Below are 57671 nucleotides of genomic sequence, written 5' to 3'. Positions count from 1 at the left end.
CGCGCTCGAACATCCTGATCCATCACCCGGATCCGATCCTGTCTGCCGGACTCGTGGCGGCACTGCGGCAGCACGGCATGTTCGAGGTCTTTGTGCATGGCGTCGACCACCTGGGGCCCGATGGGCCCCGCATCGATGCGGTGGTGGCCGACTATGACGGCGCGCTGCGGCTGGTGGACCCGGCCACTCGGCGCGTGGGCGGCATCTGGGGCGAGTCGCGGGTGCTGGCGCTGACGGCGAACGAGCGCGAGAACGACATCCGCCGCGCCATCGAGGCGGGCGTGCACGGCTACTTGCTCGTCGGCGGCGCGCTCGGCGAACTGATCGACGCGGTAACCGCGGTGGCCCAGGGCGTTCGCTACCTGAGTGCGGCCGTCGCCCAGCGCATGGCGGACAGCCTGACGCGGGCCGCACTGACGGCGCGCGAAGTCGAGGTGCTCAAGCTGGTCGCATCGGGGCAGCCCAACAAACACATCGCACGCGCACTCAACATCGAGCTTGCCACGGTCAAGTCGCACATGAGCGCCATCATGAGCAAGCTGGGCGCCAGCACCCGCACCCACGCGGCGCGCATCGGTGCCTCACGCGGGCTGGTGGCCGAGGACGCATTTCTCGCGCGACGCGGCGATGCGGTGGTGCCGGTGCTCGAAGGCTGAGTAACGCCCCGGTCGCGCGAGCTCTCCGACTTCGGTTGTAGATGCCGGCCCGACATCGGTGGGTACCTCGAAATCATCGCCACACCTAACCTGAAGGTGGATCCGAAAGCCTCGGTCCGAGTCTATTCCTTCCCACATTTCAGGAGTCACCATGATCACGCTAGTCAACAAGAAGGTGCTGTACACCGCGCGCGTCCACACCGCCGGCAACCGCGATGGCGGTTTTTCTCGCAGTGATGACGACCGCCTTCGCATCACGCACACCGTGCCCGGCAAGAGCGGCAACGGCACCAACCCGGAACAGCTGCTGGCCGCCGGCTGGTCCGCCTGCTTCCAGGGCGCCATGGCGCTGGCCGGCGCGCAGCTGAAGGTGGCGCTGCCGCCGCAGACGGCGGTCGATGCCGAGATCGACCTGGTGCTGGGCGACGACGGCTACAGCCTTCAGGCCCGCCTGAACGTGAAGCTGCCCGGCCTGGCCCGCGATGTCGCCCAGGGCCTGATCGATGCCGCGCAGAGGACCTGCCCGTACTCGAAGGCGCTGCGCGGCAACGTGGACGTGAAGTACACGCTGGCCTGATGCGGCCCAGGCGCGCGTCCTGGGGTGCCCCTCTTGCATCCGGGACACTCGCCTGGCCACGTCGCATTCAACAGCGCAATGGAGATGATTCCAATGAACACGCAACAAAGCGCCCCGGCGATCAACGCCCCTCGCCGCGGCTTTCTGGGCAGCGCCGTCCTTGCGGCGGCGGCAGCCAGCTGGGGGCTCGGCAAGCCCGCGTTCGCGCAGGCGGGCAAGGCGTCCTCTGCCAGCACGGCCGGCGCGAAGCCGGACACGCACACGTCATTTGCATCACTGAAGCAGATAGATGCAGGCGCACTCAATGTCGGCTATGCAGAGGTCGGCCCGGCCACCGGGCCTGCGGTCCTGCTGCTGCACGGCTGGCCCTATGACATTCACGCCTTCGTCGACGTGGCCCCGATCCTCGCGGCCCAGGGCTTGCGAGTCATCGTGCCTTACCTGCGCGGCTACGGCTCGACGCGCTTCCTTTCCAATGACACGCCGCGCAACGGCCAGCAATCGGTGCTGGCGAGCGATGCGATCGCGTTGATGGATGCCCTGCACATCGACTCGGCCATCGTCGGTGCCTTCGACTGGGGCGCACGGTCCGCCAACATCATGGCCGCGCTGTGGCCGGGGCGCACCAAGGGGCTGGTATCGGTCAGCGGCTACCTCATCGGCAACCGCGACGCGGGCCGCAAACCGCTGCCGCCGGAGGCGGAACTTCAGTGGTGGTACCAGTTCTACTTCACCACGGAGCGCGGCCGCGACGGCTACGAGAAGTACCGACGCGAGTTCAACCGCCTGATCTGGAAGCTTGCTTCGCCCAAGTGGCAGTTCGACGATGCCACCTTCGAGCGCAGTGCGGCATCCTTCGACAACCCGGACCATGTGGCCATCGCCATCCACAACTACCGGTGGCGCCTGGGCCTGGCAGAGGGCGAGCCCCAGTACGACGCGCTCGAGGCCAGGCTGGCGAAGGCGCCGGACATCCGGGTGCCCACCATCACGATGGAAGGCGACGCCAATGGCGCTCCCCATCCGGAGCCGGGCGCCTATGCGAAGAAGTTCTCGGGCCCGTATGAGCACCGGCTGATCACGGGCGGCATTGGCCACAACCTTCCCCAGGAAGCGCCCGCGGTGTTTGCCCAGGCCATCCTGGACGTCGGCCAACTCTGAGTCACCACTCATCACCCCAACACCGCATCAAGATCATCGGACGCCGTCCAATCGGCATGCATCGAGAACCAGGAGAAAGACCATGAAAGCCGTCATCAGTGCCTATGCACGTTCCCCATTCCACTTTGCCCGCAAGGGACGCCTGGCCGAGGTGCGGCCCGACACGCTGGCGGCCAATGTCGTCCAGGGCCTGCTCAAGCGCACCGATCTCGACCCCGCGCTGATCGAGGACGTGATCATGGGCTGCGCCTACCCTGAAGCCGCGCAGGGCAACAACATCGCGCGCATCGTCGGCTTGCTGGCGGGCCTGCCACACGCGGTGGGCGGCATGACGGTGAACCGCTTTTGCGGCTCCTCGATGCAGGCGGTGCACATCGCCGCGGCGCAGATCGAGGCGGGCATGGGCGACGCATTCCTGTGCGTCGGCGTGGAGTCGATGAGCATGGTGCCGCAGGGCGGCTTCAACTTTTCGCCCAATCCGGAGCTCAAGGAGAACACGGACGCCTACGTCTCCATGGGCCAGACCGCGGAGAACGTGGCGCAACGCTGGAACGTGAGCCGGCTAGATCAGGAACTGCTGGCCTTGCAGTCGCACCAGAAAGCTGCCGCGGCCCGCGAGCAGGGGCGCTTGGCCGCCGAGATCGTGCCGATTGCATTGCCCGGCGGCGAGTTGGTCGACGTGGACGGCTGCATCCGGCCCGCCACATCACTGGAGGCGCTGGCCGCGCTGAAGCCAGCGTACCGGCCCGATGGCGTGGTGACAGCTGGCACCTCGTCGCCGCTGACGGATGGTGCTGCCGCAGTGCTCGTCACCAGTGATGAATTTGCTGCGCGCTACGGCCTGCAGCCCTTGGCACGCGTGCGCAGTTTCGCGACCGTGGGCGTGGACCCGGCCATCATGGGCATCGGCCCGATTCCGGCTACCCGCAAGGCGCTCCAGCGCGCCGGCCTGACGGTCGACGACCTGGACGTGGTCGAGATCAACGAAGCTTTTTCATCGCAGGCGCTGGCCTGCATCCGCGACCTGGGAGTGGACATGGCCACAGTGAACCTGGACGGCGGCGGGCTGGCCATCGGCCATCCGCTGGGCGCCACCGGCGCGCGCATCACCGGGAAGGCAGCGGCGCTGCTGGTGAGAGAGAACGGGCGCTACGCGCTGTCCACGCAATGCATTGGCGGAGGGCAGGGCATTGCCACCGTCCTGGAGCGCGTCTAGCGACTCGCCCCCGCCCAGTAGTCCTCGATGCGCTGAACCAGGCTGTCCGGGAGCGGCACGTAGTTCAGTGCGCGCGCGTCGGACTTGCCTTGCTCCAGTGACCATTTGAAGAAGCGCAGCGCCTCGGCGGTCTGCGCCGGGTTGCGGGGGGTTCGCGGCACCAGCGCGAAGGTGGTGGCAGTGATCGGCCAGGACGCCTCGCCGGGCGCGCCCGTCAGCACCTGGTAGAAGTCCGGGCTCGCCCACTCCGCACTGGCCGACGCGGCCTCGAAGCTCTCGGGTGTGGGGCCAACGAAAGCGCCGCTCTTGTTGCGCAGCAGCGGGTAGGTCATCTGGTGGTCCAGCGCATAGGCGAGCTCGACGTACCCAATGGACCCCGTTACGTAGTTGACGTAGCGGGCCATGCCGTCGTTGCCGCTGCCGCCGCTGCCCACCGGCCAGTTGACCATCGTTCCTTCGCCCACCTTCGTCTTCCACTCCTCGCTCACCTTGGAGAGGTAGTTCGCGAAATTGAAGGTGGTGCCAGACGCTTCCACCCGATGCATCGCCGTGATGTGGAGATTGGGCAGGGTGAGGTCGGGGTTGAGCGCGGCGATGGCCGCGTCGTTCCAGTTCGTGATCTTGCCAAGGTAGATGTCGGCGAGCAGCTCACCGGTGAACTTCAACTGGCCCGGTGCGATGCCGGCGAGGTTGACCACCGGCACCACGCCGCCGACCACCAGCGGGAACTGCATCAGGTCGGCCGTCTTCAGCTCTTCAGGGGGCAGGGGCTTGTCCGATGCGCCAAGGGCCACCTGGCCGGCCTTGACCTGCCGTATGCCGTTGCCCGAGCCGATGGCCTGGTAATTGACCTTGACGCTGGTCGAACCGTGGTAGCCGCCGGCCCATCGCAGCATGACCGGATAGACGAAGGTCGAACCCGAGCCGGAAATGTCCGTGGCGGATGCCCCTTGTGCAAGTAGCATCGCAGCGGCCATTCCCAACACGATACGCAGGCATCGGAGGCTGTTGTGTATTGCCATGATCGTGGACCCTCACAAGCGGGGGCAGTATGACGCGGCGGTTTCGGGCTTGCCAACAGGCCGAATGGCCGACCTGTCCGGGAGCACGTGGTCGATGGCATTGGGCTTGCCAGTGCGGCCGGCTACGCGGGGCTGCAGCTGGCCTTGTCCGGCGTCTACGTGCTGGTGTGCGCCGACCGTTCAGTTCCCCCCGGGTGGACCTCGAGCGGCTGGTGGTGGTGGACACGCCGCTGTCCAGCATCCTCCTGGGCCGTGCCGCTGCCACCGTCGCCGAGATCTGCTTCTCGTTGCAACTGGGCCCAGGCGGTCGAACCCTCGCTCTGGGCGGCCGGCCAGGCGGGCGCCACCATACCTTCGGAGACTTGGAGGCTGCCCTATGACCGCTCACCGTCAAGGCCGGACTGCACAGCGACACCCGTTGTCCCAGCGATGTCGTTGACCGCGCTGTCAAGTCCCGCTTTCTCCGCCGGCTGCGGAAGGGGCGTATCGAAGGGTGCGTAGAGTTCCGCGACCCAGTCGATGAAGACGCGCAAGCGGGCATTCAAATGTCGATGCGAGGGATAGACCACGTAGAACGGAACTGTCTCCGTGGACCAGTCCGTCAGCACCGGCTGCAGAGCCCCGGATTTCAGGTGACGCTGCGCAATCATTGTCGTTGTCCGGATGATGCCCAAGCCCCGAGCGCCGGCCTCCAGCGTCGCCATCATGTCGTTCGTCGCGAACGAGTGTGCGCACTGCACTTCCAGGCGCTCCCCGCCCTTTGACATGACGAGCGGGTAAATGCGGCCGGTGCCGTGAAAGAAATAGCTCACGACCCGGTGAGCCCCTCCTTCGAGCTCCCTTGGGTGTGTTGGGACACCGCATCGCTCGAGGTACTCAGGAGATGCGCAGACGATCCAACGAAACCGCGCCAGTCGCCTGGCCACGAGCGACTCGTCGCGCAAGACGCCCGCCCGCAGGACGCAGTCGATGTTTTCGCCGATCAGGTCGACCGGACGGTCGCTCACCCCGAGCTTGATGTCAATGCCCGGATAGCGCGCGAAGAAGTCCGCCAATGCGGGAACCAGGATCGTCTGGGCCACGGCGGATCCAACATCGACACGAAGCGGGCCGCTGAGCATGGCGCGCTTGTCGGCCAGCCCGGCTTCGAGGTCGTCGACCTCGATGAGGATGCGGGTCGCGCGCTCGAAGTACGCCGCACCGTCCGGCGTCAAGGTGACTCGACGTGTCGTCCGGTTGAGCAAAACCACATTCACCTCGCTCTCCAGCCACTGGACCAAACGGCTCACCGTTGGCTTCGGCCAGCCCAGCGCGTCCGCGGCCTTGGTGAAACTGCCGCACTCGACGACCCTGACGAACGCTCTCATTGCGCTGAGCTTGTCCATCGCCTTCCACCTCACTTGTCAGCTGGATGCGCGGTCCATTGTCTCGCTGCGCGAGACAGCCGTTGCAGGATGGCGTCTTTTTCTTCAGCCGCCAAGACGCCATTCTGACCCCGCATCAACACACAAGGGGTCACCATGAACCAGGTCGTCAGTCCAACCAATGCCGTCTCGGCGCCCAACCAGTTCGTCGAGATCGGTGGTCGCAAGCTGGCTTTTCGCACCATCGGCTCGGGCCAGCCGATCGTGCTGTGCCAGCGCTTCCGCGGCAACATGGACTCGTGGGATCCAGCTTTCCTCGATGGATTGGCCTCGCATGGGTTCCAGGTCATCGTCTTCGACTACAGCGGCATCGGTCTGTCTACCGGCGAGCGGACCTACAGTCCGCCTTCGCTGGCCAAGGATGCGATCGAGTTGATCGGCGCCTTGGGTCTGCAGAAAGTCGTGATCGGCGGCTGGTCCGTCGGTGGCATCGCGGCGCAGATCGTCTTCGCGATGGCCGGCCCCAAGGTCAGCCATGTGGTGCTCCTGGCCACGACCCCGCCCGGTGACCTGGCCAAGCTCGGCGAGCAGCTGTTTTTCGACCTGGCCGGCAAGCCGAAGAACGACCTGATCGACAACACGGCCCTCTTCTTCGAGCCCGCTTCGGCGATCAGCCGCGAGGCGGCGGAGCGCGCGACCGCCCGTCTCGGGCGACGCCAACACGATCTCAGCGTCGAGGTTCCAGCAGAGTGGGCCATCAACGCGATCGCCTCGGGCCCGCGGAGCCCGGTGTTTCCCGCCCCCGCGGTGCTGGATGCCATGAAGAAGACGACGACACCGATCCTGCACATCGGCGGCGACCACGACATCGTCTTCCCCGTCGAGAACTGGTATGCGCTGAATCGCCAGCTACCGACCCTGCAACTGCTCACCTTCCCGGCTGCCGGGCACGGCCCGCAGATGCAGTACGTCCGGGAGTCGGTGGACTACATCGCAAGTTTCATCAAGGCGAGCCAAGCGCAGCCCGCGAGCCAGCCATGACCACAGACACCGTCCCAACGGGGGATGAAGTGTCATTCGCTGACATCTACATCGAACTCACAACCTCTCGCTCCATACCGACCATGAAAGACCTCGACCCCGTCAGGCGCGCCTGCGCGTTCACTAAGTCCTTTGCCGCCGCCGAAGTCACGCGCCGCATCCTGCTCGTCATCGGGGCGGGCGCTGCGGCCACGGCGGCAATGCCTTTTGCGGCTTCCGCTGCCTCCCCCGTGCCGAACGGCGCGGTAACTCCCCAAGGAAACTCTCCCATGAACTACGTCACCACCAAGGACGGTGTCCAAATCTTCTACAAGGACTGGGGCCCCGCCAATGCGACGCCCATCGTCTTTTCCCACGGATGGCCACTGAGCTCCGACGACTGGGACGCGCAGATGATGTTCTTCCTGGCCCAGGGCTTCCGCGTCGTCGCACACGACCGCCGCGGCATTGGTCGTTCGTCGCAAGGGTGGGACGGCCATGACATGAACCACTACGCCGACGACCTCGCCACTGTCGTGAACCATCTCGACCTCAAGGGCGCGGTCCACGTGGGCCACTCCACCGGCGGGGGCGAGGTCGTGCACTACCTGGCCCGCCACGGAGAGAAGCGCGCCTCGAAGGCTTGCCTCATCGCGGCCGTTCCGCCGCTCATGGTAAGGACCACCTCCAATCCCGGCGGCTTGCCAAGGGACGTGTTCGACGGCCTGCAGCAGCAGACCGCCGCCAACCGCGCGCAGTTCTTCCGCGACCTCCCTGCAGGTCCGTTCTACGGCTTCAACCGACCCGGTGTCAAGCCGCAGGAAGGCATCATCCAGAATTGGTGGCGCCAGGGCATGATGGGCAGCGCGAAGGCGCAATACGACGGCATCGTTGCGTTCTCGCAGACCGACTTTACCGACGATCTGAAGAAGATCAGCCTGCCGGTGCTGGTGATGCACGGCGACGACGACCAGATCGTGCCGTACGCAGACTCGGGCCCGCTGACGGCCAAGCTGCTCAGGAACGGCATGCTCAAGGCCTACAAGGGCTTCCCGCACGGCATGCCCACCACGCAGGCGAGCATCATCAACGCCGATCTGCTTGCGTTCATCAACGGCTGACCACGCATCGAGGAAAGCCTGCCATGAGCGCCATCAATCGTCTCTTCGTCCTCGATCTAGCCGAGGGCCGTGTGTTTTCCATCCTCCCCGACGGTTCCGACAAGAAGATCATCGTCACAGGATGCCGGGCGCCGGACGGTGTCGCCGTCGATGCCGAAGCCGGTCACCTCTACTGGACGAACATGGGTTCGCTTGGCCACGACGATGGCTCGATCGAGCGCGTGGACCTCGATGGCGGGAACCGCACGACCATCGTTTCGGAAGGCGTCACTCATACGCCAAAACAACTGCAGCTGGACGGGCACAACCGCAAGCTCTATTGGTGCGACCGCGAGGGCATGCGCGTGATGCGTTGCAACCTTAACGGCTCGGGCGTCGAGACCCTGGTGCAAAGCGGATCCAGGGATGCCGATCGTGGCGACCAGACGAAGTGGTGCGTCGGAATCGTCGTCGACCTCGAGCGCGGCCAGATCTACTGGACGCAGAAGGGCCAGGACAACGGTGGACAGGGTCGCATCTTCCGTGCCGGCATCGACATTCCGCCCGGCGAGAGCGCCGACGCGCGCAGCGACGTCGAGCTGGTGTACGCCGGCCTGCCGGAGCCGATCGACCTGGAGATCGATCACGCGAAACGGATCCTGTACTGGACCGACCGCGGGGATCCGCCGAAGGGCAATACCGTTAACCGCGCTCCACTCGACGAAGGGTTGCATGGTCGCCCCGCGCCGGAGATTGTCTTTACCCATCTCATGGAAGGCATCGGCATCACGCTGGACGGCGCGGGCGACCGCATGTTCATCACCGACCTCACCGGCACGATCTACACGGCCCGCCTCGACGGGTCCGAGCCCGCCGCCGTGCTCTTCGTGCAGGGCAACCTCGCCGGCATCAACTACGTCAATCTCTCCTGAAGAATGTCTGAGATGAACTACGACAAACCCATCCGCCGCGTCGCCATCGTCGGCACGGGCGTCATCGGCGCCAGTTGGGCCGCGCAATACCTGGCCTGCGGCCTCGACGTCATTGCCACGGATCCGGCACCTGATGCCGAGGCAGGGCTGCGCAAGTACATCGACGACGCGTGGGACGCCCTGACCACCCTGGGCCTGGCGCCGGGCGCTTCGCGCGAGCGCCTCACCGTCACCACCGACATGGCGCAGGCAGTGTCGCAGGCCGATCTCGTGCAGGAGAACGGCCCCGAGCGTCCCGAGTTCAAGAAGAGGCTCTTCGCTGACATCGACGCAGCCACGCCCGTCGATTCGATCATTGCCTCCAGCTCGTCGGGCATCACGCCGAGCGTCATGCAGTCGGAATGCAAGCACCCCGAACGCATCTTGGTGGGGCACCCGTTCAATCCCCCGCACCTGATTCCACTCGTCGAGGTGGTGGGCGGCGCGAAGACCTCTCCCGAGGCGCTGGGGCGGGCCATGAAGTTCTATGCGGACATCGGCAAGAAGCCCATCCTTCTGCACAAGGAAATGCCGGGCCACGTCGCCAACCGGCTGCAGATCGCGCTCTTCCGCGAGGTCCTGTACCTCATCGAGCAGGGCGTTCTGAGCGTCGGCGATGCGGACGCCGCGGTGAGCTGGGGACCGGGTCTGCGCTGGGCGCTGATGGGGCCTGGCCTGCAGTACCACGTGAGCGGCGGTGCCGGTGGCATCCACCACTTCCTGCAAGGCGTGTTCGAAGGCCTGCTGCCGGTGCTCAAGACGCTGGGCGATCCAGTGATCACGCTGGAGCTCAAGACCAGGCTCGCCGAAGGTGTTCTGCAGGAAGCCGGCGCGCGCTCGATCGAGCAGCTCACGAGCTGGGAGAACGAGCAGCTCGTCGCCCTGCTCAAGCTGCGGGCTGACCCGAATGACGTGCGATTGCAGGATGCCGAGTCACTCACCCATCAACGAAATGGACATGCAAATGAATGACTACACCAAACCTGAGACGCGCCCGGCTTCCGATCCGCTGACCGAGACGATTCAGCGCAACATCGCGAATCCGGAGCGCAGCTCGGATTTCGACTTCACCTCCGGCGTCGAAGAGGTGCTCGGCGAGGTCGGCATGTCGACTACGGACAGCGGCGGCAGCCTTACCTTTTACGGGCAGGATCCCATCGCGCCCAGCGTCCTGCGATTCGGCAGCATGGCCGCCATCGGGCTGGCCGCCAAGTCCGTGGCGGCCGCCTCGGTGTGGAAGCAGCGTTCCGGCCAGGGGCAGGACATCCACGTGGACACGCGCAAGGCCTTGCAGCGCTTTGCGGGATTCTTCGATCGGAAATGGGAGCTGCTGGACGGACGCGCCCCGAATGCGCTGGACACAACGAACCCCTTCCATCACCTGCCGATGTTCCACGAAACGCGCGACGGCCGGCACGTCGTCGCGCTGAACATCTACCCGAAGCTGGCCAAGCGCGCGCTCGCGTTCCTGAACTGCGACAGCAGCGTGAAGTCCCTTCAGCAAGCGATCCGCCAGTGGGATGCCGATGACCTCGAGAAGGCGGGCAACGAGGCCGGCCTGATTTTCGCCAAGGTGCGCACCTTCGAGGAATTCAGCCAGGAACCCCAGTACAGCGACGCGCTTTCCCGGATGCCCCTGATCAGCGTGGAGAAGATCGGAGACAGCGATCCTGTGCCCTTTAAGGAAGGGGCGAAGACCCCCCTGGATGGCATCCGTGCGTTCGGCATGGGCCACGTCATCGCTGGCGCTGGCATCGGCCGCGACCTGGCGCAGTACGGCGCCGACGTCCTGAACATTTGGCGCCCCGGCGACTCAGAGATCGAAGTCTTCGAGTGGGATGTGCAGGTCGGCATGCGTCAGACAACTCTTGGCGATTCGGACGAGGACCGCGCGACGTTCGAGCGACTGTTGCAGGACGCCGACGTCTTCTTCGCCAACAAGCGCCCTGGCTTCCTAGAAAGCCATGGCCTAGGCGCCGAACAACTGTGCGCGAGGAAGCCGGGCCTCATCCATGCCCACATCGCCCTCCACGGCGACAGCGGTCCCTGGAAATACCGCGCCGGGTTCGACGAGGTGGGCGCCGCCGTCTCGGGCGTGTTTTGCATCGAAGGCTCGCCTGAGCACCCCCGCTCGCCGGTCGTCTTCCCCATTTGCGACAACGTGGTGGGCTGGCTGGGTACCGTCGGCGTCCTCGCGGCGCTGCGCCGTCGCGCCGTGGAGGGGGGCAGCTACAAGGTCACCGTGTCTCTGACCCGCACCGTGCTGTGGCTGATGTCGCTGGGTATCTTCGACAAGGACTATGCGAACGAGACGGCCGGTTCCTCCGATCAGCACGAGCTCGTCGCCCCCGATCTGTTTACCGCAAAGACCCCGCTGGGCATGTATCAGGGCATGACCGACCAGGCCGTCATGTCCCGCACGCCGCCGTCGTTCAGGACGGTGCTCATGCCGCGCGGCTCGGGCGAGGCCGCATGGCTGCCGGATTGAATGAGTCGTCCATCGAGGCGCTGGGCCCCAACGCCGCTGTGGCGACGGTGCTCGACTCCTTCAATGCACTGCGTCGCGGAGGGAAGGCGATCAACATCGGCGGCGTCGCCGATCCCATACCGCTGGAACCATTTCCCCTCATGTGCCTGCAGAAGTCCTACATCGGCTCCTTGTGGTTCACGGCCGCGGAAGGCGAGGACATGGCGGCGACGGCCCACGCGGGCACGCTGAACCTCGGGGTCTTCGAGCACGAGCGCTTTCCGCTTGAGCGTGTTAACGAAGCGCTGGATGCGATCGACCAGCGCAGCGGTGGATTCACCAACGTGGTGATCATGCATTGAGCGGCACAAAGGAGCACACCATGCACATCCGACGCATCGTCACCGGCCACGACCGGAAAGGAAACGCCGTCTTCGTATCGGATGCGGCTGCGCCGTGTACCTCAGAGTTCGAGCACGTTCCCGGCTTCGTCACTTCGTTGTTGTGGGAGACGCCTCCTAACGCGACAGTGCCCGCGGGGGAAGGGGACCCGGCAGTCTCAGCCAAGTCATGGACGCCACCGCCAGGTGGCACGAACCTGATGTTCATCACGTTTCCTCCCGACGCTGTGATGATGACTCCCGACTTCGATCCAGCTGCCGCCGGCGGTGAGTACATGCGAGTGCTGCACGGCTTGGCTGAGAAGTTCGAGATGGATCACCCCGGCATGCATACCTCCGACTCCGTTGACTACGGCGTGTTGATCGACGGCGAGCTACATCTCGAACTCGACAATGGCGTTACGAAAAAGCTTGCGCCGTGCGATGTGGTGGTCCAGAACGGCACACGCCACGCTTGGCGCAACAAAAGCGACAAGCCAGCGACCATGCTGTTCGTCCTTGTCGGGGCAAAGCGCTCCTGAGCTCGACATCTCCGACCGCTTTCGATCGCGCAGCGGCCGCTCGTCGGTCGAGGATGGATGGTGGTCAGCGCACCGACCGGCCATAGATAGTAGAACTATCGAAGACTGCAGTGCAGCGAATGCCGACCTCGAGGCTAGGACTGGTTGATGGCGCAGACCTGTCGTTCCCGCTTGGCTCGGGGATTTCTGCAACTGGCCCAGACTTCCACTTCGGCGGCCAGGAGAGCTGTCGTTGCCACAGCGCGTGACGAGGCCGGTGCCGGCGACCTGGCCGCGGGGTCGCTCGCTGGCTCGCGGCCCAGGTGGCGCCGCGCCAAAGGGAGGTCGGTCCGAGCGGAACTTCGAAATCGCCACCATTTGGCCCGCTTATGGCCCCTAACCGAGGTCGCGAGGCTGCGAGGCTGGAGCGGGCGGAAAGGCTCTTCCAGACTGCGAGCAGTCCGTCGGGCACTGCGACTTGGACTTCACCTCCCGGCTCAGAAGCCGACCTTGGAACGCCTGCTTCGAGCGCCTGCTCTGAGCTCCAGTCACTCGGGGCGTCGCTTGCGGCGACGACTAATGCACCCTCGGCCACGGCAAGGACGACTAGACGAACGCCACACGCCCGCAAAAGGCGATTGTCCAGGTCATTCGTGCGCGGTCCCCGGTTCTTTTTTGAGTTCGTACACGTGGACTGCTTAGCTCGGCAGAGGCACCATGTCACATGGCTAGGAGGTTCGCGAGAGACGCAACTCTTTGAACTCATCGCCCAAGAATCTGAACTTGTGGCGAAAAAGCCCAGCAAGCTTTGTGTCTGCCGTAGCAAAGAAGATTTGTCTCGATCCACCGATGGCAAGGTGGCGAAGATGATCGAGGAACGACAGCATATTGATGTCGTCGATGTGTGCGACGGGATCGTCGAACAGCAGCACTGGAGGGCCGGAGCGGAGCCGTCCGTTCATCGCCAAGAAAAGCGAGAGGGCGAACGCAGCGCGCTGACCTGTGCTCATGTGCTCGAGCTGCACCTCAGCGCCAGTGCTCCTGCGAATGATGACGAGCTTCCCTTGGATGACCTGAATCTCAAACTCGTTGGGCATGTGGATGCTGGCAAACGTGCGAGCAATCTCTGCTGCGTTCTCGGTCAAGATCTGGCTCTCCAGCTCGCCCCCAGAACTTTGTTTGGCCAGCGCTTCCAGAACCCGCTCTGCATCACTTGCCCAGGTGATCTTCTTTCCGCTGCTTTCAATCTTTCTGACGAATCCTTCCACGTTCTTGGTTTCGTCGCTAAGCGCCTTGTCGTTGGTACTTTCCTGCGCCACGGCCGTGGCGACTTGCGCGAGCACTCGCTGAATAGCGGTGAGACCCAGCTCAATTTCTTCCGCGGTCGCCTCAGTGCCGATTGTCAGGATGGACGCGAGAGTTTGGCGCGCTCCCAGGGAAGCCTCCGCATCTGAGATCAGCTCTTTGACCGATCTTGCGAGGTGGTCTGTGTCGCCGAGGGCCTCGATGGACAGGCGTTCGGCCATAGCATCGCATTGCTGCCGCACGACGTCCGACTCATGAAGCGCGGCTTCTTCAGCGCTTTGAAGTGCTTCCAGCGTCTGTTTGTAGTTCGATTGGGTTCGCTGCAACTCCTCAAGCGAGGGGAGTTCGGACATGCCCACAGCCAGCAACTTGCTGGTAAGGTCTTTGGAGGACAGCCCATCGGCTTGCAGTTGCTGAGCCCGCGCCCGGATCGTTTCCAGTTCCTGCCGATCACGATCGAATGCGGCTCGTTCTTGGGCGATCTGTTCAAGCGCCTCGGCGACCGTGAGGGTCAGTGCACTATTTCCAGCAAACGTACGCAAGGGATGTAGCAGGGCTAACATGGAGCGGGCGCCCGCCATTGCTTCGCTGGCCGACGAGATGTCTGACTGCAGCAGGCTTGCTTGCTCGGACGTACCGACCTCGACATTGGCCATCATCCGCGCAAGTAGCTGACCTTCTTCAAACTCTGTTCGGCATAGAGGGCAATGGTCGGGATTGGCCGACCGCTGCAGTATGTCTTGGGCGGTTCCCAACAGGCGCTGCCTCAGAACAGTCAGCGTACTCTGTGTCTTTTCCAGAGCCTGCAGTGAAGCTTGCGCTGCATCGAGCCGACGTTGATGCTCCCCGATCTTGGTGTCGACTGAGTCAATGGCATCGGCAAGAGGCGTTTCCAGAAGTTGGCGGATGGAGCTCGTGTCGCCGAGGCTGGCGACCGGGCTCAGCCTCGTAGTCTGTATGCGCACACGATCCCGACACTCCGATGCCTGTTTGACAAGGTGCGGGAAGTTGGTGCGGGCATAGGGAAGCAGTGCCTCCGTAGCGGACCTTCGTTCCGCCGCTGCCTGCGATTCCCGACGAGCGTTGACCTGTGCCAGCCGGGCGGCCTTGGCCCGCTGATCCAGAGCTTCCGCCTTGCTGGCTTCGTCGTTCAGGTTCGTCAGTAGCCGAAGCGCAGAATCGGGCTCGGCGTGAAGCATGTTGATCGCAGAACGGCGGACCAATGCGATGGCGGAAGCGGCTTCCTGCAAGCGCTCTCGCAATGCTTCGAGTTGACCTTTCTCATCTGGGGGCTGACTCCATCCCTGACCTTTCAGCGCCGCAAGAAGTTCGAGGAACAAACTGTCGGATAACTTGGGCGCAGCTTTGATGGCATCCAGGCGGGTCTGGGCAGCAAGCTTCAACTGCTCATGAGTCACCTTGTCGCGCCTTAGATCCTTCAGCTCATCCTGCAACTGCTTGAGAACGCGACGCAGCCTGTCGGCCAGATTCTCTGCCGTCGCCCCCAACACCAAACGGGTGACGTCGGTTCCAATTTGAGCTGAGCTTGCCGATACGCTGAGCTCCACGGCAGCATCGGTATCCAGAAAGTTGAATTTCGCGAAACTATCTTGGATGGTGACCGTCTTCAGTTCGGTCTTTGCATACCAAGCTGAATGGCGCGCTCGAAGTCGCGTAGCATCGGTAGTCGAAGACAGCTTGTGCTCGACTCCATCAAGATCCGCGGTGATCGACGTGTTGCCGAGCAGGGTGGAGGATCGACGATTCCTTCCGCAGTATGCGAACTCAATTGCCTCAAGGAGTGAGGTCTTGCCAACACCGTTGCTGCCGACAATCAGATTCACTCGACCTAGCGGATGGTCCTTTTCCTCCGGGTGTGTGCGGAAGCCCTTGATGGTCAAGCGCTCGATGAAGTGGCCTGCAGCGGCCTGTTCGGAATCGAGAAGCGCAACCGGCGAAATCTGGCGCGACGTTCCATCCTTCGTTCCCGCAACGATTCGCCGAACGGCGTCCGGAACGGAGATGTCGCTATCCAGAATGAAGGCAAGGCCGTGCTGTTCGAGGGTGTTTGACCATGTTGTCGCAAGGTCAATTGGCAAGGTGCTCAGAGGCTCGGGTGCTTGTGCGTTGGCCAGCAAGCCGGCGACGTCGCCTTCCCGTACGACCTGTTTGCGGGCGTACTCCCTGTCCGCCTCTACCTTGGCTTTGAGGCGACTGAACTCGCCCCGCTGAGCTTCTTCGTCGCTCGTGACGAAGTACAGGTAGTGGTTCCATCGCAGATCGGTCGCGACGTCGCTGGAGAAGTACATTGGCGAAAGCACTACTTCTTGGTATCCCTTCAGCGAATCGGCAGTCGTCGCCAGCCGATCGTTCAGGTCGAAGTATCGAACCGCGTAGTCGCGCGCGCCGAAGCGGTCAACGCCTCGAAATACACCTTGCCCAACGCTTTCAAGATTGGGGTAGCGACTCCTGAGTAGCGCCTCAACGCGTTGCGCATCGATCATGATCTGTCCTCTGAGAAATCTACCGGCGATGCGCTGGCCGGGGTATCAATGAGATTCGTGCCTTCGGGTCCGCGTGCACCAAAGCGGTTGTCACGTCGAAACACGACGCAAAGTCGGTCCTGAGCGCGCACGACGGCGTCGCTCAGTTCTTCGCCGCTCTTACCTGCCTCGCACGCTTCATTGATCGCGTGGGTAATGATGGCCTTGCTGAGCTTTTGGTGTGTGCTTTCGACTACTGAATTGTTTGCCTGGTCCGATAAGTAGACCAGCGATGCAGGGCCGCGCTCGCCGGCGTTCGGCTCCACGTTGTGATGCGGGGACTTGTGTTTCCATGAGAGCTTGAAGCCGTCCGCCAAATCCCGAACCGGAGGGGGCCATGGAACGTCGCTCTGGGCGAGTCCGATTGCATCGTGCGCACGCTGCAATCTTTGAAATCGGTAAGCGGATCCTGGCCGGGTGAGGTCAGGGTCTTGGTGGACCGTGACGCGACGTATCGATTCCTCATCCTTGTCTAGATGGACCGCATCGAGTTCCTTGACTGTGTACCAGGAGGCCGGGTTCCCGCGAGGCCCCATGAGAATCTCTATTGCGCGTTCGACTGCTAATGGACTGGCCTGCGAGGCCAATTTCAGGTGCTCGGCAATCGCGTGGTAGTCCATCAGTGCGTCGGCGAAGCCGTCGTTGGCAACTGCACCAGGATCCCAGCTATTGCTGCCTGCATTCCAAGACCATCGATCTTCCACCGCAACAAAATTCTTCGGGGCCAGCGCTTGCTCGCCGTGGAAAAGCAGTTTTTGCTTCTGCAGTTGAATGATCTGGCCTTCGTAGTTCAGGAAGAACGAGTGCCATCGTTGGGCAAGCAAGCAGTAGTAAAGACCGCCGCGATGCAGCGAATCGATGAGCCCATCATCAGCGCTGAATTTGTTAGGCGGTGCATGCCAGGCAGATCCGGCGATATTGTTCCAATCGGAATACTTGCCTGCCCCCTTGGCTTCTTGGATATTCTTGGCCCAGTTCAAGCACAGGAGTTCGACGTGGCTGTTGGTTCCCACTGAGCAAAGCCTGGTGCGGTAGGCCGCATAGTCGGTATGTGCTGGCTTCGGATTCAGCTGGATATGAATGAGAAGGCAGTTGGTGTGAATCGCGTCAATGTGCTCGGTGAAGTTGAATGCATCGGAACATATGATGGAGACCAGACTCATGGTGTTGATGCCGCGATTGAAGGCATACACCGTCTTGCCGAGGCACAGTGACGTCTGCTCTACGTCCCGGTAGTCCCGACAGGCCACGGTCTTGAGTTGGGCGAGAAGGAAGAGTACGGGCTGCCCAGCTTGGTTTTGAGCCCAGAAGACGTAGAGCAGCGGGTCGACGTAGCGCCGTTGTGCAGCTTGGCGCGCATCTAGTGGTTCGTGGTGAAACACGCAATCGCCAGCGGCGTTGTAGTGTTGAGCCAATGCTTGGAAATTGGCCGGGGAGATGCTTTCACATCCAAGCACCCAGATCGCCCCTTCTGGGGGGCGAAATCTCCCCCCGACGATTTCTTGCACGACTGACCATGGGACGCAATATTCTGGTGCTACTGCCAGGTCAGAATGGCTTTGTACCGCGGAGGAAAGAAATCCGCTGCACAAGGCGTGACCTAGTGCGGGGTCTGCATGGCCAACCCGGACGTCATTGGCTTCGACCGTGCCCGTTGGTTGAAGCAAGATTGCCCTATAGGGCTCGCGTGCTGGACTCAGGGCTTCTAAGTTCATAAGCGTCAAAGGATGCGGTTGCTGGCGCAGCACTTCTTCGACGTCTACGATGTTTATCGGCACACTTTCTCCTCTACACGACGGATGACGAACTGAACACTCTCTAGGGCAAGCACATGTGCGATGAAGCAGGATGACTTGGGCGCGGTTATGGTAACAACTTGTGAACTGGGTCAGGACGTGCATGCTTGCCGAAGTGCACGTGGCCTCACACGAGGATCTGACAGGTCTGCCTATGCTGCCATCGGAACTGGGCTGAAGAGACCGAACGCGAGCGTAGCGCCCCCAACTCAACATCTGGGCTTGCACGACAGGATTGGCCGCCGTGGACGGCTGAAGAGCAGCGGTCTACGGACGTTGTCGTCCTTCAAACCGGAGGACCGCTAACGCTGCAGAACGGCATTCCCGGGTCTGCCTTTCGACGGCGATTCCGGGCCCTCAAGCGACTTCCAACCTCGCTCCCCAAACGTCGGTTTTGCAGTTGCAAGCAGACATCGGCCTCGAGCAACATCTCGGGTCACTGGCCCATGACGTGACGCCCTTTTGGCTCGCAGGGGAGTTGCGCAGCGGATCGCCGCGCGGTGCGGTGGCGGAGGTCCGCCGAGTCGCAACGCTCAACGACCGAGGCGTTTAGAAACTTCGACGCCGCTAGCTCTCACCGCTTTCGCCTGGGTGCCCGTCCACTCCGTATCGAAAGATCGCGAGCGTCCCATGAGCGTGATCCCCAGCACGATGTTTCCCGAATAGTCGAAGACCGGTGCAGCAAAGGAGCAGACGCCGGGTGTGGGATTGTTGATCGAGCGAGAAACCCCGTGTTTGCGCACATCTGTGAAAGTCCTCATCCCGTTTCATGCGCAAGCGAAGACGCGTGCCACTCTCTGGAGCGAACTGCACCGAGTGGCGACAACCACCGGGGACAAGGTCGCGCTGAACTGGACGGTCTCGATGGCTCGTCGCGAGCGACTGTGGGCGGAGCCGTCTCCCCCGACCGGCTTCATCTGCGCCTGGCTCGACAGCGTCGCAAGGGCCCATGAGGCTTTCGAACCCTCGTCTGAGCTACGCCGCGTCATTGAGACGCACACAGTTGACGGCGTCGCTTATCTCATCGACCAACTTCCCATCAGGTAGTCCCGCGACCCACGCGTTGAACTGTGTCGGCGCGGATGCGAAGGCCGGCCGCGGCAATGCCCGTGGCCCGACGTGAACTTCGCTTCGATCAAACTTTATGGTCAGCTTTCCGGTCGCAAGCGGACGGTCGGCCGCGCCCCGCGAAGGTCCGCTGATGGGCCGCGAGCGCCAGTTCGAGACCGCGCTTGATAGCTGACCTTCGGCGTGAGCGCTGTTCGCCAACGACTGCTATCGGCGAGCTTGGCGAACTGGTAGTTCCGGCCAAAAGCGGGTACCCGCGCGGCAGCCCCAAAGCAGTCCTACCATTCACGGCCTTTGGCTAGATTCAGTTCGCGGTGCTTGACACCCAAGGACGCCTCCGCAAAATGGAAACGCTTTGCAGATCGCAATGGGAAGGAGAAAGTTTTGGCGACCATAACTAACTTCGCTTGCACGCGTCCAAACGAGGGCGGAGGTCCTCCTGCAAACTACGCGTGTACCTTGCAACTGACCGACGATGCCATTCTGGGATCTTCTGGCACCTGGACGCTAGGCGGGCCCTCGCCGACAAAGATCTTTGTGCCTCAGGCTGGCAAGTGGGCAAAGACGGCGGGGCAGGTTACGCTTGACTCGATAAGCGGCGTCATCGGCGAGCGAGTCATCATGCAGAACCCTGACGCAGCTAGCGGCGTTCTGAAGGGAGACGGTCTGGTTGGCGGATACATCGTAAATTGGACAAAGACGTAGCCGTCAGCGAGCGACAACTGGGGTCAACCCTGGTGTCGCAAAGCTAAGGGGCTCAGTTCAAGCGCAATTGACGCTGGCTAGCACGGCTGCGTCAGACATGGGGCGTGTCAAAATGTCTGTGTGTGCGGCGCTCGCGTGACTTGGCTGTTGGCCAATTCCGTTCTGTCTTCGGGTTCCTGTCAGGCCGCGGGAGGCGCCCCAGTTGAGCCATGTGTGTGGGGATCTTCGGCAGCGCGGCCATCTTGGCGTCAATCTCCGCGTTCTTCGTCTTTGTCTTGCTTGGCATACATGCTCACCGTCGTCTTGCTATGCCTCGCACACAAAATTCCGGATAGGCTCGATCTGCCGATCTGCTACCGATAGACGCCTTTTCGTTGAAAGAACTCACTTCTTGGCCCGCGGCGCCGGCCGCCTCAGCGGCAGGCGTACTGCGAATCGCGGGCCGCTCTCTGCGTGGTCGCAGGCGTCCAGTTCGCCCGATGCCTCCTTTGCCGAAACCGGCTCCTTGGCGTAAGTGGCGGGGAGGTAGGCCTCGCGCTCCTCGATGTAAACATAGTGAGTCACATCGATCAATCCCTCACTGGCCCTATCGGCCTCGTCGACATCGATCTGTCGGGTCCACTTCCATCGAGGACCTTGGTACGCTGCATCGGTTCGAGAGCTGCGCTCCTCGGACACGGCGTCGACTTTCAACAATGGCCCCACGCGTCTGCAAAGCAATCCAGCGGCGTTCTTGTACTCGGTGACCAAGCGTGCCGTCATACGTGCACCGACGGAACGGTCGCCTCCATCGGTCGAACTGGCGTCCACAGGACCGAGGCCTTCGACCGTCAACCAGGTGCTCTTCTCCTTGCCTTGGTCCTCGGTGATCAACCAAGCGCTGCGCTCCGGCAGCAGCTGTACCCACTGTACGGTTGGGAACGAGACCTGAAGTTCTCTTGGGGCGTGTCTCTGATAGCGCACCAGCCCAAGCCGTACGAACGGGCGGGCCTCGAACGCATGATCGAGCGAGACATCCACATACCATTCCTCCGTCTCGACGTCGAACAGAGGTTCGTAGGTCACCAGCGACACTGCCAACGTGACGGGTGGATTCGTCACTGAATCTTCCGCGCCGGCTGGCGCGATAGCGTCCCTGCGTACCGGCATGAGCGCCTCCGGAACCAATTCGACGCTGAAGCGCGCGCCGGACTGCGTCGAGGCGTCCAAGTCTTTGAATGCCGACGGGTCGAGGAAGCCGGGTAGGTTCGGATCGCGCTGCGCACGACCGTCGACCGGCCGCGTCGGGTCGCTGCCCCAACGCGTGACGAACTTACCGCCTGGCCCCAGATCCTCGTCGACGAATTCGGGTAGCGGGACTTGGCGCGGGCGCGGCGCCGTTTTCCCATCCAGGCGGATCGTGGCGACGGCATCCAGGGATCCCGGCGGCCACACGACGACCCCCAGTCGCTCGCCCTCGCCGGACGAGAACCAGCCACGGCCGAGCGGGATCCGGATTACCGTCTTGCGATGGACTTCGGTTCCCAGGTCGTTCCATTCGAAGGCGGGAATCGGCGTCTTCGTCACGGGCTCGGACGGGCGAATACCCGAGTCCAGCCAGATCTCCTCCGCAGCGAGGTCGGTCGGGTCCTTCGGGGCGCTGGGATCCTCTCCGGGAGTCAACCATTGGCCGAATCGGGCCGTCCCGCTGGCGCTGCGCATCAACTCTTCATGGCGCGTGCGCGGAATCATGCGCACCCGCAGCCGGCGTGCCTTTCGGTCGGGGAAGATATGCCGCGATTCGACCCGTCCCCAGGCTGCGCATGACGAGCCGGCAGTCAGGTTTTCCAGGGTGAGACGCCAAAGGCCGTCCGGGTAGGCGGGCGGTAGGCTGGGTGTCGGCTGCTGTAGGTCTTCGACCTGCAGCAAGGTGATCTCGCGCATCGGGAGTCTGACTTTGCCATCGGTGCGGACATCGAAGCCGAACACGGCCTCGGTAGGTAAGTCCTTTTGCCCAGACTTCGGCCATGTGCCGTTGCGCCGGTCGCGTGCGCTGCGTCCGCGACGCGGATCGTCGAAAGCCGAAACGGTCGGGCTGGTGCACAGCGCGCGGAACTCGATAGCGCCGATACTCACCAGGTCGGCGCGTACGTTTCCGGTGAGGAAGTACTCGATGTTTCCGGACGTGACCTTTTCGCCGTCCCCACCGGAAATCGTTCCGTTGCCGGAGGCGTTGCCTGTCGACGCGCCCGATGCAGTGGAAGCGGCCGGCGCCACGCCTGGCGCCGCGGCTGGTGCCGGTGCGGACGCGGCGACAGCCGGTGCACGTCCTACAGAGTTCTCTAGCTCGGTCTCTGGTGCCTGAGCCTGCAGCGTTCGTCTTGCTCCCAATTTGCGTGCGGAGTCGTTTGGCTCGAAGCTGGGAGGCCGCATCGGCTGCGCGCTTACGTGCGTGACGCGGAGCGTCTGTACGGCCGCAATCTCATCGATGGGCCGCATGCAGAGAGTTTCGAAAAGAGCGATGGCGATGGCCTTGCGAGTTTCACGGCCGGGCGCGGCTAAGCCACCGATGCCGTCGTTGAACGGCAGCATCTGTAGTTTGTCTGACGGTGGCCAACAGCCGCAGGCTTCCAGGTTCTGCAACACTGTGTCCACCATCGTCTGAGGCAGCATCGTTTTGAGCCCGTCTATCAGACTTGGCTGTGGCGCCGAAGCAAGCGACTTCGCGCGTAGCAGCGCCATCACAGCGATACCTTCGATGGCGGCAAACAAATCCTGCAGGTCGTCTGCTTCCGGGATGCACCACACGTCGACGTCGAAGTCTTCCCCGGGTGCGAGTCGCACTAACACCTCGATCGCGTCCTTGGCGTGACTGCTTGAGCCGGGTAGCACTCTCAGCACTTGCTCCATTGTCGGAAGGGCGCTTTGTGGGCGCGGCAACATCTCTCGGACGACTCGCAGCACCAATGGTTTGCACTCGGGATAGTTTTGTAAGGATTTGCGGATGGGGACAGTTTTCGCGGGCCCTTCGAGGTACCTGTTGGTCCCGGCATGCCGAACGGCAATCACCCATAAGCCGGCCGCCGGATCGGGGAAATAGGGGCGCGACCGTGGCTTGGTCTGCTCGATGTAGACCGCATCGCCGCGTGCTTCTCGGTCGAACGAGATTGTTCTTTCGCCGTAGAAGGTCTCTCCGTTGATGCCCTCGACCGACTTCGCGGTGATGCACGGAAATCCACCCTTCGTCGCATCGAAGCGCATGTGGGGCAGTGCATCCTTTGGCTGCGTCATCCCGTCAAACACGCCGTGCATGGCCGCGAAGTGCATCTCGACCGAGGGCGGCACGAAGATGCGGCGAGTTTCGTTGGGTTGCGCGTAATCTGACTCGGGTTCGCCGGGATCGCTGCGCAAGATGGCGTGGGCGGAGCGCTCGTAGCCCATCTTCTTTGACGCCTTTTTGGCGATGTCCTCGTGCATCAGCAAGAAGGGCGCGGAGACGCGCTCATGGCGCAGAAAGCGGCGCGCGCCAGAGGTCTTACCGTCGTCGCCGCGGGAGGGCAAGACTAACGGGTTCGTGCAGTTGCTCGTGGCAGTGGGCGTGAATCTGCATGGTGAACTGGCCTCATACAGCTTCTTCGCATGCTGTACCGGCAGCGAGATGCCGCCAGCGTAGACCGCACGCAGGCCGACCCGGTAGGGCCAGCCAAAGCGCAGAGGGGGTGGCAGCCGGTCGCTCTTATCGTTGGTCGCGGGAAGGCTGATCACTTCGCCGGCGCCGACCTCAGCGTCGCGTTCCTTGTCTTTCTGCTCCGCTGCGCACAGCGCTGCCATTGGCTCCCCGGTCCACACCGCGATCACTTCTTCGACGTAAGCGTCCTTGGAATTCCTTTCGTCTGGCGGGGGGTCAATGGAATCGATCAATCGCGCCGGAAGGCTCAACTGAGCGTCGTCGAGAGTGAGCTGCCATGTCGAAATGTGTTCTTTCGACCCGCCCATCAGCAGGGGCACCTTCTTCGCGACCTTGTCCGCGTCCTTGTGGCCGTTGCCGTGCTGGACGTTGCGTCCCATCAAACTGCGCCAAGCAAATTCGCCAGGCCTGCCAGCCGCGGAGGGAACGCCAACATCTATCCGGTAGCCAACCAGCAGGTCGTTGGAGTCGAGCAAGATGTAACTTCGCTTGTCGTCGCCATGCACCGTACGCGCCGCAAACTGCTGCAGCGACTGCTCGGCGCGGCCGCGGTCCAGCAGTACAAGGCCAGCTGTCGAATGCGTCTTACGTGCCCAGTGGGATGGCTTGCTCGCTAGCAGCGGCTCGAGGTCTTTGCCGGACGGCTTCCATTCGGCGAGCTCTTTGCCTTCTCTTTTGGCTTGATCCTCGGCGCGGAGGCGCGAGTTCGGCGGCGTAGTCGGCGCCACGCCGATCCGATCGAGTGCGCCGTTCGTGGCGCGCGGCACGTCCAGACTGGTCAGCACAAAGCGGTTGAGGTGGGTCGTGTTGATCGTTTCGAGTTCCTGGCCGAGAACCACGACCCCCTCGTGCTGAGATGTTTGCGGGTGCAACGACTTGCCATCAGCCCAGTGCAATTCCAGCCGGCTGGCCGGCATGAAGTGCATCTCGCCTGCGGGGCGATAGCGTGCCAACGTGTAGATGGGCTTCGACCGGTCGCCGTCGGCAGAGCCGATCAACAGGTGCACGACGGTGGACGGGTCCTTGGACGGGTCGCCAGGCTCGTCTTTCAGTCCGAGCAACTTGTTCAGTTCCTTCGGATCGATCTCCAGATCCACCGTTAGCCCGAAAAGCCGCGACATGGCCGGAGAGCCCTGTATCGCGAAGTAACGCTGGGCGACGCTGTTCGTCAGTTCGGCGTCCTTGTCCGTGACCTTGTCTTGCTTCTCGACCCGGTTGGCTTCGCTGTGCGAGTCTGCCGCACCGACGATCTCCGGGGTGAACGCTTCTCGGCCAGCAGCGATGATAGATGGTTCGATCAGCCATGGAGCATGTGCCGGCTTGGGATCTAGGTCGGGCTGACAACCGTAAAGATCCAGGACACCCTTCGTCGCAGCTTGGAAACTCTTTTGTGCCTGTGCGCGAGGCGCGGAGTCAGGCTTGGTCGGAGCCGTTTGATCACTCGATGTGCCCATACTGGGAGCCTCTAGACCCTTTTGATCTAGCTTCAACCGGCATGCTTCTTCTTCTGCGTGGCAAGAAGCGTAGTCGCCCTGAGCCCAGCGGGCGGTGGCGCAGATCTCCATCGCACGTTGGCTTTCCAATAGCAGCGCGAGGTCGCTCTGGCGCGACGGCACGATGGTCTGTACGTTCACGGGATCCGATGGTTTTGGCTGGGTCGGTGGAGGCGCTGCCGGCGCTGTGGCAGGCGCGGCACTTTGTGCTTGCGGCGGCTTGGTAAGACCGCTTCCAGCACGCAAACCCTTTCCCTCGTTGGATCTCTTGAGCAGATCGTCGAGCGTTTTCCAGACTTCGGCTGGATTGTCAGTAATGCCGGGATGTTCCGGAGCATCCGGCGGCACCCATGCCTTTCGCACGAGGCTGCTGGTCCAAAGCTTGTCAAGCCATTCGAGCGGCTCGTCGAGACCCCAGGCATTGTTGAAGGAAGAAGCCAGAGCCGAACACGTCCGGTCGCTTCCTTTCGTCAATTCCTCAGCGGAAGGGACGCGGCATTCCGTGCCGGAAATCCACACCTTGAACACCCGCAGCTTCGTCTGGCCACGAAGTGCGCGCCGGGGCTCGAGCAGCCGGCTCGGTAGGTTCGCAAGTTCGTCGGGTTTGTGCACAGCCGGCGACAGCATCAACGTTGCGCGCAGTTTGCCTGTCTCGGTGATGCCGGAAGGAATGACTTTGTAGATGTCCTGGCTTGCCATGTCAGTAAACCGCCTTCAACTTCTGCGCCTTCTTTGCCAGGTCCTTATCGAAGTAATTCGAATATGTCGACCAGCTTTCGGTCTGGCACTTGGTCGCGACGCGCCGCTTCGCCGTTGAAGGTGGCATGCTGGCTCCTCCATTTGCGGCCTTGCGCACGGCGGCTGTAGCGCTGGCGCCGATCATCAACGCAAGTGGATGCGTCGAGACATCGCTGACAACGTCGCCCGGGCTCCACTTGCCTTCGAGTGAGGCGAGCCGGACGGGCCGTGTCTCGTCCTGCCACCGGCCGGCATCGCCGCTGACCGTCTTATCCGCCTGCTTCTTCTGCGCCTTGTCATCGCTGCTGCCATCGAGTGAAAGTGCCACGTTGACGGCGACCTTGTAGTCGTAGTCGACGATGCCCATGGAGAACGAGAAGGTGTAGGTGGCCGTACCTTTCATCTGGCTGCCTTCCTGCTTCGCGTTGACGTACAGCGACGCCCCGAAGTTGAAGATCCAGATCGAGGCCGAACCGCCGACGTAGAACGTGGCGAAGATTTCGGTATGGTCATAGCGGCTGCGTATGTACGCGCCGACCATCAAGCGGCCCTGACCGCTCAGCGGGCCATAGGCGAAGGCACCGGCGCCACCGTATTCGAACGAGACTTCGAAGCCGACGATGCCCTTGGTGTCCGCTTCCAGCGCGAAGAAGCCGCTTCCGCCATATGGCGCAATCGCGATCGTGAATGGCGAATCGCGCCGCGACAGCGAAGCTACGAAGGTCGCGCCGCGGTTGTCAAAGGGCAGCCGGGCTGCGGCATTGAGCGAGACGTTGAAGATTGCGAGGTTGCCGACGGTAAAGGCGCCGAGGTCGAGTCGGTAGCCGGCTTCGACGCCGATCCCGCTGTCAAGGGGCTGCAAGTAAAAGCCGCTTCCCGCCTTAGAACCGAAGAACGGCGTGAGCTGGCTCAGGTACTCCAGCTGCTTACCGATCGTGAAGCCTTCGTACTGCAGATCGCATTCCGGCGAGCCGCCGCGCGAGGTGAAGCGCACGCCCTTGAAGTGCAGCGTAACGGCATCGAAGCTGCCGAGTAGCCGGATGTCGAAGGCGCCCAGTTCGCCAATCGACAGGAAGGTCGGCGCGCTCGCCTGCAGCAGGTCCACCCGTGCACGTGTGCGCACGGTGAGCGCGCAGCCCTCCTTCGGACAGAACACGCCGGCGGTAGCAGCCTCGGCCCGCTCCGACATGGTGGTCGAGAAGTCGTACGACATCGTCACCGCCGAGGGAATCAGCAGCTTGATGCGTTCCTCGATCTCCTCGCGGATGGCGCCGAAGTTGATCAACGCCAATAGCCTGGCGCGGATCTCCTCCAACGAGATGCGCTTCAGCTGTTCGATGATGCGCAAGGGGGTGGACTGGCTGGTTCGCCAGCCGGTCACCAGGTAGTCCATAAAATTGAGCGCCCTGAGACGAGTCTCGCTCTGGAGCTTGCCCTCGTCGATTGCCTTAACAAGTTGCTCCAACGACTGCAGGTCCCAGTGGAGCTGGTCCCGGTCGGGCCGCGTGGCGTCGATCTGCTCTCCTGTGGGCGGATCGCCAATCACGAAGATGACATGGCTGTCGACACGGACCAGCAGCGCACCGGTGAGCAATTGACCGGCCGTCGCTCCGGCAGCGTCGAATACCTTCTTTCGCTCATCGCGCAATGCGACATAAGCCTGCTTCAGCAGGACAAGTAGGGGACGGAAGGCGCTCGCGAGCTGTTTGACCGTGCTATCGATGTCCACAGGTTCGACGAGGCTGGCGGTCCGGTCGATGACAAAGTCGACCACCACGCGTTGCAGCATCAAGACAGCCTGCGCACCAGTCTTCTCGGCGACGTCGATCGGATTGGTAAGGACGGGAAGCAGTTTGTTCGGTTCTGCCCGCCATTGAGCAAGGCTCGCGGTTCTTGCAAATTCCTGAGCGTTGCCGATGGCTTGCGCATATTCCTTGAGGCGCCTCTTCCAGGGTTCCACCAGCGGCTCGTTTTCGGGCAGGTGCGAATCGAGTGCCTTGTTGAGGGTGGAGAACCAGTCGAGAATCCGGAGAATCGCCTGCAATATCGGCGGCTTCAGCCGACGTTGGGCTTCTTCGACCGAGAGGGCGATCAATGCGTCGCGCAGGCTGCCGGTGACCTTGATCGCGGACTCCCCGAGCTTCTGCAGATGGTCCAGCCCCGAATCGATCTGTTGCATCGACGCTTGCAAGCGCTTCGGATCGAGACCGGCGAGGTTCTCGGTGAGCAGTTGTACGCGGGCGGCTAAGGCGTGAAGATCCTTTTGCGCTGCCAGGGCGGTCTTGCCCACGCCGGCTAACTGTTTGCGCACCTCATCGAACTTTGGATCTTTGAATTTTGGATCCAGCAAGATCTCTTGCGCCCTCACTGCCACCAGGTACAGCAGTGCCGCCAAGTTCCCTTCATTTCCGGTGATCGGCCATCCGCCAGAGTCCAGAGGCTTGTCCTTCGTCAGATCGGGCAACGCCTCGGGAAAAGTGAGCCCTGTGTCGACGATGGCTCCAATCACCGCGGTCGCGCCGTTCGTGACGGGCGCCAGAACGCCTTTGAGAGCTTCGTTTGCGAACGCAGGAAAGTCCGGAAAGCGCGCACCGACCTGTAGCAGCAGATAGTCGGAAAGAATCTGTGACACCTGCGAAAGCAGCGATTCCGGCCTCTTGATGATTTCGTTCACCATTGTGCGCATGCGCAGCAGCGTGGCGAAATTGGTCAGCGTCCGCTGGTATTCTGAGCGCGCCAGCACGACGGGATCGTGCAGTTCGTCGACTGCCGTGGCCGTGTGCCGCTGCGCTGCGTCCAGTGCGAGGCTGAAACTGTTCAGCGCGTCGGCCGCTTTGCCTTTCTGCCTTGGCACCTTGTCAAGTGCAGTCTGAACCGATCTGAGCTCGGTGTCGAACGCGCGCAGCAGCGACACCAAGACGAACTGCGCATACTCGAGAGGTGTCCTCGTGGCAACCTTCCCGAGGTCGTCGAGGCTCTGAATCTCGTTGGACACTGTAGTCCCAGCGTGCTGAAGCGCCTCGCGCACCACGTCGAAGCTTTGCATGAGCGCCGCGTCTTCGTTGTCGAGTTTGGTCTTGAGCGCTGCCCATTTGTCGACAAGCGGGCGGTGCAATGCGAACGCTCCGTCGATCAGGCGCTTCTCGAATTCCCTCAACGAAGCATTCACCACGTCCTGGAGATAAGCGATCTTCAGTTGGTCTGGGTCGATGACAAAGCCGACCTTTTCGTTGAATCCCTGGAGCCTTCTCTTCACCGCCACCTTCAGTTGGTCCAGTGGGTTGGCGGCGATGCGGCCACACGCATCCATCAGGCGACGGCCGCATTCGTAGATCTCGGACAACGAGGCAAGTAAGGCGGCATCGTCGGCGTTGGATGTGGTTGCCGACAGCACGTTCTTCAGGTCCTGCAGTGCGCTGTGCACGTCCGGGAAAACGTCGCCCATTCCGCTGACGAAGCCCTCCGACTTAGCCTTGGCCTGCTTTCCGGCCTCGTCCCATTGGCGGTCAAGCTCAAGGATCAACTGGTGCAGCGGCACGACGACGTTCGCACGCAGGCTGTCCGAGGCGGCTTCCGCTCCGCTCATGCCGTATTCGACGACGTCCCGCAACAGCGGTAGCTCGGAGGCCGCACTCTTGACGTCGAGGAATTCGACCAGATCACTGACCGAGACGAGGCCCAGAATCTTCGTTTTCAGGGCGTCGTTTCCGCTAAAGAACTTGTTGAAGGCCTTCTTGGCATTCCGGGGGTCCGCCGTTGTGTCATCCGGACCGAATGCCCTTTGCGGTCGCGGCGCGGGTGCCGGCGTCAACGGAAAGCCACTTTCCTTGCCGACGACCGAATCGACGACCCCGGCTCTATCGAGTCGACCGGTTCCCGTCAGCGGCCCGCGCTCACGCGCCAGCGCAATTACTTCGCCGGCGGGCCGCATCACGCCGCCGCTGCGGCTGCCGTTTTGTCCCATGTCCATCGTCACCTTGCTGACGATGTCCAAATAGATTCCGAGCCTGTCGGTCTCCTGGGTACGTTTGCTGGGCTCGAAACCGTTCTGCACGTACCAGCCTTCGAATTGTGCGAGTGCGGCCTGCGGATTTCCGCCGGTCAGTCGTTCGACTTGGTCGATGCGGATGCGTGCGGTGTGGATGGCGGGAAAGAACGGCGGCTGGTCGGCGCCTTCCAGCAAGGGGTCGTCAAACTGGTGGACCGGGCCTTCGTAGTCGTTGGGCTTGACGTCCTCGCCCGCTGGGCGCGGGATGTTGGTGACGCCTACACCGCCTGTGGCCTTGAGCGTCCACGACAGTGTCTTGTGCGATGCGCTGCCCGGCTTGATCTCGTCGCAATAGCGGAGCGATTGGCCGTGCAGGTCGAGCGTGCGCAGGTGCTTTTGCGGGTCGGGTGTCTGGAGATCGGGCCTGTTGTCAGCCGTCACGTCGGGCGAGTCCAGCTTGTTGTAATCGCGCACGAGGCGATCCATCAGATCCGGACGATTGACGGCGACGTTGTCGACAAATAGCAGCTTGCCCTTGGTCGCCGCGCCCTGGATCTGCATTTCAAAGACGACTTCCGACCCTTCGATGCGTGCGGTGCGCGGCCAGAACACTAAGCCGGCTTCGTTGGCATAGAGCCGGCCGCCTGGCGACACCGACATTTTGGCCGGCGACATCGCTTGTGGCAGCGTTGTGTCCTCCGCGGGATCGACGATGTCCGGCGTGATGAGCGTGAGCATGCGCACCACGTCTGCGGGGAACATGCGGCCGCCGTTCGGCTGGCCGTATGCGGGAAACGCCTTTTCGGGTCGCGCGACGCGGATGAACATGCGTTGCCGCAAGTAGCAACGCAAGGGGGCGTGCGTATCGGGTTCCTTCGAATCCTTCTTGGCGGGCGCCAGGAAAATGCGCTCAGTCTGCTTGACCAGCGATGCGCGGTGACCGATCGGGAAGAGGTAGCCTTTGTAGACCACTTCGGCGAACACGTCGCGGCCCAGCACGGTCCAGTGCTGCCAGCGTTCGACCGACATCGAATCAAACAACGGGCCGTGGACGATGTGGCGCGCCGCAGCCGGCGGCACGAAGTCGCTGTCGTGGCGCAGCGTTCCGCCGAGCGCTGTCAGCGCAAGCTCCTGGATCTTCAGTGCGCGCGGGCGGTAGATGGCGGTGCCGGCCTCCGCGTCCAGCAGACGCCACTCCTCTGGCAGCTCGACCTGGCTGGAGAAGCGCAGCGCCTGAAGTTCGCCGGTCTTCTCGCGCCGGCCACGTACCGGCAGCCCCCAGGTCGAGCTGAGCAGCACGATCTCGTGCCGGTCGTAGGCGTCCAGCGTCGAGCGGAACACGGCGTGCTTGCCATATTCCTTGCGGTGGATCTGTCGCCCGCAGAGGTAGTCGACGAGCGGATGCAGGCTTTCGACTGTGGCCGATGCACTGCCGTTCGGCGGTGCTGCGGAAGGAGGCGCGGAGGCCGTGGATGCCGCCGCGGACGTCGAAGCAGCCGATGCCGCAGAAGCCGCTGCCGCAGCAGCCGAGGCAGCAGCAGCCGCCGCCACCCCAACCTTGGACTCCGCGCAGATCGACTCTACCGAGCGTTTCTCGTTGTCGGGAACAGTCTGCGTCGCCTTGTAAAGTCTTTCGATCGGGCTGGTGTTAGGGTCGCTTTCCTCGAACCCGAGCGTCCATGGCGCGCGCGGGCCGCGCGGGGGCGCTGCGCCCGCGGGAGAGTGCAGAACGTTTTCCTTGAGGGCCACCCGCTGGTGAGCAAACAGGCTTCGGTCTAGGCCGAAGCGCACGAATTCGGCCCGCATGTCGGGCGATGCGACCGCCCGCACGAGCGGATTGACGCCGCTGACATCGAGCTGCGCAGTCCACAATGGAACGGGTCGCTCCAAGGGCGCAAAGGCCCAGGGCAAATTGTTGCGCCGCGTGCGCCACTGTCCCTTCTGCGACGGCGAGAGGATCAGCCGCGCTGGAAGCTCGATGGCGGTCTGCAGATCGTCGGGAACCACGGAGAGCGAGGCCTCGACGTCAGTCAGGCGCTCCTGCAGCGTGCGCAACTGCTTGCCCCAATCCCTGGGACGACCGGACCGTTGCGGGCGCTGGGTGAGCTGCCCGCTGCGGATGCCCAGCGACTTGAGCATCGCGATGTCGGAGCCAGACGAGTCGTCCTCGCCGCTGCCTTCCTCGCCGATCTCGCGCCGGATCAGCGTACCGGCGTCGTCGAAGGTTGCTGCCTGCCGCGCGCGCGGCGTCACCGCGAGGTCGTAGTGCGCCCAGTCCGTCAGTGCGTCGAAGCTGAAGGGCAGGCGCGTACCCGGCGCATCGCCCTGCGCAAGGGTGTGCGCGTCGCCGTCTTCCACGTCGATGCGCGGACGGCTGCCGCAGTCGACGTGGAAGGCGAGTCGGGACGTGCCGGACAGACGTGCGCGCATGACCGGGTCCGGCGCCTGCGTGCTTTGAAGCAGGTTGACATATTCCTTCTTCGCAGCTGTGAGCCGATCCGCGACCGAAGGCTTGGGCGTGAACCTCAGACCGTCCTGCTCCTTTGTGTTCTCGGGGCTGAAGAACTCCAGGTCGTCCGGCAACAGGCTTTCGCTTCCGGGCTTCCGCAGGATCCACTCGGCATAGAAGTCGCGGAACTGGGCATAGTCCTGCATGACGCTGCTAGTGGCCTGCTCCAGCATGCGTGCACGATCGCGCGGGGAAACCGGCAACTCCGGCGTGTTCTTGAAGGGGTTCATCGCCGCCAGCACGGACTTGACGATGAGGACAATCTGCGACATGAGTTCGGGCGGTTCGGGCTCGGCACCCTTCAGTAGCGCAATGAACCTGTCGGCGTTGGCCAAGGACTTGTCGAGGAGTGTGGCGATAATCTTGTTGCGGATGCTCCTGTTCGCTTTGCGACCGATCGCCATCAGCTCCGGCTGCAGTTCGTCGGGTCCGATGTAGATGTGATAGGCGGGCGGCAGGATTTCGTCCTTTGCGCGCGTCGTGCATTTGTCGCTGCCTTCGACAGGTCTTGCGATCGGGGGCAAGGAGCCGTTCGTCGCGCCGTCTTCGCAAAGTCTTTCGAATGCTTCGACAAATTCCTGGAAAGTCGAGCCTTCGCCTGCTGCTTTGGCCTGGTTAATCTTTCTCGCCTGATAGTCGCGCCGAACGCGAACGTGATCTTCAATGCAAACGAGCTTGTCGAGCTGGAGCAGCAATTCGGCCAGCGATGTACTGAACGTCTTTGTGGCGCCATCTTGGAGGGTGACGCGGAAGGGGGAGGTGTCCTTCAATGCCACATCTGGTAGTGGCGCCTCGCTTGGGCGGAACACTGCTTCCTCGAACACATGCTGCGGCGGGAATTCGGCGACCAGCACTGGCCGCGCGTCGAGCGCGATCGGCTCGCCGTTGCCTGAGGGCTCGATCCGCTGCCGGACGCGGCAACTCGCGCGGGGGTCCGTGATCCAGGCCTTGCCGTCAGCGATTTCTAAGTTCAGGCCGGCGAACATGAAGCCCAGCCGCGCTAGGCTTTCCGGACGGGCGACGTCGACGCGTGCGCGTGTGAGGTCGATGCGCGCTAGCGGAAACTCGCGGATGGCGGCGGGTTCGCCGAGCCACAGGTAGCTCTCGGACACGCGCAGGTCGTTGCGTGCCTTGGCGGCGTCGCTGTCGTAGACCGCCCGCAACCCCGTGGGCGCGAAAGTGAACTCGCTAAATTCACAGCCCTCTGGAGCAAGGTCGCTGCGAAGGAGTAGCAGTGGAACATCAAGCGAGGAAAGCGCCGATCCGTAGCCGGAACTGCTCAAAGTCATCAATGGGCGGTGGGTGCGGGCGCTGGCCTTCTGCGGATCGATCGCGGAACCGTCGCTTGCCGCACCCTTGACGAGCAGCTTTCCTATGCCGGTGTCGATCTCCCAGTTCGTCGTACTGAGCCGACCTGCGAATCTAAGGGTCGGCATGTTCGCACCCTTCGATTCGAAACCTCGCTGGAACACGCCGTCCGTAATGCAGATGGGGCCGAAGCGGCCGGCTTTGGTCCAGATCATCGCCGACCACATGGCGCGGATGCTGGATACGCCTGTTTGGTGCAGATCTTTCGGCGACCAGTCCCGCCGGATAAAACGCCACTGGGGAGGTCGGTCGAGCGCCGTGCTGGTTGCAGGATTTCCAGCGATGCTCTTCCAGTCGACCGGCGGCTCGGGCTCGGCGCAGTTAGGCCATGCCCGGACCGCTGGTGCGGGTGTGGGTGCAACTACCGATGCGGCGACGGTGCTGGCAGCGCTGGCCGGCGCCGAAGCCGAGGACGCGGCATCGGCGGGCGCCGCGCCGGCAGCAGGTATGTCCTTCGCGTTCTGCTGTGCAACCGTCGGCGCGACCTTGAATATGTCCTGGGCCTTGACTGTCATGGCAGTCAGCGCAATCCGCGGCCTTTGCGCTGCGGCGCCCAGCATGAGATCGCCCTCGCTGGCATCTCCCCAGGCCACGAAGATGGGATCCATTTCCAGCCGGCCGGGGGGCGTCGACTTGTCCTTGCCTTTCTTCGCTTCTGCTATTGCGTTCGGCGGCTGATGCGATGCCGCTTCACCTTGGAGCGAAGCCGGATCAGCGTCGCACCAAGCCATACGCAAACCTCTGAGCAGTGCGAGTCTGCCGTCGGGCAAGAGAATGGGCGAGGGCTTCTTCGAGCCATCTTCTTGTGGCAGGATGCTCCACACTCCATTGGTCGCCAGCTGCAGCCGCACCGGCACCTTCACATCCCTCAATTCGTCAGCGAGGATTTGCTTCAGCGCTGCACTCGCATCGACGTTCGTCAACTCGAATGCGCGTTCCTTTGGTATTTCTGGCGCTTTGTCACACTCGCACTTGGCCGACTTCTCCGCGCCCTCTTCGGGTGGAATTGAAATATCCTTGAAATAGAGGGCGGCGCTTTGCTTCTCAGCACTCGACCACATCTTCGTCAGTAGCGAGACCTGCCAATTTCCCTTGCTCGGTTCCTTTTCTTTCGGGGAGTGGCTGAATGTGAACCGGAGAGAACGATCGGCGAGCTTTCCGAATCTGACGTTGGTCACCTCCAGCGAGTAGACGACGTCGGGATTCTTGTTGTCGACTTTGTCGAGTCTCAATCGGAACTTCGCGTCGGGCCCGAATGCCTTGCGGATCAGCCGCCAGGACCTAGCTTTCTCGGGCGGCGCAGAGATAGCCTGGGAAGGCTTAGGAGGCGGTGCGCAAGCCTTGTTGCCCATCTCGTGGGGCAGTTCGCCGATCTCGAGTTCCGGGTACCAGGTGATGGTCAGGCCGTTCGCGTCTTCCTCGAAGCGCAACGTGGACTCACACTTACGGGAGCTTAGCAATGCCGCAGATGTAGCTGTCGACCCTAGAAGCAGCGGTAAGGCGGGTGATGCCATACCCGCTCCGATGAAATTTCTTCGGGTGAGCGGTAGCGCACTACGACTGTCTCCCACCGGCGTGAAGGAATCCTCCAACTCCTGAAGTTCTCCCATTTCGCGCCGCCTCCTTGCAGCAGTGAATCTCCAACACCTAGCTCGAAGCGCAGGGCCGAATCTTATCGGCGGGTTTGATTCGTGCGATACAAGCCCCCTTCAGCTCGCATCGCTCAGATCCTCGACATGTCTCCGCTCTGCAGTCCCACGCACAAACTACAAGAAGCAGCGGCACGACGATGTTCGGAACGGCCTTCGATCGCCAGTGCAACGATGGCTCCACCTTCAGCCAGCCAAAACCGCCCAGTGCTGATCCGTGCAAGCCGGCACGGGCAGCCTCAGTCAATTGGAAACCTTGTATTCGGTTCGCCTCATCCCCAAGACTGATGACACGTCTATCGCAATACACCTCAAAGCCCCCCCTTCAGCGCTAGCGTTCTAGATGGGGTTTTCCCCAAGTGCGACGCTGCGCGATCTTGATCCTCCGCAAAACGATCTTCTCTTGGCGTATGCTCGATCGTCAAGTGCTGAGCCAAGGAGAGCGGATGACTACGTCTGCATTTGTCCGCGTTGCCTGTGTCTGCGTCCTGGGCCTTTGCGCAGCTTCCGTGCAGGCTGATGCAGCCGGTGACGCCAAGCGCCGAGCCGCACTGTCGGACAAGGGGAAAGTGCTCTTCAAGAACACCAAGAATCATTGCCACGCCTTTCGGGACCTTGTTTCGTTCGCCATAGGGCAGACAAAGGCGACGGGCGAGGTCCTTGAAGACTTGAAGTTCGTTCTTGTGGGCGAAGCGCTAACGAGGCGCGGGAGTGGTCCGTACTACATTGGCAATACTCCTGGTGCTCGAGGTGACAGCGGGTTTCAGGATGGACTCCGAGATGGTTCGCCTCAAGTTGAGCATGCGATGGCAGCAATTTACATTGGAAAGTTCTTCCCTCCCCCAGCGCCGGAAGCAGCCGCTGCTCTCACTGAGTTCGGGGGTAAGAATGTGAGTACAGCTGATGTTCTTCTTTGGAGTCTGGGCGGTGATGCAGGCCAGCGAGTGAGCGACGGGGAGTTAGACAAACTTCCAAAGGTCATCGAGCGCACCATGTGCGCATGAGAGCGCAACACACTCGCATTCACACATCTGCTGAGTTCGCGATTGATTGCTGCTCTTTGCATGGCTCCGATCTCGTGTAATCGTCGCAATCCCGAGCAGCCATCGTCTCGCTGGCTGACCGATGACCTATTGGCGCAGTGTAATCAACTGCCTACTTGACCCTGGTCGCGTCAGTTGGATCGCACTTCCAAAGATTCTCGAACGGCCCCCGCATCACGCTGAATTGCGACTTACCGTCCACCCAAACGCTGTGTGACGGAAAGGCACTGGCCGTCAAACTAATCTTTGTCGAGGGCACTCCGCCCTGACAGGTCACCTCACCTGCCACGTCATGCCAGATGTATATGCAACTGCGAGGGCGTACAGCAGTGAACGCGGCGATGCTGGAGTTGTGCGGACGACCTCGGATGCGATAACTGAACGCAACCTTGCCATCGGTCAGCGTGGATGCAACTTTGCGTTCGACCTCGCCAACGCTTTCTAGCGGACCTTCTTTGCCAAACGCCGCTTCGACAGGCTTAAAGGTGGCGCTCTTGACCTTGTTCGTCTCGCAGGTCACCTCTCCGGTGAGTTGGCTCCATAGGCGAAATTGACCGCTTGCCTTCTCTCCGTCCGATGGCTTCTCAGAAAATAGCTTGTCAGTTGCCAGCATAAACAGATAGGCGTCGGTTCGGGTCTGTCCAAGACCGTCGAATCCGAGCGCCTTCTTAGTTGCCTCCGACGGAGGTTGGTTGTTCGGCTCCCCCGGCCCGGCCATGTGGGCAATGTAGGACTTCACTTGAACATTGACCTCCTTCCCAGTCCCTGTTACTGGCGAGAGTAGGAGGCCCAAGCCGATCAATCCGGTGAACGAGGAAGTGTTGACACCAACCATTTGTGAATCCCCAATACTGTCGCCACACCGTACACCCCAGCGGCAGCCTGCGCAGAGGTACTTGATCGTGCCATTTCGGTTCGTGCTGAGCAACCACTTCACGACGACTTGGGGATACGTTCACGGAGACGACCTTGGTGATGGAGCTGAACGACGGACGCCTATTGCCGATGGCGTCTGGTGCCGAGTAGGCCCACAGTACGGGTAGACCTGACTAGCGTCCGCCACCTGCACTGCGGCATGGGACCGAAGAAGCGTGTGTCCACTGGGTGCAGCAGCACGTTCGTTTCCACGGATTGCGCCATACAACACGCATGGGTGCACTTAGGTGCAAGCCCATTTTTTGCTCACTGCGGAGAGGCGCGTGTCGGTAGTCAACTGGCAGCCCGAAAGGTCAGCTCATCAATCCGCTGAACTTCAGCAACGGGCCCAGACTCTCACTGCGGCGGTCAAGAGAGCTGTCGTTTGGTCGGTTGTCGCAGCGATCGCCAGGCCGACGCCGGTGACCTGGCGGCGGGGTCGCCCAGTGCGTCGCGGCCGCGGTCGCGCCGCGCCGAAGGGAGGGCGGCCTGAGCGGAATTGCGGAAACGCCACCATTCGGCCCGCTTATGGAGCCCTATCCGAGATTGGAGCCATGGAAAAGCTGAAACCGAGGGCCGATCGGTGCAGGGCAGAGGAGGGGGCAAGCGCGATCCCCCATCAGAGGCGGCAGCACTTCACTTTGATATAGATTCCCTTCCCAAGGACTTTCGATGCTTCTCGACGCAGGTTGTCATGGAAGGCCTCAGCCTCACGTAGCACGTTCTCCCGCACAATAGTCAGTTCCCGACCAGCGTTCCGCACGAAGTCACCGACTGCCTTACCCGGATTTTGCGTGAAAGCGATCATGCCTTTGTACATATCCATCTGGATGTTGAGCACTTGTGCGACGGTGCTGTTTGGGCCGATGTTGAACAGCTTGACCAACGTATTGTTCTTGCCAAAGCACTTGCCTTCGCCGAATCGATCGTTCTTACAGAATTCAAACTCGCGCATTGCAAGCTTGCCGAAAGTGCAGACTGCGGCGGTCGTCGGTTCTCCGCCAGTTGATGCGACGCAGGTGGCTGCCATCATTAAGTCTTCGTTGAACTTAAGCATCGTCCCGACTACACATGCCCCTGTCCCTGGCCCATCAAAATTGGCCTGCGACGCGCAGCTAAGCACCTTTCCGGCATCACCACCAACCTTCCCGTCCGCCGCACAGGCCAGCATTCCGGCCGTAGACGGTCTGCCAGCGCATCCGACCAATGTGTCGACACCCGGAGGAATGTTCACGCCGAGGGCACGAGCGCAAGCGGCGCCGGCGGCCAGCGATCCAGTCGCACGCTGGCACTCCACTGCCGACTGAACTATTTTGGCCGGCATCCCGGGCAGCGCGCCAAGGCAACTGAGCCTCTGCTCCTGCGGGCGGTTGGCGCAGGTAGTGAATTTCGCGGCAATGTCGGCGCCTGGCAGTCCCTCTGCGATGCAAGCTGCTCGAGCAGTCGCATCGCTCTTTTCTCGGACGCATGAGAGCCTCCTCTGCGTCTCGTTGTCCAATAGACCAGCAGTCCCACATTCCGCAAGCGCAGTGTTTGAGCCGATTGCGCACTTCGCCGCAAGGCGCAATCTCGCCTCCTCCTTGCCAAAGCCCCCTACAGCAAGGCATTCAGCCAGTTTCGATCCCGACGAGTTCTTCGCGCACTTCTGAATCCTCTGAAGGTCCTTTTCCACGCTCTTGAACTGCTGGTTGAAAAGGCACTCGGCTCCCGCAGCGTCATTCGCAACACCGACGCACTTCTTGGCTGCCACCGCAAAGTCGGCATACTTCAGGTTTGGAAGCCTCCCCAGAAGCGACGTGGTCGCAAGCGACCTCGCATCCCGTACGTAGGTCCCTAGCTGCATCAGCCCAACCGCCTCTTTTAGCACCTCTCCTACCACCGCCGCGTCTAGTTTGGGCGCGCATAGTCCTGAATCAGCGGCCTTTGCTCCAGGGACGCAGGCAGTAACTTGAGCTAGGTCCTTCCAGGTGTACCCAGTGCACGTCTTGAGCGCGGCGAGGTTGGCGGCGCCGTTCGCATCAACCAGATGAACCCTCTTGTTTAGGACGCACTCGGCCAATCGCGCTTCCGCCATGCGATCCGGAATGGCCAGAAGCACAGCTTCCGGCTTCGAGCCGAGCGACTCAGGAAGCCCTTCCGCGTACGCGAACGAATCCGCCAATCGAACATAAACTTGCTGCGGCACGTTCAACGCCCGTAATAGCTGCGCCGGAATCTTCTTTGCAACATTGGGATCGACGTCAGCCGGTCGCGAAAGCCGCAGGTCACGTACCATTCGCTCAAGATTCGCCTGCACGACTTCGTCCGAAGCAGGAGTGGTCTCTGCTCGGAAATTGTCCAGCACCTGTGACCCGTCAGGCGGCGAGACCGCGCCTAGATCCCCTACGAGAACATGGAGGTTTGGCTGAAGGAGGCCCTTGGCATACTGTGCCTTCGCTGGGTTCTTTTCATCTGCGCGATAGGCGTACGCCCAACGAAGCAGCAAGTCGAACCGATCCGCATATCGCTCACCTCGCAAATAGGTAAGGGGGGCAAGGCGAAACTCCTTGCAGTCCGCTTGGCCGGCGCAGACTCTTTGAATGAGCGTTAGGTAAACCTTGCCCTTCGATCCGGAGCATTCCGGTCCTGCTGCCGTCAGTTCCTGGGACAGCTTCTGATTCACTTCCCCAAGAGCGTCGCTCGTTTCGGAGATGGAGGTCGCGCTCAAGTGCAACTCGAGCGATGCACGTGCGTTCCGGTAGGCTTTGGCGTATTCGTCGTTCTGCTCGAGCGCTTCTCGATCTGCGTAGACATTCGGCATCGCCGTCCGCGAATTGATCTGGTCCATCTGTGAGCGCAATTCAGTGCCCCACTTAGTACCTCCACCTGGACGTCCGAGCGCGCCGACTTTGGATAAGCAGCTCTCCATGGGGTCATCCAAGCCCTCGCTGACTGCAGGGGTAACCACTCCGTACTCAATTCGACGGAGCACAGGTGTCCCATTCGGAGTGGTCCCAACTTGGGCGGCAGCGATCGTTTCTCCTCGCCGATAAGTAAACGAGGGACCTTGCGCTGCAGCGGATGTTGCCGCCAGCACAATCAAGAAGAAGCCCGAAGACTTCCAGAAACAAGATGAACGCAAGCTGTTGTCTGGCATCTCACCTCCTCCATATATTCGATCGAGCCAACCTGTTCTCTTAACTCGGCGTCCGGATAGAGGTGGTAGCTCCATTGACCGATCCCGCAGCTGTTGGCTTGCACTTGGCGGCGCGCGGCGGTCGGTCGCGCCTAATCCTTCTAGTCGATCGTCCAGAGCAGCACCTTGCCGCTCGCCTGCTTGAATTCGATGTCGACGCTCTTCGTCCAGCCGAGCATTGCCACGTAAGGATCCAGTTTGTCCGGCACGCCGTCGGAGCAGGCCTTCCGCGCTGTGTTCTCGCCCTTCACTTTCACGCCGCTGTTCAGAATCAGGAACTTCTGGCTGCTGTTTGCTGGCAGGGTCGCACCGAGAATCGTGAAGATGTGCCCGCCGCCATAGGAATCTTTGCCGATCCGCGTGGCAGAAGCGAGCAGCACGTCCTTCACCACGGCGCCCAGAAGAAAAGTCGGCGGCGTCGCCTGCTCGGAACTTACGCCCGAGCGAGCAGCCACCGCATTGCCAACGGCGGCCAACTCGCCTGGCTTAATCGTCAGCTTGTACCTGCCGCTGGTGTATGCGTCGAAGCCGGCCTTCACGTGAACGTGAGTGACGTCCGCCGAGCCGGCCGCCTGCTTAATCTTCGAGCGGATCCCCGTTTCGACCTTGCGTAGGTCCGATGCGGTCTGCACGGGAAAGGCTGCGTCCCGCTTGAAAGCCAATGCCACAGCAAGCGCGTAGGACTGGCAACTGCTGCCAGTGGCCTGTCCGCTCGGCTCAAGCAGGAACTCCGGTGTTGCGTTGGCTTCTGCAGCGCACGAAAGCAGTAAGGCCGCGATTCCTCTCCTCAACATGTTCTTCATCTCCTACGGTGCAGACTACAGAGCGATCTTCAAGATCCCAAGAGGATTTGCTTGATCGGCATATCATCAACGTCTCGAGCTTGGCTGTCGAGGGTCGCATGTGAGGAATTGGTTTGCCGCGGCTTAGTCAAGCTTAGTCCCGCTACCGCAGCCACCAACGTCTTGACCTCATCTATGTTCAGCGCCCCTCTTCCGACGCCCGCTCCTGGCTGCGGATACAACCGGTCGAGAGCCAGAAGCGCTCAATGGAAGCGCTGAAGCGAAGATCTGGGTTTTTGTGCTTCTCTCATGGCGCTTTGCTCACTGGCACCGCCGACAGGCGTGGAATTTGCAGCAGGCGGTCGAGGATGGCAGTTGCGATGATGCGATCTCCGAACACCTCGCCCCAGGCCCCGAAGCTCCGGTTGCTAGTGAGGATCATCGGGCCGCGCTCATAGCGCCGGCTGATGAACTGGCAGAACAGGTTGGCACCGACCGGGTTGATCGGCAGATAGCCGATCTCGTCGATGATCAGCAGCCGCGGCGTGGTGTAGATCTTGGAGCTTTTCTTCCAGGCGCGCCTTGGGATGTCCGTCGTTAAGTCCGACAACCCCGGCTTCAGCATCGTCCTGGTCTTCGACGTCAGCAGATGGTGTCGATTCCAGGACGCCGACGAGAACGCCTACTACGAGTACAGAAGTACAGATGCAAGAGGGCCAGAGGGCCGGTATTCAGGTCGTGTACTGTGCCGAGCAATTCGAGAACGACGGGTCGCTCGTATCGACGATAGTCAAGGGCGTCAAGGGCGTCAAGCGAGCGATGGCAGGCGAATACAGCCGCGAGCTTTCGACGAAGGTCTTTGCCGGACAGTGTGCAGGCTTGTCGAACTGGGCTACCGTCAGGGCGGTCTCGCTGGCTTCGGACTTCGCCGGATGCTGCTCGATCAAGGCGGCGAATCAAAGGGCCTGCTCAAGCTTGGCGAGCAGAAGAGACTTCAGACGGATCGGGTGCGTTCGAGATACCCGAGGTCAGATTGGCCGAGCAACGGCCGGACCAGTCCAGTCCCCAGGCAACGACGACCCAATGCGCTTTACGGATCAAGCTGGAGCTTCAACCCTTCGACAACTGAGTTTAACGCCGTCCGCTGCTGTCATCAGCAACACTTCGGCACCTTCCAGTTGCCGGGGTTGACGTCGCTTCTACTAGCAGCGTCGGCGGCCTTTTTCGCCCCCTCGACCACTTGTCTTGCACTGTTTGAGATCGCATCTGGAGTGGGCGGAAGAATGATTGCTGTAGCGGCCTGGACTGCGGCAGCCCCGGGGCCTCCCAAACTTTTAGCAGCTTGATCTATTTGTTCCTTGGGAACACCGCTTGCATTCATGAACGCTACGGTCTGCTCCGCCAATGCCTTTGCTTGAGCAGGTCCGATATTCGCAAGCCCAGGCTGCAACGCTGTGAGGGCCTCCTGAGGATGTGCGATGGCCCAATCAAGCGGTTTCTTGACCGCATCGCGCATAACGTCTGAAGCCTTCTCGTTCAAGTCTTCGATGACTTTTCCAACTGGCGCTAGATTCTTGTCTTGTTGAATTAGTTGAGCAACGTCTCGCACTGCACCCTGGGCTATGACCGTTGTCGATGCAATCACAACCAACGGATTGTCCTTAAGTAGTTCTGCACTAATGGATTGACAGCCCGATTGGGACATTGCGGACAGCAACATGGCATCCGGATCCTGAGGTGCGATAGCGGGGATGGCCTTCGCGATAGCCGAACAGGCGTCGGTTGCATTCGCCAAGTCCTTGCGATCAATTAGTCCATAGAAAGCCTTTCCGTCCGCTGTCTGGACAAGCACCGGGATGCTTGGCGATTGGGGGGGCTTTGGTCCCTGAGGCGCCTTCGGTAGTCGCTCAACTCGGCACCAGAGATCCGCCGCCTGCAGCGCTGGATCTGGGGGCTTTCCCGCCGACAGAATGAGCGACTGATCGACCAAGGGGCACATATCGACCTTGTACGAATTCGGGTCACTCCAGACTTTCACGTCGAATACGCTGTACTTTTGAGACACAGGCGCAGGCGGTGGTGCCGTTCCCGGCGTCGCCGCAGGCGCAGTAGTCGCAGCCGATGGAGCCTGCTCAGCCTGTCGCTTCTCACAGGCAGATAACAGCAAGGCGAGCATCACCGGAAAAGCAAGCAGGTTGGTTCTCACGGAATCCTCCATCGGTCTCACCGGGCATCGGCATTGTGGGCCCAGTCGACAAGGACGGCAACACATTCGGGATCGAGGTTTCCTGCAACCGCATCGCCTAGCGCGCGAGTTGCCTGACGGATTTTTGCTTTACATGAAACCCGATAGGGTCTCTGTTGAGCGTCTGCCCCAATGCGACTGGCCTAAGGCCTCCACAATTCGAATGACATGACCGGCGATCAAGGTTCAAATCACACGCCGGTGGCCTCCATCGCCACGTGGGTGCAGTCGTGCTCGGCCAGCCAGTCGGCCAGTTCGAGCAACTGGGCAGTCGTGGTGCCGAAGCTGCGCACCTCCTGATGCATGGGCGGCGAGACGCATCGCACGCAGGCCACGATGGTGTCCTTGTGCACGTCCAAGCCCGCACAGCGCGAGAAAAGCACTTGCATGAGAACCTCCTGGCGGTTGATGGGCACCGCAGGCAGTCCTCGTCATCGAGCTCTACTAAGCGTGCTTCGGGGCGTCGCCGCCCTCTGCCACATTCCGGGGTGCTCGCAGGACTGCGGGTCCAACTATTGAACGGGCTTACCGCACCAAGGGAAGGCCGACCTCGTCAGCAGCGCCCATTTTTATCCTACAACCACGTTCCACCCGTCGCCAGCCACGCCCCACGCTTCATGCTCCGGGGTTGGGCCTGCCCAATGCCGAACTATTGACGACGACGACAGCCGGACAGGGCAGATGGTGTCTGCAATGGCGAGGCGGCGGACGCCGGTTTCACTGGGTAGAACGACCGGACGCCGCGGCGCAGGATTCAGCGAGGCCTGAGTGTCTGAGTGTCTGCATTGTGGCACGTTAAACATGATCCTCGAATGACTCGGTTGGGCCCAGACTCCCACTTCCGCGGCCAAGAGAGCTGTCGTTTGTCGCAGTGATCGCCAGGCCGGCGCCGGCGACCGGGCAGCGGGGTCACCCAGTGGGTCGCGGCCCAGGTCGCGCCGCGTCCCCACGAAAGTCGGCGCGCGCCAAGGGCCGAACGTCAAGCTGGGCAAGCCGTGGCTGCCTGGGCAGGGTGGTGAGGAGTGGGCTCGGGCGATAGCTCGGACGATCGGCCGCAGGGTAGGGGAGTTGCCGGGTGAGATGAGCGTCAGCTCCACCGCCGGAGCTTGAACTGCCTGGGCGCCGAGCTATTCTTTTTGAACGTCGTCGCGATCGAGAAGGGTCGGGATCAGCTTCTTGGGCGCGAAGGCGCTAGACCCACTGTCGTCGATGCGCGCGGAGTCCTATGGCGGTCGATCGCGCTGAATGCGAACGGTGTGATGGCCAAATAGGAACGACCCAGTGTAGAGTGGCGTCACAGGCGCCGACGACGTCGCACGTTTCGGCACGTCAAGCAATACGACCCCCTTCTTCGGGCTGTGCAGAGGGCGTCGAAAACTCATGTGCTTTGCTCAGGAAGTGACAATGGATCAGTCTGAAACACGAGACTTTGCCAGTCGTGCCGATGCCAGGAACTTTCTAGCCAGTCGGCTGGTTGAATTGGGTGTGATGCCTGCTGTGGCTTTGCACGTTGCTGCGGAGTGTGTCGATGACTTCGGGGTGAAGTCTGACGGAGGCTTCCGAGCCAGATTGGGTCGCTGGGTGATTCGCAGCGACGACCTAGACCTTATCGCCACACTCTCTCCGGCACTTGTCGCCGCTGCTACAGCGGTCGCAGACAGCAAATCGATGCCAGCCGTAGTGACAGCCGTCGCGACGTCTATCTCGTCGGCTATCTTGCTGGCACGAAGGCTTATGCGGCGAGCGGTCAAGCTGACGCCGTCACAGCTGCGTCTGGTGGCAGCTCTTCAGTTGGCAGGCGGATCGGCTTCGCTGGCACAGATCGTTTTGGCAGTCGCAGGCGCGCCGGACCTTGCAGATCCCGAAGAGGTTAGCCGCACACTCGTTGGCCTGTCCGACCTCCGGCTTTCGTCCGGCCTTACTCGGGGATTGGTGGAGCGCACTGCCGACGGCAATTGGCACCTGCTCGACCTGTAGCGCCAGGCGGCCAGGTGCGATGTCTCCTCTCGACAACCCGTTTGCCAACTTCCTGTTTGCGCAGACTTTGCCAGGCAAAGCGCGTTGCCTGAGCGAAGACGACGCATTGTCCAGCCCAGATGCGCCCAAATTGCTGAGAGAGAACGGGACAGGGGTTGAGGACTCGGCCCATGATCGCTTTCTTGCGTGGAACGCCGACGCGTTGCAGGTTCTCATGCGTTGCCGCGCGATGCATGACGAAACTTTGAATTCGCCTGAGGTGACCGCTGTCGAGCGTGGCGGATTGCGCGACGGAATACTAGTGCATCCTGCGTTTTGCGTGGCTGCTCTGATCGGCGACCTGATCTCGTTTCAACCTGAATGGGTGCGCCAGCGCGCCGTGCACTTGGCGCGCGGTGGTGCATCAGCGACTGCAATCCTGGCTGCTTGGCTGCTGGAACTTGTCGGTAGTGGTGCCAGCGACGGGCTCTCATCTTCTCAAGCAGACGACTTGCACAAGTGGGCTAGCGAACTGGTGGATCCTTCCAGCGTCGCGCACGCTTTGCCGCGCAGGCTCGCATGGGCGATACAGCAGGTTGGCCGATATTCGCCCGCCGGCCTTTACGCCAGTGAGATCGCCGACTTGCTGGTCCAGGGAACGCATGATCTCGCTGTGGCGGCTATTTGTGCTGCGGCTGCCGAGCGGGCACCGAAAGAGTTATGGGTGGAGCGCTATGAGCTCGCCGGTCTCGCGTCGCAGCGGCTGGTAAGCCGCGCCGAGCGTGACACGTCCAATGCCCTCATGGGACGTCTCGGCAGCTTGGCGCTGGCCGAGAACGCGGGCGACGGCAAACAGCGCGCACTCGAGCTGCTTGACGTCGCCTTGGGAGAGTGTCGCGCTCTCGACGTACAAGGTCGGGACGACGACGGTGAGCTTTTTATGTTGTGCGCCCAGCTGCACATCGATCGCGCGGTGCAGCGCCTCGACGTTGCCAATGACGGCCACTGGCTGGCGCTTGAGGACTACACACAAGCACTGCAATACCTGGAAAAAGCGAAGGGTCAGCTAACGCCCGAGCGGGAGCGCACTCGCGTTCGAATACGGCACCTCTTGTTGACGATGCAAGTGGAGGCGAAGCACGCCGCGAATGTCTATTCCGACGCGAATCTAGTCGCGGACCTTAGCGGCGTGATCGAGGATTGTGCCGCACTTGGAGTGGACGACGACATGGTACATCGAGCCATTTTGGATCGCGCCGACTTGTTGATTGGTGCGTCTATCGAGAAGACGATCCTGGGGCGGAGTGAACTGGTGAGGCTCAGTGCGACGCTCGCGAGTGACGATCAGCTCTTGCCGCGAGTCATGTCGCGGCTTGCCTCGTGTGAACTGGTGCTCGGTGGATCTAATTCCGCCAGCCGCGCCGCAGCTGCGTACACGCGAGCCATCGCCGCAATCGAGGTTGGCGTGCCGGCAGGAGGTGTGATGGGGATCGCGAAGCGGTATGAGCTGGCTAGCAATTGGATGAACCTTGGAACTGCCAGACTGCTGGAGCTCGACGAAACTCCGGCGCGGGCCTTCGATGCCTACAGCACTGCAGCCGCTGTAGCCGCACAGGGCTCGCATGACGATACGGCGGATGTCGAACAGAAGCTGGCATTTACGCACCTGCAGGCGAAAGCGTTGCTTCAGGCCGGCATCGCAGGAATGCTTCTCGATTCCGACGAAGCGTTGTCCAGAACCATGGATGCCCAGGACACTGCGATCGAATTGCTCGCAGCTCGATTTAGAGAGGGGCGAAGCGCCTGCTCAACGGAGTGGTGTGACGACTTGGCGTCTGCCCACTTAAACAGGGCTCAGGCTTCGCTGACGCGCGGGCGGGGATTCCACTCGCAGTGGCGCAGTGACATCGACGCGGCGATCGACATCCGCCACTACACGCTGCAGACTTTTGGCGACAAGCAGCCTTACGAGGGTGTTCGCCGGTACGGCGGCACCTTGCTGATGCGTGCGCAAGGACTGCTGAAGCGCGACCGGATCGAGGCGGCGCCGCAGGCGCTCGCCGACGGCAACTTAGCGCTGCGCCTGCTCGAGAACCTCGCCGAGGAGGAACGGGAGCAGGTGCGCTGCCATGAGTTGCGCTTCGACGCTTATTCCGTCATCGCTACCGCGCAAGAGGCGCTCGGCGACCTTGCTGCCAGTATCGAAGCGGGTGAACGCGCAGCGCGTGCCCTTGACGCGCTACAAAACCTCAGTTGGATAGCGACGCATCAACCGTCTTTCGATGTCGAACATGCGGCGCGGCTCGCTCGAGCCTGTCGCCATGAGCAAGCCTTGTGGCGGCTGCAGGCTGCGGCAGAGCGGCGATCCATGAGACTTGCGGTATCGAAAACCAGGGGAGGGCGCAAGCAGTCGATTTCTCTCGGCAAGGAACTCGGCGGTCTGGGCGCGTGGTGTCTGGCGACCCTGGGGCGGACGGAAGAAGCGCTTGCATTCGTCGAATCCAACCGCGGCTTCTTCTTGCGCGAGAGCCTGCTCGGCGACGCCGCGATTCTTGTCTCGCGCTGCAATCTGACCGAGTCGCAAGCCGAACACATCGCAAGCCTGCACCGCGCGCTTGATTCGGTGCGACTGGCGCTATCCCAGGAGGACTGGGCCGCCGGCGACGCTACGAGCCCGGCGCAGTCCCATTTGCGATCACAACTAGTCGAACTGACGGCGACAATCGATCGCGAAACTTACGGTTTGGGCTTGGACACACTGCTGCAACCGCCCACGGTCGACGACCTGCGCCACTTCGCGCCCACTGGTGGTGCAATGGCGCTGCCCGCCACATCGTCGGTTGGAACTGTGGTTTTCATCATCTCTGCCGTCGAGGCCAGCGGACACGTTGAGGGACTGCGCAAATTGATGATGCCCCGGCTGAAGACCGATACCCTCGACCAGTGGCTGCAGCGCTTCGTGCGCTGCGAGTCCGATCTCTTCGAGGAGAGTAGCCTCACGCAAGCCGAGCGCTTGGAGCGCTTCGAGGCAGTTCTTCTGAATTTGGGACAGGAGTTCTGGACTGAATTTCTTGGTCCCGTCTGCGCCTTCGCCGAGGCCGAGTTGAAGCTTCGCGGAGACTGGCCCCTCACGGTCGTGACGCAGGGAGTGCTCGATGCCCTGCCGCTTCACGTGGCCTGGAGGAGTGACCGAGGGCCGCGCGTATTCGCGATTCAGGAGCGCGTGCTCCGATTCTCCCCCGGGCTGACTGCGCTCCAACTGCTAGCGACATATCGCGATCGCCGGGCTGCTCGTGGACCGATGGACCTTGCTGCGTTCGTCAATCCAACAGGCGACTTGGGCGCCGCGGCAACGCGGGAGTGGCCGGCGGTGGCGGCTTTGCCTTGGTCCAAGCCGCCTCGGGCCCTTATCGGTCCAGGGGCTGCGACTCGGCATGCCTTCGAAGCCGTCGCGCGAGAGCTTTCAGCCGGCTCGGGCCCGAACGCGCTGCACTTCGCAATGCACGGCCACTTCGACGCCCGGTATCCGGAAGGATCTGGCCTCGTCTTCAAGTTCGCCGAGGAATTGCAAGATGCATCAATGCTGACAGTGGCTGACGTTCTTGCGTTGCCAAGGTTGCAGGGATTGGACTTTGTCTGCCTTTCGGCCTGTCAATCAGGGGTAGCTGACGTGAACCACTCTCCGGACGAGTTCATAGGCTTAGCCAGTGCCTTCGTGCAGGTGGGCGCCGGCTCTGTACTCGCCAGTCTCTATCCAGTGCTCGACTTCAGCGTTCCTGACTTCATTGCAGGGATCTACGAGCGAATGCTGACAAGTGATGAAGCACCTGACCTAGCCCGAGCGTTTCGCGCCACGGTGTCTGGGGTCATTTCAGACAATGTGAAAGAAGGAGTCGATGCTCGCTCGTCCGACGGGGCCCATTCGTTGCGACCTCGACTCTTCGACTGGGCAGCCTTCCGACCCATCTGCGCATGAGGTCTTACACAGTTTCCTGCGACCAGCGTCGGCGGGACGTGATGCCCAAACTATCCAGTTGCGACGAAACTAGAAATAGCCCGGAGTCTGCCACGGGCGGGACGCTGGGTAGGTCGATTCGCTGGACGCGTTGCTTGTCATGTTGGCTGTAGTTTCCTTGCAGGGGGCGAGACCTAAGTTGCCGCAAACTCGCGACATGCATAAACCCGCGAGAGCAACAGGACAATCAGCGGCTGCAGATTCTCGATGTTCTCTTCGAGTCCAGTAGCTAGGTTCTTCAGTTGCTTGCCATAGGCCAGACTCGCCAGCACCATAAGACTTCGAGCCTCGGTCCATGGTGGCGCCAGGTCAAACGACCGAGTCCGAGTGCCATCTGAAACTTCGAGAATCCTTTGGGTCGCATCTTGGTTCCCGAGCGACACGAGCACTCGCGGCGCCGCCGTTCCGTGAACAAAGACATGGATGGCGACCCGCGACGCAGGTAGTTCCAACATAAACTCGTCGCCGTCCGAATTGACTTCAGCTCGAAGGTGCCAGCGCTGCGGACCTTCGCCGCGTCCGGTCGAATCAGGCAGTAGGTCGAATCCTCTGTAACGCGAGCAATCGGCCTTCGTTTGACCGGCTACTTGACGGAAGGGCTTCTGGTGAACTTCTGGGGTCGTAAGGACAAACACTTGAGAATTCGCGGACCCTGCAATCTTCCCATCGTCGGGGTATGCAGACCCGCCGCTGGAACCGAGCCGGAAATCGTTAGTGCCGAGGTAGATTCCCATGCCACTTTGATGCCGCTGGAAGAACTCAGAGGAGTGACGGCCTGCCGGAGCATCCGCGATGAAATGCGAAATGCTGAAATGCGTCGTCCCTTTGACCAAGCTTCCGTCCGCAAATTCGCCCTCTCGAAGCTCTCCGGAGGGAAGTAGCACTGTGGCTTGCCCATGGGGCTGTGAACCCTTCCAGAGACCGGAGATGCGGACAGTCGGTTTTCCGCTTGGGTCATCTGCGCGGGCGTCCTCCTGCAGCACGCCTTTTCCGTTGGCGTCCGCTCCGAACGGACCGACGTAGAAGGCGCTGCCATCTGTTATGTTCCCGTTGTACTTGGCATTGAACCCGGTCACCATCGGCCCCATGTCGGACGGCTCGACGCGCGCCCACCTTGGGTTCAGTAGCGCAAGTTTGCACTCGACATCCGCGAGGTTGCCCTCAACAAAATTCCCTGCACACGAGCCGGAACACACCTGCTCAGAGCAGGCCGCGTCCCTTGTTCCGCTTTCAAGCTTTCCATCACCATCCGGCAGCCCGTTGCGAACGCCACCAACATACGTCCAGTCGCGATGGCCTGGACCTTGGTAGATGATTTGTCCGTTTTTGTCCTGCCCCTTGAGGTCCACCTCGAGGCCGCCAGTGTAAAAAGCTCGCCAGTGATTGGAGCCTTCTGCCGCAATGCGCCCGTTGACCGGAACCGGGACTTGGTACGCGTTGGTCGCGACTTCCAATGAACCGGACGCCTGGGTGTCCTGTACAAATGAGAACGGGATGGACCAGCCAACATCGAGAACGATGCGATAGGCGGTTCCCATCTTCAGGCCGCCCAAAACGCAGTCTCTAGCCTTGACAATGGGGCCACATTGGTAGGTCTTTGGCTCGGCCTTCTTGTCGGACAAAGGCCAGACCTTCGCCTGCAGCGACACGTAGCTGGCGTAGAGGGGTTCCACTGATAGCACGATACTGTCGGCAGTCTTGTGCTTGACTGTGGCGTCTGCCGGCCGCGGGTCCTGCGGCTCTAGTATGCGCTTCCATTGCCCACTAAAGATTGCGTAGAACATCGCCGCGACGACCAGAACCACGCCGGTCGCGGTCACCGCAAACAATACCCGTCCAGTCCATTCCCACCACGGGCTTTTCGCCTGGACCATTCGGCCGAAGCCGAATAGCAGTACGAGAAAGAGGAAGAGGACTGCGAGGACAAAGAAAAAGAGGCGTATGTCCGTGCTGGCTGCGAGAACAGCAGCGCGATGGCAACCAAGGCGAGGACCGCATACAAGTAGCCTCGGATGCCACGATGCGATTCGCTAATCGCCTTAAAAATCAGTTTTGTGAGCCAGCCGGTCCCGTCCGGTTTGTCGGGCCCCCCATTCCCACTGATGGCCATGGTCGTCGGCTCCTTTTGTCGGTGGCCGAATGTACTCGCTGCGGTTCGAAAGGGCCATGGCGCTCTTCTTCGCAGGCGCGAACGTCCTGCTGTATGTGGACGCGGTAGCTCGTCGTGTGGCAAGCGCTCCGTGGGCTGCGTGTCGACGTGTGCCTTCCGCTGCGGGGCCGCCTTCGCGTGCCCGTGCGTGGGTTCGACCGGCAGCTTCGGGGCGACGAGACCAGGACCGCGAATGTCTCTTCCGGGCCCAGGCTCCCACTTCGGCGGCCAAGAGAGCCTTCGTCAGTCGCGGCTGCGATCGCTCGGCCGGCACCTGCGACCTGGCTGCGGGTCGCCCAGTGGCTCGCGGCCCAGGTCGCGCCGCGCCGAAGGGAGGGCGGCCCGAGCGGAGTTGCCACCATTCGGCCCGCATATGGACCCCGATCCGAGGTGGCGAGCTTGCGAGGCTGGAGCGAGCGCAATGCTGAAACTTGGGGCGGTTGGCGCAGGGCAGGGGAGTCCGGCCTCAAGTCCACTAGCAACCTCGTTGCTGCACACAAGATGGGCGCAATGCCAAGTTGTTGCAAAATGTCGCGCGGCCGCGCGCGCCTTCCTGCGAGCGCGGGTCCAGCAACGGTCGAACAACAACCGAGACTTCTAGCGAATGCCACGTAAATTGCCCCCCGATGCCACCCAGCCGCAACAGCGGACCATCAAGCTCAAGTCCGTGACGTTCTCCGAGATCAAGTTCAGAAAGCTGGGTTCGATCACGTTTGATATTGCACCTAGGTTGACGTTGGTGGCAGGGCGGAACGGGGTGGGTAAGTCGACAATTCTTGCGCTGGTTGCCAATGCGTCCGGACTCACCAGGGGGAGGGATCACACGACCTATTTCGGTCGCTTGCCCCAGGCCAAGTTCGAGGAAATCATTCGTCTTTCGATTGTTCGTGACTTCATCCGGGACGAAGCGTTGAAGCCCAACGTGACGCTCGAATACGAGGCCAACGGCCAAGCGTTTCACAAGCGCTGCAATGTGACGGCGCGCGCTAACGAAGGCCTCCGGATCGTGCCGAGAAACGAGCCGAAGGGTCCCGCCGTCGTTGGCGACATCACGATTCCGGCGGACGGCAAGGTGCCAATCCCGACGATCTACCTTGGCATGATGCGCATGCTTCCGATCGGCGAGACGGATCCGGCTGCGCTGCTAACATCGATTGCCGATGCCTCGGAGGAGGACAGGCGCTTCCTCGATGCCTTTGTCAAGAAAATAATCACGACCGGTACTCCCTTGGGGGAAACCAGTCCGGAGGTTTCCACGCAGGCAGTCAAGGGGACGACCAAGATCTCGCTGCATCCGCCGTACAACGGGTACGACAGCACTGCGGTCTCCCTGGGCCAAGACTCCCTGAGTGCGATTGCGACTGCGTTGGTGTCGTTCCAGAGACTGCAGCGGGAGATGCCCGACTACCCCGGTGGCATTCTCGTAGTCGACGAAATCGATGCCGGCTTTCACCCGCAGGCGCAGGTGAAGCTCTTCGATGAGCTGAAGAGGGAGGCGAGACGCCTCAACCTGCAAATCGTCGCGACGACCCATTCCCTAACCATGTTGGCCGAAGCGCATCGCTCGATTACTGCGGTTCCCAAGACCGCACAACGCCAGGATGCAATCGTGTATCTGCAAGGCGGTAACCCTGTCGAACTGCTCGAATGGAGCAGGTACGCCGACATCGAGGACGACATGTTCCTCAGGCTGCGCGACGAGCCCAAGCCGCCTGTCGCGAAGGTGTATGTAGAGGACGATGAGGCGGCCTTGTTCCTGAACGCCATACTGAAGCCGCGCAAGAAGTCGATCGAGGCTGCGACAGGTAGAAAGATCGAAGTTCTGTCGACGCACTTGGGCTGCACGAACCTGATTCAGCTCCACAAGGCCGACAACTATTTCAAGTCGGTGGTAATCGTGCTCGACGCTGATACCACGACAGGCTCTAGCGCACCCAGTTCGGTGAACATTGTTCGGCTTCCGACCGACCCGCTCCGAGAGCAAAAGCAATCACCGGAGGTGATCTTGGAGGCGATGTGCAAGTCGCTCGTCTCCGAGACAGGCACCTACACGCAGATGAGAGCTTCGCTACGAAAGCAAAAACACAGCACGGATCATGTTGAGCAGAGGATCCTCGCGTTGCAGGACAACGAAACTGCGGACCAACGGGTAACTGCGGATCGAGAGTTCGCTAAGAAGTGGTTCACGCGACGGGTTTCGGCGATCAAGAGCCTCAAGCTGATCGAAGGTTGGGTGGCCGACAACTCTGTGGGCGTCGAGCAGTTCATCACGGCCTTCACGGCCGCTGTGAACTCTGTAGCGGCACCTGCGCTGCGGCCGAAAAAAAGGCTGGCCAACCAGACCTCTGCAGGGTAGGCTTCGTCGATGTTTTCCAACAAGCTTTACACGCCCCTGCGCTACCCTGGCGGCAAGGCGAAATTCGCTCCATTCATCGCCAGCACCATGCGGGCGAACGGCCTTGACGGAGGCCACTATTTCGAGCCTTATGCCGGCGGTGCTGGCGTCGCATTGGAACTGCTGTTTCACGGGGAGGCATCGCATATACACATCAACGATTTCGATGTTGCCGTCTACGATTTTTGGATTGCGGTGACCAAGGAGCCTGAGGCGCTTTTGCGCCTCTTGCATGACACGCCGGTGACGATCGAACAATGGGTTTACTGGCGTTCAGTGCTGCGGGGAGACATTTCGGTTGGGCCTGTCGAGCGAGGCTTCGCTACCCTCTTCTTAAATCGCACCAATCGCTCTGGCGTTCTCAAGGGCGGAGTCATCGGAGGGCTTGGTCAACTTGGAAGTTACAAGCTGGATGCTCGACTCAAGAAGGACGTGATTGCTAAGCGGATCGAACTTGTCGCGTTGCACGCGTCGAACATCTCGGTCTACAACGAAGATGCGCTTTCGATGTTGAAGCAAGCGAAAGCATTCCTGCCAAAGAAGTCCCTTGTCTATCTCGATCCGCCGTACTACATCAAAGGTCAAGGTCTCTATCGCAACTTCTACGGTCATGACGATCACCTTGCAATCGCGGCTTTGCTGCAGTCTCGCCAGTTCGGCCGCCGTTGGATCGTCTCCTACGACAACGTCGCCGAGATCCAGCAGATGTATCAGGTATCGCGGGCGTTTGCGTACTCGCTCAACTACACGGCTCAAAGGCGCTATGTCGGTTCCGAGGTCATGTTTTTTGACGAAAAGTTGGTCGTGCCGCACGAGGAACTGCCGCAGTCGTTGCTGGCCGCGTGACCACTGATGTCCCCGATTTCGTAAAGGCACCCGTCACAAGGTCGCCCTTTTTTGCGCCGATCGCGATACTAACGCTCGGCGCGTTAGGGCCCTCTGCCCAAGGCCTGTCCAAACTCTCTCAGCTGCTGGAAGAAAGTAGTTAAGGCGGATTCAAGGAGCCGGCAATGGCCGCTTCAATGAGCAGGCGCCATGGCCAGCATGGTAAGGACGGTCTCGTCGGCCAGCTTCATTGACTGCGACTGCACCATCATCCGAAAGACGTCTCTCCCGGACATCCACCATTTCGCCTCCTCCTTGTGAGGCGTCGACATCCTGTTCGTTGCCTTGAACGCGATCTCGAAAGCGGCGGTGTCCTGATGCAGCTCGCTTCTCAGATAAAGATCCAAAGGCCACGCTCTGCTTCTCACAAACCAGCGTCTACCGCGCTGGCTGTGGCAAACCACGCAAGCGGGACCGCTTGATCGCTTCACTAGCTTTATGGCAGATGCCGTGACGCTTGCTTTGAATGCCTCGGCGAGCTCGACAGCGACGTTCAAGGTCATCAATCTTCCTTGCGACCAGGGCGCTACCATGTAGTCGGGGAGAATGAGCTGGCTTGCGTAGACGTTCGCATCGGCCTCGACGGACGCGGCCTCGGAATTCTGAGGACCAATAGATTCGCTAGAGCACTTGAACGATGATCGCTTCGCGTCGTTGATCCAATGCGCAAGCTCATGGCCCAACGAAAAGCGCTGGCGACCGCGATTGTCCGACTTCTCGATGCTGATGACTGCCTTTTCGCCGTCGGTGAGAAGCCGGGCGGCGCATCCATCCAGGCTTCGATAAATGACTGATGCGCCCCTTGCGAGTGCGATGCCTTCGAGGTCTATGTGCTCCGGCTTTCTAAACCCGTAGTTCCAGAGGAGCCTCTCGGCGGGCGTCAATGATTGGACGTCAATCATATTTTTTTTCCGGATCTATCTTTCCAAGTAGAAGGAGATCGTCGTAGATGGAAACCCAATCATTGTCTGATTGCTTGCTCCCCTTCCTATAGGCGGTCGAGAGACTTGGCTCGGTCTCGAAAGCTCTTTGCACGACCTCCTTTATCTTCGAGAGTACTGGCCTGTTTGGTGTCGTAGGAGTCTGCACAGCCTTCTTGACCGCCTTTGTGGCTGCGACCCGATCCCTTAAAAACTCTGCGACCACGGAGTCCAATGACTCCGCGATCTCTCTGTCCAAGATCTCTGGGTCCTGTCCGTCCTCCAGCAACTCCGTTCGAAGCTGATCGTCGGAGGTCTCTTCCAAGTCTTTGATCATGAGCGCCTGGATGGCGCTCAGCGTCTTATGCGCGTCGCTCATCTTTGCCTCCTGCCCGGATAGTGTTTGTCGATGGTGCGGCGCAGCTTCTTGCGTGCGCTCGCATACTAAGTGGGGGTGAGGTTTGCCATGTTGCGGATCTCTTCGGGCGACATGCCGATCTCCTCCCCATCCAGGATGTCGTGGACCTCATCTCCCCTGTTTGCTTGGCCCTCTTCATATACGCGGTCGAAAGACCTGGCTCGGTCTCGAAAGCTCTTTGCACAACCTCCTTTATCTTCGCGAGTACTGGCCTGTTTGGTGCCGTAGGAGGCTGCACAGCCTTCTTGACCGCCTTTGTGGCTGCGACCCGATCCCTTAGAAACTCTGCGACCATGGAGTCCAATGACTCCGCGATCTCTCTGTCCAAGATCTCTGGGTCCTGTCCGTCCTCCAGCAACTCCGTTCGAAGCTGATCGTCGGAGGTCTCTTCCAAGTCTTTGATCATGAGCGCCTGGATGGCGCTCAGCGTCTTACGCGCGTCGCTCATCTTTGCCTCCTGCCCGGGTAGTGTTTGTCGACGGTGCGGCGCAGCTTCTTGCGTGCGCTCGCATACTGGGTGGGTGTGAGGTTTGCCATGTCGCGGATCTCTTCGGGCGACATGCCGATCTCCTCCCCATCGAGGATGTCGTGGACTACATCTCCTTGTGCGAATAGCTTTCTGATTGCGGCCACGTCGGCCTGCATCGCTGTCTGGAGGGCCTCCTTCTCTTGGCGCCCAGCGAGTTCGTCCTCCACGCTGGGATGGTGCCTCTCCACGGCATGCATCTCGGGGTTCGCCTCACCCTCGTCGGTCGCGAGGGCTTCCGCGCGGCGATCGATCTTTTGCCTGACCGACTTGTGGGAGCCGTTGGCGATGCTCTTCATGCACTCCATCAGGAAGGCGACGATGTTGACCGAGCGCGGCCACGGCCGCCCACGCTCGCCCGCCTGGCGGTCCCCCGACGCCCCTATCAACGCCCGCTTCACCGTCTCGTTTAGGAGCTCGTTGCCGCTGGCAAATTCGCTGCCGAGAGACAGGACGTTGCCCTGGCGATATAGGCGACGTCTCTCCTCGGCTGTGAGTTGGTCGATCGCACCGACCAGCCCTTCGAGGGTCGCCATCTCTTCGGGTTGTCGCTTGCTTGCCACTTCGCCTCCAAGGGTGGTCATGACATGGGCCGCTCATTTCGCAATCGAAGACATGCCTCCGGCAGGTTTTCGATCCGCAGAGCTACCTCACACGTTATCAGCAGCATCTTCGCAGCGCTACAGGGACTCAGACCATGCGCAGACGAATCAGCATGTCGTCCCCCGCGAAAGTGGATGGGCGGTCTGCGGAGCCGGCGCTAAACGCGACACTGAGCGGTTTGAACCAAGATCGACGCGGTCGGCCGCGCGCTGCGGATCGCGAAGAACCGACAGGGGGAGCTGTTGGTACGTATGCGGTCAATAAACCGCGTCCTGTTCATCGACGCAGATCAAGTGCAGGGGTTGAGCTACGAGGTTGGCAGCGCGATGTTCCAGGGCAGTAGCGCCTCGTAGTCGTCGA

At 61.6% G+C, this 57671-nt stretch carries 32 protein-coding genes and 3 pseudogenes (1 of these 35 running past the window's edge); 17 read left to right on the top strand and 18 right to left on the bottom strand.

Features of this window, described 5'->3' with window-relative positions; translation table 11 throughout:
* From QTI24_RS21660 to QTI24_RS21645, 4 genes are all read left to right on the top strand, one after another.
* Positions 1 to 656: the 3' portion of a response regulator transcription factor gene (locus QTI24_RS21660; protein WP_286603302.1), read on the top strand. Its footprint begins 16 nt before the window's first position; only the last 656 of its 672 coding nucleotides appear in the window; the start codon falls outside the window, past its left edge; it ends in the stop codon at positions 654 to 656.
* 151 nt (positions 657 to 807) lie between these two features.
* On the top strand, positions 808 to 1233 hold the full coding sequence (locus tag QTI24_RS21655; RefSeq protein ID WP_286573304.1) for an Ohr family peroxiredoxin: 426 nt from the start codon (positions 808 to 810) through the stop codon (positions 1231 to 1233).
* Between the two features lie 93 nt (positions 1234 to 1326).
* Positions 1327 to 2394, top strand: a complete 1068-nt coding sequence (locus QTI24_RS21650; protein WP_286603300.1) for an alpha/beta fold hydrolase — start codon at positions 1327 to 1329, stop codon at positions 2392 to 2394.
* Between the two features lie 82 nt (positions 2395 to 2476).
* A complete protein-coding gene (locus tag QTI24_RS21645; protein ID WP_286603298.1) occupies positions 2477 to 3610 on the top strand; it encodes a thiolase family protein in 1134 nt (377 codons plus the stop codon).
* Here the strand turns inward: QTI24_RS21645 and pstS are convergent.
* Positions 3607 to 4575: a phosphate ABC transporter substrate-binding protein PstS gene (gene pstS / locus QTI24_RS21640; RefSeq protein WP_286603296.1), complete on the bottom strand. Its 969-nt coding sequence runs from the start codon at positions 4573 to 4575 to the stop codon at positions 3607 to 3609. The two genes, QTI24_RS21645 and pstS, sit on opposite strands and share 4 nt — an antisense overlap.
* A 431-nt stretch (positions 4576 to 5006) precedes the next feature.
* Complete coding sequence (locus QTI24_RS21635; protein ID WP_286603295.1) at positions 5007 to 6017, bottom strand: LysR family transcriptional regulator; 1011 nt, start codon at positions 6015 to 6017, stop codon at positions 5007 to 5009.
* Between the two features lie 135 nt (positions 6018 to 6152).
* Between QTI24_RS21635 and QTI24_RS21630 the strand changes: the two genes are divergently transcribed.
* The 5 genes from QTI24_RS21630 (at position 6153) to QTI24_RS21610 (ending at position 11575) form a co-directional block, all read left to right on the top strand.
* Positions 6153 to 7037: an alpha/beta fold hydrolase gene (locus tag QTI24_RS21630; protein WP_286603293.1), complete on the top strand. Its 885-nt coding sequence runs from the start codon at positions 6153 to 6155 to the stop codon at positions 7035 to 7037.
* Between the two features lie 269 nt (positions 7038 to 7306).
* Positions 7307 to 8137, top strand: a complete 831-nt coding sequence (locus tag QTI24_RS21625) for an alpha/beta fold hydrolase (protein WP_286603492.1) — start codon at positions 7307 to 7309, stop codon at positions 8135 to 8137.
* A gap of 23 nt (positions 8138 to 8160) precedes the next feature.
* The gene (locus QTI24_RS21620) at positions 8161 to 9048 is read left to right on the top strand and encodes a 3-hydroxyacyl-CoA dehydrogenase (protein ID WP_286603292.1); all 888 of its coding nucleotides are present in this window, start codon (positions 8161 to 8163) and stop codon (positions 9046 to 9048) included.
* Positions 9049 to 9060: 12 nt separating this feature from the next.
* Positions 9061 to 10059, top strand: coding sequence for a 3-hydroxyacyl-CoA dehydrogenase NAD-binding domain-containing protein (locus tag QTI24_RS21615; protein WP_286603290.1), 999 nt, complete (start codon positions 9061 to 9063; stop codon positions 10057 to 10059).
* Positions 10052 to 11575: a CoA transferase gene (locus tag QTI24_RS21610; protein ID WP_286603288.1), complete on the top strand. Its 1524-nt coding sequence runs from the start codon at positions 10052 to 10054 to the stop codon at positions 11573 to 11575. The genes QTI24_RS21615 and QTI24_RS21610 overlap by 8 nt, the downstream gene beginning before the upstream one ends.
* Here QTI24_RS21610 and QTI24_RS31515 read toward each other — a convergent pair.
* Positions 11532 to 11672: a twin-arginine translocation signal domain-containing protein gene (locus QTI24_RS31515; protein WP_353506108.1), complete on the bottom strand. Its 141-nt coding sequence runs from the start codon at positions 11670 to 11672 to the stop codon at positions 11532 to 11534. The genes QTI24_RS21610 and QTI24_RS31515 overlap by 44 nt on opposite strands.
* 43 nt (positions 11673 to 11715) lie before the next feature.
* On the opposite strand from QTI24_RS31515, the gene QTI24_RS31510 reads away from it, so the two are divergent.
* Together QTI24_RS31510 and QTI24_RS21600 are read left to right on the top strand one after the other, a co-directional pair.
* A complete protein-coding gene (locus QTI24_RS31510; protein ID WP_353506107.1) occupies positions 11716 to 11916 on the top strand; it encodes a hypothetical protein in 201 nt (66 codons plus the stop codon).
* A 20-nt stretch (positions 11917 to 11936) separates the two neighbouring features.
* Positions 11937 to 12476, top strand: a complete 540-nt coding sequence (locus QTI24_RS21600) for a cupin domain-containing protein (protein WP_286603286.1) — start codon at positions 11937 to 11939, stop codon at positions 12474 to 12476.
* 707 nt (positions 12477 to 13183) lie between these two features.
* Here the strand turns inward: QTI24_RS21600 and QTI24_RS21595 are convergent.
* From QTI24_RS21595 to QTI24_RS21575, 5 genes are all read right to left on the bottom strand, one after another.
* Positions 13184 to 16264 (bottom strand): AAA family ATPase, encoded by a 3081-nt coding sequence (locus QTI24_RS21595; RefSeq protein WP_286603285.1) that lies wholly within the window; start codon positions 16262 to 16264, stop codon positions 13184 to 13186.
* Entirely contained in the window at positions 16261 to 18081 is a 1821-nt protein-coding gene (locus tag QTI24_RS21590; protein ID WP_286603284.1) for a hypothetical protein, read from the bottom strand. Before QTI24_RS21590 ends, QTI24_RS21595 begins: the two co-directional genes overlap by 4 nt.
* Positions 18082 to 18632: 551 nt before the next feature.
* Positions 18633 to 18860: an IclR family transcriptional regulator domain-containing protein gene (locus tag QTI24_RS21585; protein WP_286603282.1), complete on the bottom strand. Its 228-nt coding sequence runs from the start codon at positions 18858 to 18860 to the stop codon at positions 18633 to 18635.
* Between the two features lie 1396 nt (positions 18861 to 20256).
* Positions 20257 to 25731 (bottom strand): hypothetical protein, encoded by a 5475-nt coding sequence (locus QTI24_RS21580; RefSeq protein ID WP_286603280.1) that lies wholly within the window; start codon positions 25729 to 25731, stop codon positions 20257 to 20259.
* A 1-nt stretch (position 25732) separates the two neighbouring features.
* Positions 25733 to 35065, bottom strand: coding sequence for a P-loop NTPase family protein (locus tag QTI24_RS21575; protein WP_286603278.1), 9333 nt, complete (start codon positions 35063 to 35065; stop codon positions 25733 to 25735).
* Positions 35066 to 35730: 665 nt separating this feature from the next.
* Here QTI24_RS21575 and QTI24_RS21570 point away from each other — a divergent pair.
* Complete coding sequence (locus QTI24_RS21570) at positions 35731 to 36288, top strand: hypothetical protein (protein WP_286603277.1); 558 nt, start codon at positions 35731 to 35733, stop codon at positions 36286 to 36288.
* Between the two features lie 151 nt (positions 36289 to 36439).
* On the opposite strand, the gene QTI24_RS21565 is transcribed toward QTI24_RS21570, so the two are convergent.
* The 4 genes and pseudogenes from QTI24_RS21565 to QTI24_RS31645 form a co-directional block, all read right to left on the bottom strand.
* Entirely contained in the window at positions 36440 to 37066 is a 627-nt protein-coding gene (locus QTI24_RS21565; RefSeq protein WP_286603274.1) for a hypothetical protein, read from the bottom strand.
* A gap of 795 nt (positions 37067 to 37861) precedes the next feature.
* On the bottom strand, positions 37862 to 40069 hold the full coding sequence (locus QTI24_RS21560; RefSeq protein WP_286603273.1) for a hypothetical protein: 2208 nt from the start codon (positions 40067 to 40069) through the stop codon (positions 37862 to 37864).
* A 449-nt stretch (positions 40070 to 40518) separates the two neighbouring features.
* Positions 40519 to 41220, bottom strand: a complete 702-nt coding sequence (locus QTI24_RS21555; RefSeq protein WP_286603271.1) for a hypothetical protein — start codon at positions 41218 to 41220, stop codon at positions 40519 to 40521.
* A 331-nt stretch (positions 41221 to 41551) separates the two neighbouring features.
* Positions 41552 to 41737 (bottom strand): annotated as a pseudogene (locus QTI24_RS31645) (ATP-binding protein); the annotation flags it as partial.
* A 79-nt stretch (positions 41738 to 41816) separates the two neighbouring features.
* Between QTI24_RS31645 and QTI24_RS21545 the strand changes: the two are divergent.
* A pseudogene (locus QTI24_RS21545) lies at positions 41817 to 42209 on the top strand (recombinase family protein); the annotation flags it as partial.
* Positions 42210 to 42352: 143 nt separating this feature from the next.
* On the opposite strand, the gene QTI24_RS21540 reads toward QTI24_RS21545, so the two are convergent.
* Entirely contained in the window at positions 42353 to 43405 is a 1053-nt protein-coding gene (locus QTI24_RS21540) for a hypothetical protein (RefSeq protein ID WP_286603496.1), read from the bottom strand.
* 233 nt (positions 43406 to 43638) lie between these two features.
* Positions 43639 to 43833: pseudogene (locus QTI24_RS21535) on the bottom strand (IS110 family transposase); the annotation flags it as partial.
* A 1015-nt stretch (positions 43834 to 44848) separates the two neighbouring features.
* Here QTI24_RS21535 and QTI24_RS21530 point away from each other — a divergent pair.
* A complete protein-coding gene (locus tag QTI24_RS21530; protein WP_286603264.1) occupies positions 44849 to 45421 on the top strand; it encodes a hypothetical protein in 573 nt (190 codons plus the stop codon).
* Positions 45422 to 45440: 19 nt separating this feature from the next.
* Positions 45441 to 49376: a CHAT domain-containing protein gene (locus tag QTI24_RS21525; protein ID WP_286603263.1), complete on the top strand. Its 3936-nt coding sequence runs from the start codon at positions 45441 to 45443 to the stop codon at positions 49374 to 49376.
* 173 nt (positions 49377 to 49549) lie between these two features.
* On the opposite strand, the gene QTI24_RS21520 is transcribed toward QTI24_RS21525, so the two are convergent.
* Positions 49550 to 51289 carry a hypothetical protein gene (locus QTI24_RS21520; RefSeq protein ID WP_286603261.1) on the bottom strand — a complete coding sequence of 580 codons (1740 nt, stop codon included), beginning with the start codon at positions 51287 to 51289 and terminating at the stop codon, positions 49550 to 49552.
* A gap of 879 nt (positions 51290 to 52168) precedes the next feature.
* Here QTI24_RS21520 and QTI24_RS21515 point away from each other — a divergent pair.
* Together QTI24_RS21515 and QTI24_RS21510 are read left to right on the top strand one after the other, a co-directional pair.
* Complete coding sequence (locus QTI24_RS21515; protein ID WP_286603260.1) at positions 52169 to 53920, top strand: AAA family ATPase; 1752 nt, start codon at positions 52169 to 52171, stop codon at positions 53918 to 53920.
* A gap of 9 nt (positions 53921 to 53929) precedes the next feature.
* A complete protein-coding gene (locus QTI24_RS21510) occupies positions 53930 to 54805 on the top strand; it encodes a DNA adenine methylase (protein WP_286603258.1) in 876 nt (291 codons plus the stop codon).
* A gap of 173 nt (positions 54806 to 54978) precedes the next feature.
* Here the strand turns inward: QTI24_RS21510 and QTI24_RS21505 are convergent, their stop codons facing one another.
* The 3 genes from QTI24_RS21505 to QTI24_RS21495 form a co-directional block, all read right to left on the bottom strand.
* Positions 54979 to 55746: an ImmA/IrrE family metallo-endopeptidase gene (locus QTI24_RS21505; protein WP_286603256.1), complete on the bottom strand. Its 768-nt coding sequence runs from the start codon at positions 55744 to 55746 to the stop codon at positions 54979 to 54981.
* Positions 55739 to 56143 (bottom strand): hypothetical protein, encoded by a 405-nt coding sequence (locus tag QTI24_RS21500; RefSeq protein ID WP_286603254.1) that lies wholly within the window; start codon positions 56141 to 56143, stop codon positions 55739 to 55741. Before QTI24_RS21500 ends, QTI24_RS21505 begins: the two co-directional genes overlap by 8 nt.
* 483 nt (positions 56144 to 56626) lie before the next feature.
* Positions 56627 to 57292: a hypothetical protein gene (locus QTI24_RS21495; RefSeq protein ID WP_286603252.1), complete on the bottom strand. Its 666-nt coding sequence runs from the start codon at positions 57290 to 57292 to the stop codon at positions 56627 to 56629.
* Positions 57293 to 57671 lie beyond the last annotated feature (379 nt).

This window comes from Variovorax sp. J22P240 (genome assembly GCF_030316855.1).
GTDB lineage: Bacteria > Pseudomonadota > Gammaproteobacteria > Burkholderiales > Burkholderiaceae_C > Variovorax.
Note: the sequence above shows the minus strand (reverse complement) of the source record. Positions and strands in the feature narration are given on the sequence as shown.

Bases quoted from the DNA above. Each gene is read 5' to 3' on its own strand.
- QTI24_RS21655 (WP_286573304.1), top strand. From the start codon at position 808: ATGATCACGCTAGTCAACAAGAAGGTGCTGTACACCGCGCGCGTCCAC.
- QTI24_RS21650 (WP_286603300.1), top strand. From the start codon at position 1,327: ATGAACACGCAACAAAGCGCCCCGGCGATCAACGCCCCTCGCCGCGGC.
- QTI24_RS21645 (WP_286603298.1), top strand. From the start codon at position 2,477: ATGAAAGCCGTCATCAGTGCCTATGCACGTTCCCCATTCCACTTTGCC.
- pstS (WP_286603296.1), bottom strand. From the start codon at position 4,575: ATGCTACTTGCACAAGGGGCATCCGCCACGGACATTTCCGGCTCGGGT.
- QTI24_RS21635 (WP_286603295.1), bottom strand. From the start codon at position 6,017: ATGGACAAGCTCAGCGCAATGAGAGCGTTCGTCAGGGTCGTCGAGTGC.
- QTI24_RS21630 (WP_286603293.1), top strand. From the start codon at position 6,153: ATGAACCAGGTCGTCAGTCCAACCAATGCCGTCTCGGCGCCCAACCAG.
- QTI24_RS21625 (WP_286603492.1), top strand. From the start codon at position 7,307: ATGAACTACGTCACCACCAAGGACGGTGTCCAAATCTTCTACAAGGAC.
- QTI24_RS21620 (WP_286603292.1), top strand. From the start codon at position 8,161: ATGAGCGCCATCAATCGTCTCTTCGTCCTCGATCTAGCCGAGGGCCGT.
- QTI24_RS21615 (WP_286603290.1), top strand. From the start codon at position 9,061: ATGAACTACGACAAACCCATCCGCCGCGTCGCCATCGTCGGCACGGGC.
- QTI24_RS21610 (WP_286603288.1), top strand. From the start codon at position 10,052: ATGAATGACTACACCAAACCTGAGACGCGCCCGGCTTCCGATCCGCTG.
- QTI24_RS31515 (WP_353506108.1), bottom strand. From the start codon at position 11,672: ATGTTGATCGCCTTCCCTCCGCGACGCAGTGCATTGAAGGAGTCGAGC.
- QTI24_RS31510 (WP_353506107.1), top strand. From the start codon at position 11,716: ATGTGCCTGCAGAAGTCCTACATCGGCTCCTTGTGGTTCACGGCCGCG.
- QTI24_RS21600 (WP_286603286.1), top strand. From the start codon at position 11,937: ATGCACATCCGACGCATCGTCACCGGCCACGACCGGAAAGGAAACGCC.
- QTI24_RS21595 (WP_286603285.1), bottom strand. From the start codon at position 16,264: ATGATCGATGCGCAACGCGTTGAGGCGCTACTCAGGAGTCGCTACCCC.
- QTI24_RS21585 (WP_286603282.1), bottom strand. From the start codon at position 18,860: ATGAGGACTTTCACAGATGTGCGCAAACACGGGGTTTCTCGCTCGATC.
- QTI24_RS21580 (WP_286603280.1), bottom strand. From the start codon at position 25,731: ATGGCAAGCCAGGACATCTACAAAGTCATTCCTTCCGGCATCACCGAG.
- QTI24_RS21570 (WP_286603277.1), top strand. From the start codon at position 35,731: ATGACTACGTCTGCATTTGTCCGCGTTGCCTGTGTCTGCGTCCTGGGC.
- QTI24_RS21560 (WP_286603273.1), bottom strand. From the start codon at position 40,069: ATGGACCAGATCAATTCGCGGACGGCGATGCCGAATGTCTACGCAGAT.
- QTI24_RS21555 (WP_286603271.1), bottom strand. From the start codon at position 41,220: ATGAAGAACATGTTGAGGAGAGGAATCGCGGCCTTACTGCTTTCGTGC.
- QTI24_RS21530 (WP_286603264.1), top strand. From the start codon at position 44,849: ATGGATCAGTCTGAAACACGAGACTTTGCCAGTCGTGCCGATGCCAGG.
- QTI24_RS21525 (WP_286603263.1), top strand. From the start codon at position 45,441: ATGTCTCCTCTCGACAACCCGTTTGCCAACTTCCTGTTTGCGCAGACT.
- QTI24_RS21520 (WP_286603261.1), bottom strand. From the start codon at position 51,289: ATGGTCCAGGCGAAAAGCCCGTGGTGGGAATGGACTGGACGGGTATTG.
- QTI24_RS21515 (WP_286603260.1), top strand. From the start codon at position 52,169: ATGCCACGTAAATTGCCCCCCGATGCCACCCAGCCGCAACAGCGGACC.
- QTI24_RS21510 (WP_286603258.1), top strand. From the start codon at position 53,930: ATGTTTTCCAACAAGCTTTACACGCCCCTGCGCTACCCTGGCGGCAAG.
- QTI24_RS21505 (WP_286603256.1), bottom strand. From the start codon at position 55,746: ATGATTGACGTCCAATCATTGACGCCCGCCGAGAGGCTCCTCTGGAAC.
- QTI24_RS21500 (WP_286603254.1), bottom strand. From the start codon at position 56,143: ATGAGCGACGCGCATAAGACGCTGAGCGCCATCCAGGCGCTCATGATC.
- QTI24_RS21495 (WP_286603252.1), bottom strand. From the start codon at position 57,292: ATGACCACCCTTGGAGGCGAAGTGGCAAGCAAGCGACAACCCGAAGAG.